General features: G+C 68.2%; 45 protein-coding genes (2 of these 45 running past the window's edge). 22 read left to right on the forward strand and 23 right to left on the reverse strand.

Annotated elements, in window-relative coordinates:
* Together FHR94_RS01010 and FHR94_RS01015 are read right to left on the reverse strand one after the other, a co-directional pair.
* Nucleotides 1-1,635: the 5' portion of an AMP-binding protein gene (locus FHR94_RS01010; protein WP_183323631.1), read on the reverse strand. Its footprint begins 57 nt before the window's first position; only the first 1,635 of its 1,692 coding nucleotides appear in the window; the start codon lies at nucleotides 1,633-1,635; its stop codon lies off the left edge, out of view.
* Between the two features lie 78 nt (nucleotides 1,636-1,713).
* Complete coding sequence (locus FHR94_RS01015) at nucleotides 1,714-2,157, reverse strand: MerR family transcriptional regulator (RefSeq protein ID WP_183323633.1); 444 nt, start codon at nucleotides 2,155-2,157, stop codon at nucleotides 1,714-1,716.
* A 235-nt stretch (nucleotides 2,158-2,392) separates the two neighbouring features.
* Here FHR94_RS01015 and FHR94_RS01020 point away from each other — a divergent pair, with 235 nt between their 5' ends.
* The 6 genes from FHR94_RS01020 (at nucleotide 2,393) to FHR94_RS01045 (ending at nucleotide 9,826) form a co-directional block, all read left to right on the forward strand.
* Complete coding sequence (locus FHR94_RS01020) at nucleotides 2,393-3,559, forward strand: acyl-CoA dehydrogenase family protein (RefSeq protein WP_183323635.1); 1,167 nt, start codon at nucleotides 2,393-2,395, stop codon at nucleotides 3,557-3,559.
* 26 nt (nucleotides 3,560-3,585) lie between these two features.
* Entirely contained in the window at nucleotides 3,586-4,740 is a 1,155-nt protein-coding gene (locus FHR94_RS01025; RefSeq protein ID WP_183323637.1) for an enoyl-CoA hydratase/isomerase family protein, read from the forward strand.
* 37 nt (nucleotides 4,741-4,777) lie between these two features.
* Complete coding sequence (gene mmsB, locus FHR94_RS01030; protein WP_183323639.1) at nucleotides 4,778-5,680, forward strand: 3-hydroxyisobutyrate dehydrogenase; 903 nt, start codon at nucleotides 4,778-4,780, stop codon at nucleotides 5,678-5,680.
* Between the two features lie 247 nt (nucleotides 5,681-5,927).
* Entirely contained in the window at nucleotides 5,928-7,313 is a 1,386-nt protein-coding gene (locus FHR94_RS01035) for an MATE family efflux transporter (RefSeq protein ID WP_183323641.1), read from the forward strand.
* 112 nt (nucleotides 7,314-7,425) lie between these two features.
* Entirely contained in the window at nucleotides 7,426-8,607 is a 1,182-nt protein-coding gene (locus FHR94_RS01040; RefSeq protein ID WP_183323643.1) for an acyl-CoA dehydrogenase, read from the forward strand.
* Between the two features lie 13 nt (nucleotides 8,608-8,620).
* Nucleotides 8,621-9,826 (forward strand): CaiB/BaiF CoA transferase family protein, encoded by a 1,206-nt coding sequence (locus FHR94_RS01045; RefSeq protein WP_183323645.1) that lies wholly within the window; start codon nucleotides 8,621-8,623, stop codon nucleotides 9,824-9,826.
* Between the two features lie 135 nt (nucleotides 9,827-9,961).
* Here the strand turns inward: FHR94_RS01045 and ppsR are convergent, their stop codons facing one another.
* Nucleotides 9,962-10,795: a posphoenolpyruvate synthetase regulatory kinase/phosphorylase PpsR gene (ppsR, locus tag FHR94_RS01050; protein WP_183323647.1), complete on the reverse strand. Its 834-nt coding sequence runs from the start codon at nucleotides 10,793-10,795 to the stop codon at nucleotides 9,962-9,964.
* A 266-nt stretch (nucleotides 10,796-11,061) separates the two neighbouring features.
* Here ppsR and ppsA point away from each other — a divergent pair, with 266 nt between their 5' ends.
* The 5 genes from ppsA (at nucleotide 11,062) to ggt (ending at nucleotide 19,188) form a co-directional block, all read left to right on the forward strand.
* Nucleotides 11,062-13,434: a phosphoenolpyruvate synthase gene (ppsA, locus tag FHR94_RS01055; RefSeq protein ID WP_183323649.1), complete on the forward strand. Its 2,373-nt coding sequence runs from the start codon at nucleotides 11,062-11,064 to the stop codon at nucleotides 13,432-13,434.
* Between the two features lie 143 nt (nucleotides 13,435-13,577).
* Nucleotides 13,578-15,989 (forward strand): Lon protease family protein, encoded by a 2,412-nt coding sequence (locus tag FHR94_RS01060; RefSeq protein WP_183323651.1) that lies wholly within the window; start codon nucleotides 13,578-13,580, stop codon nucleotides 15,987-15,989.
* Nucleotides 15,973-16,770, forward strand: coding sequence for a universal stress protein (locus FHR94_RS01065; protein ID WP_183323653.1), 798 nt, complete (start codon nucleotides 15,973-15,975; stop codon nucleotides 16,768-16,770). Before FHR94_RS01060 ends, FHR94_RS01065 begins: the two co-directional genes overlap by 17 nt.
* 86 nt (nucleotides 16,771-16,856) lie before the next feature.
* Nucleotides 16,857-17,297, forward strand: coding sequence for a hypothetical protein (locus FHR94_RS01070; RefSeq protein WP_183323655.1), 441 nt, complete (start codon nucleotides 16,857-16,859; stop codon nucleotides 17,295-17,297).
* A 118-nt stretch (nucleotides 17,298-17,415) separates the two neighbouring features.
* Nucleotides 17,416-19,188 (forward strand): gamma-glutamyltransferase, encoded by a 1,773-nt coding sequence (ggt, locus tag FHR94_RS01075; RefSeq protein WP_183323958.1) that lies wholly within the window; start codon nucleotides 17,416-17,418, stop codon nucleotides 19,186-19,188.
* Nucleotides 19,189-19,213: 25 nt separating this feature from the next.
* Here the strand turns inward: ggt and FHR94_RS01080 are convergent, their stop codons facing one another.
* The 3 genes from FHR94_RS01080 to acnB all read right to left on the reverse strand — a co-directional run bounded on the left by FHR94_RS01080 (nucleotide 19,214) and on the right by acnB (nucleotide 24,465).
* Nucleotides 19,214-21,097, reverse strand: coding sequence for a glycerophosphodiester phosphodiesterase family protein (locus FHR94_RS01080; RefSeq protein ID WP_183323657.1), 1,884 nt, complete (start codon nucleotides 21,095-21,097; stop codon nucleotides 19,214-19,216).
* Nucleotides 21,098-21,170: 73 nt separating this feature from the next.
* A complete protein-coding gene (gene rraA, locus FHR94_RS01085) occupies nucleotides 21,171-21,656 on the reverse strand; it encodes a ribonuclease E activity regulator RraA (protein ID WP_183323659.1) in 486 nt (161 codons plus the stop codon).
* A 205-nt stretch (nucleotides 21,657-21,861) separates the two neighbouring features.
* A complete protein-coding gene (gene acnB, locus FHR94_RS01090; protein WP_183323661.1) occupies nucleotides 21,862-24,465 on the reverse strand; it encodes a bifunctional aconitate hydratase 2/2-methylisocitrate dehydratase in 2,604 nt (867 codons plus the stop codon).
* Between the two features lie 244 nt (nucleotides 24,466-24,709).
* Between acnB and FHR94_RS01095 the strand changes: the two genes are divergently transcribed.
* From FHR94_RS01095 to FHR94_RS01105, 3 genes are read left to right on the forward strand one after another with little or no spacing between them, the layout of a single operon-like run.
* The gene (locus FHR94_RS01095) at nucleotides 24,710-25,150 is read left to right on the forward strand and encodes a DUF1289 domain-containing protein (protein WP_183323663.1); all 441 of its coding nucleotides are present in this window, start codon (nucleotides 24,710-24,712) and stop codon (nucleotides 25,148-25,150) included.
* Between the two features lie 33 nt (nucleotides 25,151-25,183).
* The gene (locus tag FHR94_RS01100; RefSeq protein WP_425485343.1) at nucleotides 25,184-25,810 is read left to right on the forward strand and encodes a MiaE family protein; all 627 of its coding nucleotides are present in this window, start codon (nucleotides 25,184-25,186) and stop codon (nucleotides 25,808-25,810) included.
* A gap of 33 nt (nucleotides 25,811-25,843) precedes the next feature.
* Nucleotides 25,844-29,752 (forward strand): ATP-binding protein, encoded by a 3,909-nt coding sequence (locus tag FHR94_RS01105; RefSeq protein ID WP_183323667.1) that lies wholly within the window; start codon nucleotides 25,844-25,846, stop codon nucleotides 29,750-29,752.
* Here the strand turns inward: FHR94_RS01105 and FHR94_RS01110 are convergent, their stop codons facing one another.
* Genes FHR94_RS01110 through queC form a run of 4 tightly spaced genes read right to left on the reverse strand, consistent with a single transcriptional unit; the run spans nucleotide 29,753 to nucleotide 32,199 of the window.
* Nucleotides 29,753-30,034, reverse strand: a complete 282-nt coding sequence (locus FHR94_RS01110; protein ID WP_183323669.1) for a YkgJ family cysteine cluster protein — start codon at nucleotides 30,032-30,034, stop codon at nucleotides 29,753-29,755. It lies immediately after the preceding gene.
* Entirely contained in the window at nucleotides 30,031-30,876 is an 846-nt protein-coding gene (locus FHR94_RS01115; RefSeq protein WP_183323671.1) for a 6-carboxytetrahydropterin synthase, read from the reverse strand. The genes FHR94_RS01110 and FHR94_RS01115 overlap by 4 nt, the downstream gene beginning before the upstream one ends.
* The gene (queE, locus tag FHR94_RS01120) at nucleotides 30,876-31,520 is read right to left on the reverse strand and encodes a 7-carboxy-7-deazaguanine synthase (protein WP_183323673.1); all 645 of its coding nucleotides are present in this window, start codon (nucleotides 31,518-31,520) and stop codon (nucleotides 30,876-30,878) included. The genes FHR94_RS01115 and queE overlap by 1 nt, the downstream gene beginning before the upstream one ends.
* A complete protein-coding gene (queC, locus tag FHR94_RS01125; protein ID WP_183323675.1) occupies nucleotides 31,513-32,199 on the reverse strand; it encodes a 7-cyano-7-deazaguanine synthase QueC in 687 nt (228 codons plus the stop codon). The genes queE and queC overlap by 8 nt, the downstream gene beginning before the upstream one ends.
* 251 nt (nucleotides 32,200-32,450) lie before the next feature.
* Between queC and trhP the strand changes: the two genes are divergently transcribed.
* Entirely contained in the window at nucleotides 32,451-33,875 is a 1,425-nt protein-coding gene (gene trhP, locus FHR94_RS01130) for a prephenate-dependent tRNA uridine(34) hydroxylase TrhP (protein ID WP_183323677.1), read from the forward strand.
* A 72-nt stretch (nucleotides 33,876-33,947) separates the two neighbouring features.
* Nucleotides 33,948-34,358: an SRPBCC family protein gene (locus FHR94_RS01135; RefSeq protein ID WP_183323679.1), complete on the forward strand. Its 411-nt coding sequence runs from the start codon at nucleotides 33,948-33,950 to the stop codon at nucleotides 34,356-34,358.
* A 17-nt stretch (nucleotides 34,359-34,375) separates the two neighbouring features.
* Here FHR94_RS01135 and FHR94_RS01140 read toward each other — a convergent pair whose 3' ends face one another.
* The 9 genes from FHR94_RS01140 to FHR94_RS01180 form a co-directional block, all read right to left on the reverse strand.
* Complete coding sequence (locus FHR94_RS01140; protein WP_183323681.1) at nucleotides 34,376-34,612, reverse strand: DUF2789 domain-containing protein; 237 nt, start codon at nucleotides 34,610-34,612, stop codon at nucleotides 34,376-34,378.
* A gap of 71 nt (nucleotides 34,613-34,683) precedes the next feature.
* Complete coding sequence (locus FHR94_RS01145) at nucleotides 34,684-35,736, reverse strand: asparaginase (protein ID WP_183323683.1); 1,053 nt, start codon at nucleotides 35,734-35,736, stop codon at nucleotides 34,684-34,686.
* Nucleotides 35,737-35,824: 88 nt separating this feature from the next.
* Entirely contained in the window at nucleotides 35,825-37,060 is a 1,236-nt protein-coding gene (locus FHR94_RS01150) for an MFS transporter (RefSeq protein ID WP_425485341.1), read from the reverse strand.
* Entirely contained in the window at nucleotides 37,041-37,580 is a 540-nt protein-coding gene (locus FHR94_RS01155) for a hypothetical protein (RefSeq protein ID WP_183323685.1), read from the reverse strand. Before FHR94_RS01155 ends, FHR94_RS01150 begins: the two co-directional genes overlap by 20 nt.
* 6 nt (nucleotides 37,581-37,586) lie before the next feature.
* Nucleotides 37,587-38,087, reverse strand: coding sequence for a hypothetical protein (locus FHR94_RS01160; protein WP_183323687.1), 501 nt, complete (start codon nucleotides 38,085-38,087; stop codon nucleotides 37,587-37,589).
* 86 nt (nucleotides 38,088-38,173) lie between these two features.
* Entirely contained in the window at nucleotides 38,174-39,472 is a 1,299-nt protein-coding gene (locus FHR94_RS01165) for a DEAD/DEAH box helicase (RefSeq protein ID WP_183323688.1), read from the reverse strand.
* Between the two features lie 141 nt (nucleotides 39,473-39,613).
* Nucleotides 39,614-40,210 carry a PqiC family protein gene (locus tag FHR94_RS01170; protein ID WP_183323690.1) on the reverse strand — a complete coding sequence of 199 codons (597 nt, stop codon included), beginning with the start codon at nucleotides 40,208-40,210 and terminating at the stop codon, nucleotides 39,614-39,616.
* Nucleotides 40,207-41,889: an intermembrane transport protein PqiB gene (gene pqiB, locus FHR94_RS01175; protein WP_183323692.1), complete on the reverse strand. Its 1,683-nt coding sequence runs from the start codon at nucleotides 41,887-41,889 to the stop codon at nucleotides 40,207-40,209. Before pqiB ends, FHR94_RS01170 begins: the two co-directional genes overlap by 4 nt.
* Nucleotides 41,886-43,178, reverse strand: coding sequence for a PqiA/YebS family transporter subunit (locus FHR94_RS01180; protein WP_343064619.1), 1,293 nt, complete (start codon nucleotides 43,176-43,178; stop codon nucleotides 41,886-41,888). The genes pqiB and FHR94_RS01180 overlap by 4 nt, the downstream gene beginning before the upstream one ends.
* Before the next feature lie 165 nt (nucleotides 43,179-43,343).
* Here FHR94_RS01180 and FHR94_RS01185 point away from each other — a divergent pair, with 165 nt between their 5' ends.
* From FHR94_RS01185 to FHR94_RS01210, 6 genes are all read left to right on the forward strand, one after another.
* Nucleotides 43,344-44,327, forward strand: coding sequence for a calcium/sodium antiporter (locus tag FHR94_RS01185; RefSeq protein ID WP_183323696.1), 984 nt, complete (start codon nucleotides 43,344-43,346; stop codon nucleotides 44,325-44,327).
* A gap of 269 nt (nucleotides 44,328-44,596) precedes the next feature.
* Complete coding sequence (locus FHR94_RS01190; protein WP_183323698.1) at nucleotides 44,597-46,006, forward strand: cytochrome ubiquinol oxidase subunit I; 1,410 nt, start codon at nucleotides 44,597-44,599, stop codon at nucleotides 46,004-46,006.
* A 3-nt stretch (nucleotides 46,007-46,009) separates the two neighbouring features.
* Nucleotides 46,010-47,011, forward strand: coding sequence for a cytochrome d ubiquinol oxidase subunit II (cydB, locus tag FHR94_RS01195; RefSeq protein WP_183323700.1), 1,002 nt, complete (start codon nucleotides 46,010-46,012; stop codon nucleotides 47,009-47,011).
* A 4-nt stretch (nucleotides 47,012-47,015) separates the two neighbouring features.
* The gene (gene cydD / locus FHR94_RS01200; RefSeq protein ID WP_183323702.1) at nucleotides 47,016-48,680 is read left to right on the forward strand and encodes a thiol reductant ABC exporter subunit CydD; all 1,665 of its coding nucleotides are present in this window, start codon (nucleotides 47,016-47,018) and stop codon (nucleotides 48,678-48,680) included.
* Entirely contained in the window at nucleotides 48,673-50,409 is a 1,737-nt protein-coding gene (gene cydC, locus FHR94_RS01205; RefSeq protein WP_246389773.1) for a thiol reductant ABC exporter subunit CydC, read from the forward strand. The genes cydD and cydC overlap by 8 nt, the downstream gene beginning before the upstream one ends.
* A gap of 26 nt (nucleotides 50,410-50,435) precedes the next feature.
* A complete protein-coding gene (locus tag FHR94_RS01210) occupies nucleotides 50,436-51,431 on the forward strand; it encodes an adenosine deaminase (RefSeq protein WP_183323706.1) in 996 nt (331 codons plus the stop codon).
* Between the two features lie 305 nt (nucleotides 51,432-51,736).
* Here FHR94_RS01210 and guaD read toward each other — a convergent pair whose 3' ends face one another.
* From guaD to xdhA, 4 genes are all read right to left on the reverse strand, one after another.
* A complete protein-coding gene (gene guaD / locus FHR94_RS01215; protein ID WP_183323708.1) occupies nucleotides 51,737-53,077 on the reverse strand; it encodes a guanine deaminase in 1,341 nt (446 codons plus the stop codon).
* A 206-nt stretch (nucleotides 53,078-53,283) separates the two neighbouring features.
* Nucleotides 53,284-54,150: a xanthine dehydrogenase accessory protein XdhC gene (gene xdhC / locus FHR94_RS01220; protein ID WP_183323710.1), complete on the reverse strand. Its 867-nt coding sequence runs from the start codon at nucleotides 54,148-54,150 to the stop codon at nucleotides 53,284-53,286.
* Nucleotides 54,137-56,581, reverse strand: coding sequence for a xanthine dehydrogenase molybdopterin binding subunit (gene xdhB / locus FHR94_RS01225; protein ID WP_183323712.1), 2,445 nt, complete (start codon nucleotides 56,579-56,581; stop codon nucleotides 54,137-54,139). The genes xdhC and xdhB overlap by 14 nt, the downstream gene beginning before the upstream one ends.
* Nucleotides 56,565-57,671 carry the 3' portion of a xanthine dehydrogenase small subunit gene (gene xdhA / locus FHR94_RS01230; RefSeq protein ID WP_183323714.1) on the reverse strand. The gene runs 387 nt beyond the window's last position, so only the last 1,107 of its 1,494 coding nucleotides appear in the window; the start codon falls outside the window, past its right edge; it ends in the stop codon at nucleotides 56,565-56,567. The genes xdhB and xdhA overlap by 17 nt, the downstream gene beginning before the upstream one ends.

The following is a 57,671-nucleotide window of genomic DNA, read 5'->3' on the forward strand; positions in this document are numbered from 1 at the left end:
GCCGGTGACGGTCATCGGGAATTCATCGACGAACTTCACGTAGCGCGGCACCTTGTAATGGGCGATCTGGCCCTTGCAGAAGGCCTTGAGGCTTTCCTCGTCGAGGCTCTCGCCTTCGCTGAGCTTGACCCAGGCCATCACCTCTTCGCCGTACTTCTCGTCGGGCACGCCGATGACCTGGACGTCGGAGATGGCCGGGTGGGTATAGAGGAAGTCCTCGATCTCGCGGGGGTAGATGTTCTCGCCGCCGCGGATGATCATGTCCTTGATGCGCCCGACGATCGCCACGTAGCCCTCGTCATCCATGGTGGCCAGGTCGCCGGTATGCATCCAGCCGGCCTTGTCGATCGCCTTGTCGGTGGCCTCCTGATTGTTCCAGTAGCCCAGCATCACGCTGTAGCCGCGGGTACACAACTCGCCGGTCTCGCCGCGGGGCACCACGGCGCCGGTCTCCGGGCTGACCAGCTTGACCTCCAGATGGGGGTGGATAGTGCCCACCGTGGTCACTCGCTTCTCCAGCGGGGCATCGGTCTGGGTCTGGAAGCTCACCGGGCTGGTCTCGGTCATGCCGTAGCAGATGGTCACGTCCTGCATGTGCATCTTGTCGATCACCTTGCGCATCACCTCGATGGGGCAGATAGAGCCGGCCATGATACCGGTGCGCAGGGTGGAAAGATCGAAGTTGTCGAACTCGGGGTGCTCGAGTTCGGCGATGAACATGGTGGGTACGCCGTAGAGGGTGGTGGCTCTTTCCTCGGCGACGGCATGCAGGGTGGCCTCGGGTTCGAAGCCATCACCCGGATAGATCATGGTGGCACCATGGGTCACGCAGCCCAGGTTGCCCATCACCATACCAAAGCAGTGATAGAGCGGCACCGGGATCACCATACGGTCGGCCTCGGAAAGGTTCATGGTGCGCGCCACAAAGAAGCCGTTGTTAAGGATGTTGTGGTGCGAGAGCGTCGCGCCCTTGGGCGCGCCGGTGGTGCCCGAGGTGTACTGGATATTGATCGGGTCATCGAACTGCAACGTGGCCTGCACCTCGGCCAGATGCTCGGCGGAGATCTCGTCGGCATGGGTCAGCAACTGGGGCCAGCTCAGCATACCGGTCAGGGCGCGGTCGGCATCGAGGCAGACCACCCGTTTCAGGTCGGGCAGGCGCTGGCAGGAAAAGGTACTCGGGGCGCCGTCACGCAGTTCCGGGGCCAACTCGGCTAGAGTCGCCACATAGTCGGAGGCCTTGAAGGCGCCCTGCAGGATCAGCGTCGAGGTACCGGACTGCTTGAGGGCGTATTCCAGCTCGTGGGTGCGGTAGCTCGGGTTGATGTTGACCAGGATGGCGCCGATCTTGGCGGTGGCGAACTGGGTGATGGTCCACTCGGCGCAGTTGGGGGACCAGATGCCCACCCGGTCGCCCTTCTTCACGTCCAGGGCGAGCAGGGCACGGGCGGCCTGGTCCACGGTCTGCTGCAACTCCTGCCAGGTGTAGCGGAGCCCTTGATGGCGGCTGATCAGGGCGTCCCGCTCGGGGAAGCGCGAGACGGTAGCGTCGAAACAGTCGCCGATGGTCTGCCCCTTGAGAGGCGTGTTGCTGATGCCGCTGACATAGCTGATCGAGTGCGCTTGGCGTGTCATGATAGGTCTCGTCTTGTTGTTGCTAAGGCGGATGGTCGAGCGGTCCGACAGGCGTGTCGGTGGTGGGGCATTGGATGCCTAGGCCTTCTGTCCCAGGCTGCGCAGTACCTCCCGGGCACGGTGGTCCACGTCATCGATCTCGAGGCGCATCAGGCGAATGTCCTCCAACTGGCGCTCCAGACTGTCGCGCTTGTTGGCCAGTATCTCCAGCAGCCGTCTAAGCTGACGGGCGTTACCGTCGGGCATGGCGTCATACATCATCACCACCTCGCGGATCTCGGCCAGCGAGAAGCCCAGCCGCTTGCCGCGCAGGGTAAGTTTCAGGCGGACGCGGTCCTTCTCCCGATAGATGCGCTGCTGCCCCTTGCGACCGGGGGCCAGCAATCCCTCTTGTTCGTAGAAGCGAACAGTGCGCGGAGTGACCTCGAACATTCGGGACAGCTCACCGATAGTGTAGGTACGCTGCTGCTTCGGCAGGGTCTCGCTGTCGGCCTCGGGGGCTTGGATATCGCTTCGGCTCATGACGATGGCTTCCTGTTGCCGGGTGGTCCTCCGGCGGTTCCCACCTCGTCTGGCAACACTAGACGAGGTTTACGTTAACGTAAAGTGCTTGTTCGACCATGGGGTGATATGGGATAAACCAAGCAAGTGCTAGGTTGGTGTCCTGCAGGTCGCGCCCAGCCGCCGGCCGATGCGGCAGGTGACACACAACGACGACAATATGCCATTGCCCATTGCCGATATTAGAGAGGTAGCCATGGACTTTTCCCTCACTGACGACCAGAAGGCGCTGGCCGGTGCCGCCGCCGATTTTGCCCGGGCCGAACTCGCCGACCATGCCGCCGACTGGGACGCACGCTCGCACTTCCCGTTGGATGTCATCCGTCGCGCCGGCGAAGCGGGCTTTCTCGGTATCTACACGCCGGAGGAACACGGCGGCCTGGGGCTGTCACGCCTCGAGGCCTCGCTGATCTTCGAGCAGCTTGCCCAGGGCTGCATTTCCACCACGGCCTACCTGACCATCCACAACATGGTCACCTGGATGATTGCCAGCTGGGGCGATGATGCCCTGCGCGAGGCCTGGGTCCCCGCCATGGTAGCGGGTGAGGCGCTGGGCTCCTATTGCCTCACCGAACCGGGTGCCGGCTCGGACGCCGCCAACCTGCGGACCAAGGCGGTGAAGGAGGGGGATCACTACGTGATCTCGGGCAGCAAGATGTTCATTTCCGGGGCGGGCGCCACCGAGGTGCTGGTGGTGATGGCACGGACCGGCGAGCCCGACAGCGGTGCCGGCGGTGTCTCGGCCATCGTCGTGCCGGCCGACGCGGCCGGTATCGAGTACGGCAAGAACGAAGAGAAGATGGGCTGGAAGAGCCAGCCAACCCGCCTGGTCAGTTTCGACGGCGTGCGAGTGCCGGTGGCCAACCGGCTCGGCGAGGAGGGCGAGGGCTTCAGGTTCGCCATGAAAGGGCTCGATGGTGGGCGCCTCAACATCGCCAGCTGTTCGCTGGGGGCGGCCCAGCAGGCGCTGACCCTGTCCCGGGACTATCTGGCCGAGCGCAAGCAGTTCGGACGCGAGCTCTCGAGCTTCCAGGGCCTGCAATTCAAACTCGCGGACATGGCCAGTGAGCTGACCGCCGCCCGGCTGATGGTACGCCACGCCGCCTGGCGTCTCGATCAGAACGACCCGGAGGCCCGAGCCTACTGTGCGATGGCCAAGCGTTTCGCCACCGACATGGGATTCAACGTCTGCAACGAGGCTCTGCAGTTGCATGGCGGCTATGGTTATATCCGCGAATATCCCCTGGAGCGCCTGGTGCGCGACACCCGTGTTCACCAGATCCTCGAGGGCACCAACGAGATCATGCGTCTGATCGTCGCCCGCCGCCTGCTGGCCGACGGCGTCATCGAATCTCTGCAATGACCACCGGACCTCAGGAGACCCTTACGATGTCGGATCTCGCAGTCTGTTTCGAAGAACTGCCGACCCGTGACGGTGGACGCATCGGCGTGGCCACCCTCAATGCACCGAAATCCCTCAATGCCCTGTCGCTGGAGATGATCCACCGGCTGGCGGCCAAGCTCGAGGCCTGGGCGGTGGACCGCAGCGTGGTCGCCGTGTGGCTGGACGGCGCGGGGGACAAGGCCTTCTGTGCCGGGGGTGACGTGGTGGCCCTCTACCGTTCCCTGACCGAGGAGGGCGAGAACCGCGGTGCCGGACGAGAGGGGGTCTTCGCGGAGACCTATTTCTCGGCCGAGTACCGGCTGGACTACCGTATCCACACCTATCCCAAGCCGATCCTGGTCTGGGGCGATGGCATCGTCATGGGGGGGGGCTTGGGCCTTATGGCCGGCGGCTCCCAGCGGCTGGTCACCGAGACGACCCGCATTGCCATGCCGGAGATCACCATCGGCCTCTATCCGGACATCGGCGCGAGCTGGTTTCTGGGACGTATGCCGGTCGGCGTGGGGGCCTACCTGGGACTCACCGGTGCCCAGCTCAATGCCCGGGATGCCCTGGATCTGGGAATGGCGGATCGCTTCGTGCCCCGCGAGCGGCGTGATGACCTACTGGGCGCCCTGACCGAGGCGGACTATGGCGATCACGCCCCGGCCTCCCGGCGCGCCGCCGTGCAACGAGTGCTGGATGCGTTCGAGGCTCGGGACCAGGCGCCCGCCGGCCAGGTATGGCCGCATCTCGACCATCTCCAGCGGCTGGTGGGCCGGGTCGATGCCGCCGATGCGGTGCGTCGAATCCTGGCCGACGATCACCAGGATGGCTGGCTGGCCGCCAACCGGGCACGCCTCGAGGCCGGCAGCCCCCTGAGTGCGCAGCTGGTATGGCAGATGCTGGAAAGTCATCGCCATACCAGCCTGGCCGATGCCTTTCGCGATGAGCTGGGCCTGTCGGTCCAGTGCTGCCGGTGCGGCGACTTCGTGGAAGGGGTGCGTGCCCTGTTGATCGACAAGGACAAGGCCCCCCGCTGGCGCCACGCGGCCGTGAGCGCGGTACCCGAGGCCGATATCCGAACACTGACGACGTCCCTCTGGTCCGCCGAAGAGCATCCGCTTCGCGACCTCGAGGCGGGGCCTCGTGCCGGCTGAGATCACCACCTTTCCCTTCACCGCGAGGAGCACTACCATGCAGATCGCTTTCATCGGACTCGGTAACATGGGCGCCCCCATGGCCGTCAACCTGGTCAAGGCCGGCCATGAGGTGACGGTCTTCGATCTGGTCGAGTCCGCCATCCAGGCCCTGGAGGCCGAGGGCGCCCAGCGCGCCGAGAGCGCCGAGGCGGCCGCCCGGGGGGCCGAGGTCATCATCTCCATGCTGCCGGCCGGCGCCCATGTGCGTGGCCTCTATCTGGGGCCCGATGGAGCCTCTGGCCTGCTGGACGCCCTGGAGGGCAAGCCGTTGATCATCGACGCCTCGACCATCGCCCCGGACGATGCCCGGGGGGTGGGCGAGGCTGCCGCCGAGCGCGGACTGACCTACCTGGACGCCCCGGTCTCTGGCGGGGTCGGTGGCGCCAAGGCCGGCACCCTGACCTTTATCGTCGGTGGCGAGGCCAGTGGCTTCGAGCAGGCCAGGCCGGTGCTGGAGGGCATGGGCAAGAACATCTTCCACGCCGGGGAGGTCGGTGCCGGTCAGGTCGCCAAGATCTGCAACAACATGCTGCTGGGCATCCTGATGTCGGGCACCGCCGAGGCGCTCGCCCTGGGCGTCAAGAACGGCCTGGACCCGGCGGTGCTCTCCGAGATCATGAAGCAGAGCAGCGGCGGCAACTGGGCGCTCAACGTCTATAATCCCTGGCCGGGGGTCATGGAGGGGTCGGCCGCCTCCCGGGACTATCAGGGCGGCTTCCTCACCGATCTGATGGCCAAGGACCTGGGGCTGGCCTGGGAACTGGCGTTGGGCTCGAAGTCGACCGTGCCCATGGGCTCCCAGGCACGCAACCTCTTCGCCCTGCACAGCGCCCAAGGCAGCGGCCGGCTCGACTTCTCCAGCATCCAGACCCTCTACCGCCAGGGCGAGGAGAAGTAAGCGCCAAGCAGCCAAGAAAAACCTCCAGCAGGCGACTCTGCTGGAGGTTTTTCCTTGTCGCCACAGTCGGCGCGAGCACCATCACTGCTCGGCGCTCGGCGCTCGGCGCTCGGCGCTCGGCGCTCGGCGCTCGGCGCTCGGCGCTCGGCGCTCGGCGCTCGGCGCTCGGCGCTCGGCGCTCGGCGCGCTTTGCCCTGCATGCGGGGAAGCGGCACAATCCAGTGCCCGTTTCCCGTCGAGAGCCCGCATGAGCGCACCCGCCTCCCCGTCCTCTCCCCCCGCGTCCCGCTCCCGCCCCGCCCGTCGCGACCTGCTCGAGGGGCCCATCGGCCTGACCCTGCTGCGCAAGAGCCTGCCGGTGGTCGGCGGCATGATCGCGATGATGAGCTTCAACCTGGTGGATACCTGGTTCGTCTCGCGACTCGGCACCGAGGAGCTGGCGGCGGTGGCCTTCACCTTCCCGGTGGTGTTCACGGTGATCAGCCTGGCCATTGGCCTGGGGATCGGCACCTCGGCGGTGGTGGCCCGGCGGCTCGGGCAGGGCGATCTCGGCACGGTGCGCCGCCGGGTCACGGATGCCGCCCTGCTCGCGCTGGTGGTGGGGCTGTGCATGACGCTGTTGGGCCTGGCCACCTTGGAGCCCCTGTTCCGACTGATGGGGGCCGATGACCTGCTGATGCCGCATATCCGCGACTATATGGGGGTCTGGTACCTGGGGGCGGCCGCGGTGATCGTTCCCCGGGTGCTTAACAGCATCCTGCGAGCCCATGGCAATACCGCCACCCAGGGACTGATGATGGCACTGGCCGCCGGGGTCAACGTGCTGTTGGACTGGTGGCTGATCTTCGGTATCGGGCCTATCCCAGCCCTGGGCGTGGCCGGGGCGGCGCTGGCCACCGTGCTCAGCTGGGGCCTGATGGCCACAGCGCTGGCCTTCCACCGCGAGCTACGCGAGCTCTTCGATCCGGCGGGTCTCAGCCTACGCGGGCTGGCCGCGTCTTGGCGTGAGCTCGGTCGCATTGCGGGCCCGGCGGCCATCACCAGTGTCTTCACGCCCATCGCTCTGGGACTGGTGACCCGTATCGTCGCCGGCCATGGCCACGATGCTGTGGCCGGCTTCGGTGTCGGCACCCGCATCGAGGCCATCTCCCAGATCGCCGTGCTGGCGCTTTCCATGACCTTGTCACCGCTGGTCAGCCAGAATGCCGGCGCCGGCCAGCACGACCGGGTGCGCCGGGCGATCCTGGGCTGCTTCGTCTTCGTGCTGGCCTGGCAGCTGCTGGTCTGGGGAGTGCTCCAGGGGCTGGCGCCCTGGCTGGTGGCCGGCTATGCGAAGCGCGAAGCGGTGGGGGAGGTGCTGCGCAGCTTCCTGTGGTGGGTACCCCTGGGGCTCGGGGCGCAGGGGGTGGTGATCCTGGCGGTCTCCTCCTTCAACGCCTTGCACCGTCCCGCCCGAGCCATGCAGCTCTCGGTGGTGCGACTGTTCGTGCTCACCGTGCCGCTGGCCTGGTTGGGCGGATGGCTGGCGGGACCCACCGGCATCTTCGCTGGCATGCTGATCGCCAACGTCCTGATGGCGCTTGTGGCCGGGTGGCGGATTCGCGGCGAGCTGGCACAGCAGGCGCGGCACTGAACGACGACGGCACAACGGGGCGGCACCGGACTTGGCAGACGAGCTCTCTTGGTCTATATTTTATTAAAATGTAGAAATTATTATCTTCAGCCTACTCCCGAGGAGCCTTGCCATGAGCCAGATCACCCCCGTCACCTGGGACGACCCCTTCCGCCTCGTCGACCAGCTCAGCGAAGAGGAGCGCATGGTCCACCATACCGCCCATGACTATTGTCAGGAGCAGCTGTTGCCACGGATCCTGGAGGCCAACCGCCACGAGATCTTCCATCGCGAGATCATGAACGAGATGGGCGAGCTGGGCCTGCTGGGCGCGACCATCGACGGCTATGGCGGCGCCGGCATGAACTATGTCAGCTATGGCCTGATCGCCCGCGAGGTGGAGCGGGTCGACTCCGGCTACCGCAGCGCCATGAGCGTGCAGTCCAGCCTGGTGATGTACCCGATTCATGCCTTCGGTAGCGACGCGCAGCGCGAGCAGTACTTGCCCAGGCTCGCCACCGGGGAGTGGGTCGGCTGTTTCGGCCTCACCGAGCCCGACCACGGCTCCGACCCGGGCGGCATGTCCACTCGCGCTACCCGCACCGAGGGCGGCTGGCGGCTGAATGGCACCAAGACCTGGATCACCAACTCGCCCATCGCCGATGTCTTCGTGGTCTGGGCCCGGGACGACGAAGGCATCGTCCGCGGCTTCATCCTCGAGCAGGGTATGAAGGGACTCTCGGCCCCCAAGATCGAGGGCAAGTTCAGCCTGCGCGCCTCCATCACCGGCCAGATTGCCATGCAAGACGTGGAGGTCTCCGATGACCAGCGCCTGCCGAACGTCACCGGCCTGAAGGGGCCGTTCTCCTGCCTCAACCGGGCCCGCTTCGGCATCGCCTGGGGGAGCATGGGCGCCGCCGAGGCCTGCTGGCACGCGGCCCGTGACTATACCTTGGAGCGCAAGCAGTTCGGCCGTCCGCTGGCCGCCAACCAGCTGATCCAGAAGAAGCTTGCCGACATGCAGACCGAGATCACCCTGGGTCTGCAGGCGGCGCTGCGGGTGGGGCGCATGATCGATGACGGCCAGCTGGTGCCCGAGGCGATCTCGCTGATCAAGCGCAACAACTGCGGCAAGGCGCTGGATATCGCACGCACGGCCCGCGACATGCACGGCGGCAACGGCATCAGTGACGAGTACCATGTGATCCGCCACGTGATGAACCTCGAGGCGGTGAACACCTACGAGGGTACCCACGACGTGCACGCCCTGATCCTGGGCCGCGCCCAGACCGGCCTGCAGGCCTTCAGCTGCTGATAGGGAGCCTTTGATGAGCCAACCGCTGGAAGGCGTCGTCGTGCTGGACCTGTCCCGCGTCCTGGCCGGCCCCTGGGCGGGCCAGTTGCTCGCCGACCTGGGGGCCCGGGTGATCAAGCTCGAGCACCCTGTCCGGGGGGATGACACACGTGGCTGGGGCCCGCCCTGGCTGGAGGGCGAACCGGACGTCGAGCGGCTGGCGGCCTACTACCTCTGCGCCAATCGTGGCAAGCAGTCGCTGACCGTGGATATTGCCACCGAGGACGGCCAGGCGCTGGTGCACAGGCTCGCGGCCGGCGCCGATATCCTGCTGGAGAACTTCAAGGTCGGTGGCCTGGCCCGGTACGGCCTCGACGCGGCAAGCCTTCGCGAGCGCAACCCCAGGCTGATCGTCTGCTCGGTCACCGGCTTCGGTCAGGATGGGCCCTACGCCCATCGAGCGGGCTATGACTTCATGATCCAGGCCATGGGCGGCCTGATGAGCCTCTCCGGCGAGCCCGGCGGCATGCCCATGAAGACCGGCGTGGCCATCACCGACGTGATGACCGGCCTCTACGCCACCATCGGGGTGCTAGCTGCGCTGCAGGAGCGCTCGCGCACCGGCACAGGCCGCCACATCGACGTGGCACTGCTTGATGTCCAGGTCGCGACGCTCGCCAACCAGGCCCTCAACGCCCTGGTCACCGGCACGTCCCCGGAGCGCCACGGTAATGCGCATCCCAACATCGTGCCCTATCAGGCCTTCGCCTGTGCCGACGGGCACTTGGTGCTCACCGTGGGCAACGATGCGCAGTTTGCCCGTCTGGCCGACCTGCTGGGTCACCCGGAGTGGGCCGAGGATCCCGCCTATGCCACCAACGCCGCCCGTGTCGGCAACCGGGAGGGACTGGTGCCGATGATCCAGGCGCTGCTGATGGACCGCGGGCGAGACGACTGGCTCACCCAGCTGGAGGCGCACGGCATACCCGCGGGGCCCATCAATACCCTGACCGAGGTGTTCGATGACCCCCAGGTGCAACACCGTGGCTTGCGCCGGACGTTGCGGCGTGACGGCCAGGTGGTGCCCCAGGTGGCCAATCCGCTGCGCTTCGACGGCGAACCCGTCACCAGCGATATTGCACCGCCCCACCTTGGCCAGGACAGCGATGCCATCCTGGCCGAGATGGGGCTGACGCCCGAGGATATTGCCAGGCTCAGAAGGGCAGGGGTGGTGCGTTAGCAGCGCCCAGCTACAAGCGCCCAGCGCCCAGCGCCCAGCGCCCAGCTGCTCAGTGGCGGGCGGCCAGTGACGAGACAAATTCCGTCAGCGTTTGCTTGACAGTGCAAGCGCTGAGGGCAGCATTCTGCTCAGCGCTTATCGCGGCGAAAACCGCCTTGTCAGGCCGGTCTCGGCGATCATCCGGGTGGAGATTTCCTCCACCGAGAAGCGGGTGGTATCGATGTAGGGGACCTGCATCCGGCGGTAGAGAGCCTCGGCCTGCTGGACCTCCTGCATACACTGGTCCAGCGAGCTGTAGCGGCTGTTGGGGCGCCGCTCGTGACGGATCGCCGCCAGTCGTCGGGGGTCGATGGTCAGCCCGAACAGCTTGTGACGGTGGGCGGCGAGGACCCGTGGCAGCTTGAGGATGCCGTTCTCGTCCAGGTCATCCTCGGTGAGGGGGTAGTTGGCCGCGCGAATGCCGAACTGCAGCGCCAGGTAGAGCGAGGTGGGCGTCTTGCCGCAGCGCGACACCCCCACCAGGATGATGTCGGCCTGGTTGTACTGGTGGGTCCGGGCGCCGTCGTCGTTGTCCAGGGCGAAGTGTACCGAGTGGATGCGGTCCATGTAGACGTCATCGCTGCCGATGGCGTGAGTGCGTCCCACGCTGTAGGAGGAGTGGGTGTCCAGCTCCTGCTCCAGCGGCTTGAGGAAGGTGGAGAAGATGTCGACCTGGAAGCCGGGCGCCTGGCGGATCACGTCGCGGATCGCCTGATCGACGATGGTGTCGATGATGATCGGCTGTTCGCCGTCCTTGACCGCCGTGGCCTCGATGATGGCGACCAGGGTGCGGGCCTTGTCGACGGTGTCGACATAGGGCTTGGTGAGCATGCGGATCTCGACGTTCGCGAACTGCGCCAGCAGGCTGCGGCCCAGGCTCTCGGCGGTGATGCCGGTGCCGTCGGAGATGAAGAAGGCGGTGCGGGTCATGAGCGTCCTGGTCGGCGGCGATCGAAAGGGCCATTGTCGGCGCCGACGCGACGCCAGACAAGCCGCACCTTGCCGGCCGGGACGCGGCCCGCTTCACTACAGGAAACCCGCTTTCCGGCCTGGTGTTGTAAAAATCCTTCACTGACTTCGATGTTAGACCAATGGCGAATATGCTGCCCCGCTGGTAGAGTCGCTCCATCCATTCGAACCCGGCTGCGCGGCTCGCCGCTGGGCATGAAGCATCCGTCGTCGATTATGGGGGGCACGTGGACGATTACATTCTGTGGTTCGATCAACTGGGCATGGACGATGTCGAGCGGGTAGGAGGCAAGAACGCCTCCCTCGGCGAGATGATCTCCAACCTCTCTGGCGCCGGCGTCACCGTGCCCGGTGGTTTCGCCACCACGGCCCACGCCTACCGCGAGTTCCTGTCCCACGAGGGGCTCAACGAGCGCATCAATCAGGCACTCGCCACCCTGGACGTGGATGATGTCACCGAGCTGGCCCGGGTCGGCGCCCAGGTCCGTCAGTGGGTCATCGACACCCCGCTGCCGCCGACCTTCGAGGCCGCCCTGCGCGAGAGCTACGAGCAGCTCGTGGCTCGGCACCCGAACCTCAAGGTGGCGGTGCGCAGCTCGGCCACCGCCGAGGACCTCCCGGACGCTTCCTTCGCCGGCCAGCAGGAGACCTTCCTCAATATCGAGGGCTTCGACAACATCAAGCGGGCCGTGCACGAGGTCTTCGCCTCGCTGTTCAACGACCGCGCGATCTCCTATCGCGTCCACCGCGGCTACGCCCACGAGAACGTGGCGCTGTCCGCCGGCATCCAGAAGATGGTGCGCTCCGAGACCGGCGCCTCGGGCGTGATGTTCACTCTGGATACCGAGTCCGGCTACCGTGATGCGGTCTTCGTGACCGCCTCCTGGGGCTTGGGCGAGACCGTGGTGCAGGGCGCGGTCAACCCCGACGAGTTCTACGTTCACAAGCCGACCCTGGCCGCGGACCGCCCGGCGGTGCTGCGCCGCAACCTGGGCTCCAAGCTGATCAAGATGGTCTATACCGACGATGCCAGTGCCGGCAAGTCGGTGGAAACCGTCGACGTGCCCCTGGCCGATCGTGCCCGCTTCTGCATCGACGACGAGCAGGTCATGGCCCTGGCCCGCCAGGCGGTGACCATCGAGCAGCACTACGGCCGCCCCATGGACATCGAATGGGCCCTGGACGGTGACGACGGAGCCCTCTATGTCGTTCAGGCACGTCCCGAGACCGTGGTCTCTCAGCAGGAGGGGGGCAAACTCGAGCGCTTCCAGCTCAAGGAGAAGGGGCGCACCCTAGTGGCCGGCCGCGCCATCGGCCAGCGGATCGGCCGGGGGGCGGTGAAGATCGTCTTCTCGCCGGACGACATGGACAAGGTCAATGCAGGCGACGTGCTGGTCACCGACATGACCGACCCGGACTGGGAACCGATCATGAAGCGCGCCTCGGCCATCGTCACCAACCGCGGCGGGCGCACCTGTCACGCGGCGATCATCGCCCGAGAGCTGGGCATTCCGGCGGTGGTCGGCTGTGGCGATGCCACCGAGACGCTTAACGATGGTCGTGATGTCACCGTCTCCTGCGCCGAGGGCGATACCGGCCATGTCTACGAGGGGCTGCTGGAGTTCGACCGTCGCGTGACCAGCGTCGACGCCATGCCCGAGATCCCGTTCAAGATCATGATGAACGTGGGCAACCCCGACCGCGCCTTCGGCTTCGCCGGCCTGCCCAATGCCGGTGTCGGCCTGGCACGCCTGGAGTTCATCATCAATCGCATGATCGGCGTGCATCCCAAGGCGCTGATGGAGTACGACACCCTGCCCGCCGACCTGCAGCAGACCATCGACCTGCGCACCGCCGGCTATAGCGACCCGGTGGGCTTCTACGTCGATAAGCTGGTCGAGGGGATCTCCACCCTGGCGGCGGCCTTCTACCCGCAGCGGGTCATCGTGCGCCTCTCCGACTTCAAGTCCAACGAGTACGAGAACCTGATCGGCGGCAAGCTCTACGAGCCGGGCGAGGAGAACCCCATGCTCGGCTTCCGTGGGGCTTCCCGTTACATCTCGGACGCCTTCCGTCCCTGCTTCGAATTGGAGTGCCAGGCACTCAAGCGAGTGCGCGAGGAGATGGGGCTCGATAACATTGAGATCATGGTGCCTTTCGTGCGCACCACCGACGAGGCCCGCGAGGTGGTCGACCTGCTGGCCGCCAACGGCCTCGAGCGGGGTGTGAACGGCCTGAAGGTGATCATGATGTGCGAGCTGCCGGCCAATGCCCTGCTGGCCGACGAGTTCCTCGAGTACTTCGACGGCTTCTCCATCGGCTCCAACGATCTGACCCAGCTGACCCTGGGGCTGGATCGCGACTCCGGCATCGTCGCTCACCTGTTCGACGAGCGGAACCCGGCGGTCAAGAAGCTGCTGTCCATGGCCATCCAGGCCTGCCGTTCCCAGGGCAAGTACATCGGGATCTGTGGTCAGGGACCGTCGGATCACCCGGACCTGGCCAAGTGGCTGATGGAACAGGGCATCGACTCGGTCTCGCTCAACCCCGACGCGGTGCTCGAGACCTGGTTCATGCTGGCCGGCGAAACCCTGGGCTGAACCGGCCGGGGGCGTTGCCCTAGCGATCGCGCTGCGGCGGACACTCCGGTGTCCGCCTTTTTTTCTTGCCTGCTCTCCGATCCGTACCGGGCACCATTCCACTGTGTGTCGCATACTGTTCCTGTCTGCAAAGGAGGCATGCCATGATGGAACCTCTCGGGGTAGCACAGGTATATCGGACCTGCCCGACCGATATCTTCGACTTCGAGGTCACCAGCGAACTGGAGCCTCTGGATCTGCTTGATGGCCATCAGCGCGCCCGGGATGCGCTGAGTTTCGGCACCACCATCTGCAGTGACGGCTTCAATCTCTTCGTGCTAGGCCAGCCGGGGCATGACAGGCGCCGCCTGATCTCGCGCTTCCTGGCCGAGAAGGCCAAGGCCGCTTCGCCCCCCGATGACTGGTGTTATCTCTACAACTTCGACGATCCCTCGAGGCCCTATCACCTGTCCCTGCCACCCGGCAACGGGCGACAGCTACGCGATGACATCGACCAACTGATCGACGACCTGCGCAATGCCATCCCCGCGGTGTTCGAGAGTGATGAGTATCAGAACCGCGTGCAGGAGATGAAGCAGTCCATGAGCGAGCGCCAGCGCAACGCCATCGAGGAGGTGCGCCGTGAGGCCCGCGACCAGGGTATCCTGCTGATGTCGACCTCCAACGGCTTCACCTTTGCCCCGGCCGATGGCGACCAGATGATGTCACCGGACGACTACGAGAAGTTGCCGGAGGACCAGCGCAAGCGCATCGAGCGCACCGTCGAGGAACTCCAGCATAAGCTGACCCAGAAAATCCGCCAGATGCCGCGGCTCGCCAAGGAGCTGCGCAAGGAACTCAAGGCATTCAGCGAAGAGATGCTGCAATCGGTGATCGACGGGCCGATCGGTGATCTGGAGAAGCGCTACCGCGAACAGGCGGGGGTGCTGTCGCACCTCAAGGCGATTCGCGAGTCGATTCTGGAACATGTCGAGTCCTTCCAGGCCGAGCAGCCGGAAGTGCCGCCCGAGGCGCTGTTCAGCCGCTTCCAGGTCAACCTGCTGGTGGACAATGCCAATGCCGAGGGCGCACCGGTGATCTACCAGGGCCTGCCCAGCCACCAGCATCTGGTGGGTCGCATCGAGCACCATGTGCACAACGGCACCCTGCTCACCGACTTCTCGCTGATCCGTGCCGGTGACCTGCACCGGGCCAATGGTGGCTATCTGGTGATCGACGTGCGCAGCGTGCTGACCCAGCCGGGGGCCTGGGAAACCCTCAAGCGGGTGCTGCAAGCCGGCGAGATCCGCACCGAGTCCTTGGAACAGGCCTATGGCCTGATCAGTACGGTGACCCTGGAACCCGAGCCGATCCCGCTGGATATCAAGATCGTATTGCTCGGCGAGCGCCGGCTCTACTATCTGCTCTGCGAGCACGACCCCGAGTTCCTGGAGTTGTTCAAGGTGCAGGCCGATCTCGAGGACGAGCTCGATCGTGACGACACCCATCAGGCATTCTATGCCCGGATGGTGGCGACCCTGGCGCAGCGGGCGGCGCTGCGGCCCCTGGACCGCAGCGGCGTGGCCACGGTGATCGAGCGGGCCAGCCGTCTGTCCGAGGACCAGCGCAAGCTGACCGCGCGGCATCGCGATCTGCTGGATCTGGTGCGGGAGGCCGATCACTGGGCCGAGCAGGCCGGAACCAGCGTGATCGGCCGTGAACATGTCGAGCAGGCCATCGAGCAGCAGCTGTGGCGGGCAGGACGTCTCCGGGACCGCAGCCACGAGATGATCGACCGCGGCATCGTCATGATCGATATCCGCGGCGAGGTTGTCGGCCAGGTCAACGGGCTGTCGGTGGTGCAACTGGGGGGGGCCAGCTTCGGCCAGCCCAGTCGCATCACCGCCACCGCCCGGCCCGGCTCCGGCCAGGTTGTCGACATCGAACGGGAGGCGAAGACCGGGGGACGTATCCACTCCAAGGCCGTGATGATTCTCTCCCGCTACCTGGCCGGTCGCTATGCCGGGCAAGACCCACTGTCGCTTTCCGCCAGCCTGGCCTTCGAGCAATCCTATGGTGGTGTCGAGGGCGATAGTGCCTCGGTGGCGGAGATCTGTGCACTGGTGTCGGCCATCGCGCGCCAAGGACTCGCTCAATCCTTCGCCGTGACCGGATCGATCAACCAGCATGGTGAAGTGCAGGCGGTGGGGGGCGTGAATGAGAAGGTCGAGGGGTTCTTCGATATCTGTCGGGCGCGGGGTCCCCTCGAGGGGCAGGCGGTGATCCTGCCGGCGGCCAATATCGAGCATCTGATGCTCAAGGCGGAGGTTCGCGAGGCGGTCGAAGCCGGGCATTTTCGCATCTTTGCCGTGTCCCGGGTGGATGAGGCGCTGGCACTGCTCACCGGGCTGCCCATCGGTGAGCCCGACGCTCAGGGGCATTTCCCAGAGGGCAGCCTCGATGCGAAGGTGGCAAAGCGCCTGGCGCATTTCCGCAAAGTGGTGAAGCAAACGCGGCAGGCGGAGCGGGAGGAGTACGGTGTTGCCGGGGAGGGTGATCATGACGATGAACGGTGATGCGCGCCGTCACCCGGTCGAGCGTGATGCGGCCGGAACGGCCGAGGAGGCGCCGGTGGTGCGGGTGTTGGCATTGCTCGATGCCTCCCGCCACAGCCTGGCTGCGCTCACGGCCGCGGTGGATCTCGCCGTGAGCCGGCATGCCGATCTGGTGGCGCTTTTCGTCGAGGACCAGGACCTGCTGGGCAGCACCGGCTTTCCCTTCGCTCGCGAGATCGGTGCCTGTTCCGGCCAGGCGCGACGGCTGTCGCGGTCCGACCTGGAAGCCAGCCTCGCCCATCAGGCGCGGCGTGTCACCGAGGCGCTGGAGGCTGCGGTGATCGGTCGGGAAGTGCATCACGAGCTGCGGGTCAGTCGCGGCCGAGTGGTTAGCGAGGCCTTGTCGCTGGCCGGGCCGGGCGATCTGCTGGTGCTCGGCAAAGCCGGACTCTCGGGACACTGGGGCGCGCGCCTGGGCTCCACCAGTCGCGCGCTGATCGTCGAGGCGCCCTGCACGGTGATCATCTGGGACGAGCGTCTGCCCTTGGCCCGGGGGCCACTGCGTGTTCTGGACGCGCCGGAGCAGGCCGGCGATGACCGGCTGTCCATTCCCGAGGCGCTGTCGACCCTGTTCGACACCGTGGAGGTACTGAACACGCAGGATGCCCGGGAACTCGAGCGTCGGCTGGCACGGGCCGACAAGGGGGGGCTGCTGCTGCACCGTCCGCAGCTCGCCCGGCTACTCGGCCAGGATGCCGAGCTGCTGACACGGCTGCCACTCCCGGTGATCGTGGTGCCCTGAGCGGTGCGGTCATCGCCCGCCGCCCCACAAGGCGGCGGCATTCTGGCAAGATGGGGCCTTTCGAGCCGACCACGAGGGCCCGCCACATGGCATACTTTCTGGTGATGGGCGGTCTGGCACTGTCCGTCCTCTTTACCCTGGCCTGGGGGCTCTATCAGGCCGGCCACTGGCTGCGTCGACGTCTGCGACCGGCTCCGGCGTCGGCCCGGCGCCGGGGGAGGCGCAAGTCGTCGACGACACCTGGCGCCCGCGGGCGCCAGGTGTCGAAGCGCCAAGGCGGTGCGTCTTCGCCCGCTCCGTGGCGACTGACCCGCGGGCTGGCCCGTTGCCGATCCACTCTGCCACTGGGCCTGCTGGCGCTGCTGCTCTACGGCGGCAGCCGACTGGCCGAGCATGGCCTCGCTTATCGGGCCCACGAGCCCCCTGCTGGCTACCATCACCTGGTCGACGGCCTGGGGTGGACGGCGGCCGTGCTGCTGGGGTTGGCCAGCCTGGCGCTGCTGGCCGGCTGGCGCTGTCGGGGCTGAGACAGCCCCGCTATGCTGTCTCGGGATGGCCTTTCCTTCACGACAAGGAGTCCCGAGCATGTCATGTCCGTTCGCCACGCTTCCCCGTCACCTGCGGGTGGCGTCCTTCTGTGCCCTGATGGCCTGGCTGCCGGCAGCGGCGCTGGCCGACACGTCCTTCGAGTACGATCGCCCGTCGATCTCGCCCGAGTCCGGCTCCGGGTTCGAGGACAAGCCCGGCTGGTCTACCGAGTCCTTCGCCGTGGCGGCGGCCAACCCGCTGGCCACCGATGCCGGCTATCAGGTGCTCAAGGCGGGCGGCTCCGCCCTCGATGCCGCCATCGCGGTGCAGATGGTGCTGACCCTGGTGGAGCCCCAGTCCAGCGGCATCGGTGGGGGGAGCTTTCTGATGCACTTCGATGGCGAGACGGTACAGGCCTATGATGGCCGGGAGACGGCGCCGGCCGCGGTGGACGAGAACCTCTTCCTGGATGGTGAGGGAAAGCCGCTCGATTTCATGGAGGCCGTGACTAGCGGTCGCTCCGTCGGGGTCCCCGGGACGTTGCGGATGCTCGAGATGGCCCACGAGGCCCATGGTCGCCTGCCCTGGGCTGCGCTGTTCGAGCCGGCCATCGCGCTGGCCGACGGGGGCTTCCCGGTGAGTGCCCGGCTGCATCAGAGCCTGGCCGATACCCCCGACCTGCTCGAGGATGCCCGGGCGGCGAGCTTCTTCTTTACCGATGAGGGCGAACCGCTGCCGGTCGGGCATACCCTGAAGAACCCGGCCCTGGCGGTGATCCTCCAGCGGATCGCCGAGCAGGGTAGCACGGCCCTGCATACCGGCCCGGTGGCGGAGAACATCGTGGCCCGGGTACAGGGCCATCCCGCCATGCCCGGCCGTCTCAGTCGCGAGGACCTGGCCACCTACACGGCCATGGAACGCGACCCGCTGTGTACCGACTGGCTGGCCTACCGGGTCTGTGGTTTCCCGCCGCCCTCGTCGGGGCACCTTACGGTCATGCAGATCCTCGGCATGCTGGAGCAGCTGCCGCCCCTCGAGGCGCCGCCGGCCGACAAGCGGCCGAGCGTGGACTGGCTGCACCGCTTCCTCGAGGCCTCGCGCCTGGCCTTCGCCGACCGCAACCGCTATATCGCCGACCCGGCCTTCGTCGAGGCCCCCGGGGGGGACTGGACCACGCTGCTCGATCCCGACTACCTCGAGGCCCGGGCTAAGCTGATCGAGGCGGACACCAGCCTGGGCAGCGACGGCGCCAAGCCGGGCAACCCCGGCTCGCTGTCCACCACCTGGGCGGTGCAGCCCACCCAGCCGGAGCATGGGACCAGCCATGTCAGCATCGTCGATGCCCATGGCAATGCTCTGGCCCTGACCAGTTCCATCGAGCAGGCCTTCGGGGCCCGGATGCTGGCCGATGGTGGCACCGGCATGCCGGGGGGCTTTCTGCTCAACAACGAGCTGACCGACTTCTCCTTCCTGCCCCGCGATGAGGGCGGCACACCCATCGCCAACCGTGTCGAGCCCGAGAAGCGTCCGCGCTCCAGCATGAGCCCCACCCTGGTGTTCGATCGGGGAGGAGAGCGGCTGGTGGCCAGCCTGGGCTCGGCGGGCGGGGCGGCGATCATCCACTATACGGCCAGGACCCTGGCGGCGATGCTGGACTGGGGGCTCGATGCCCAGCAGGCGATCGACCTGCCCCATGCGATCACCCTGGGGGGGACCGTCTACCTGGAGGAGGGGCACTTCTCCGAGGCGACGCGACAGGCGCTGGCCGAGCGCGGCCACGAGATCGACCCACGTGAGCTGACCAGCGGCCTGCAGGCGATCCGGCGCACGGAGGCGGGCTTCTTCGGGGGCGCCGACCCCCGCCGGGAGGGCGTAGTAATGGGCGACTGAGTGATAGGGGCGTGAGCCGAGCGTCTCAGTCCCGTAGCCAGTTGCGCAGCTTCACCAGCATCAGGGCGCCGTCGCCCAGCCGGCGGCGCTCTGCCAGCAGGGCGGCCAGCCGGGCCGGCCGGTCGGTGATGATGCCGTCGATGCCGAGATCGATCAGCTGTGACATCCGCGTCGGATCATTGATGGTCCAGGCGTACAGCGCATAGCCGTAGTGGCGGGCGCGGCGGATCTCGTCCTCGTCGATGCGGTTGTGGCGCAGCGCCAGGGCATCGAAGCCTCGCCGGGGCAGGGTGCCGCGCATGACCAGCTGGGCGAGCAGGATGGTGCGGGCCTCGGGCGCTTGGCGCTTGATCTCGCGCAGCAGCCGATAGGACAGGGTCGCCAGGCCCATCCGGCGCAGGACCTGCGGGTCGCCACAGGCCGCCGCCTGGATCCGGTCAGGCGCGCGATGGCGACAGGCGCGCCGCCACCTGACCTCCTCGGCCAGCACCTCGAGCACCCGGCGTACCAGGACCGTGCCGTCGCCCGGGGTTGGCTTGAGCTCGATCATCAGGGCGGCGCGCCCACGGATGCGCGCCAGCGTCTCGTCCAGGCCGGGAATGCGTTCCCCCACGTAGGCATCACCGAACCAGCTGCCCACGTCCACCGTGGCGAGGGTCTCGCGGTCGAGCGCATCGAGGCGCCGAGGATCGCCGGCGAGGCGCGCCAGGGTGGCGTCGTGGTAGAGCACCACCGCCTCGTCGGCGGTCAGCCGGACATCCACCTCGATGAGGTCGGCTCCCTCGGCGATCGCTTGCTCCACTGCGGCCAGGGTGTTCTCCGGGGCCGCCAGCGAGCTGCCCCGATGGGCGATGATGGCGACATCCTCGTGGAGCTCGAAGCGGTTGATGATCAGCCAGGCCTGGCCGATGGCGAAGAGCAGCACGGCCAGCTCGACGATCCAGGCCAGGCGCCCCGGGTGGGCGCCGGGAGGGGGAGCCGGGGGGCGTGGCTGGCGATGGGCCAGGCGCAGGTACAGGCAGGTGGCCATCAGGGCATTGGCAGCGATGCCGATGAAGGTGATGGCCAGGGTCAGCAGGAGATAGGCGCTGACGTAGCCCAGCATCGCCGGTACCAGGATGGCATCACGCTCGGGAAGGCGGTGCAGCAGCGGCGTGAACAGGCTGTCGAAGACAAGCGTCGCGAGCAGCGGCAGGAGGAGGATCCCGGCCAGTAGCACGAGGATCGACAGGGCGATGTGTCGCCCGCGCCCGCGGGTCAGGTGCTGACTGCGCCGCAGGGCACGGCGCGCCGACACGCCTTCGAGAATCAGGATCGGCAGGGCGAGATGCCAGCGGGTATAGAGCAGGGCGGCAACCAGGGCCCAGCCGAGCACCACGGGCAGGGCGACGGCAAAAAATCCCCACAGGACCGGCGGGCGGACCTGCTGGACATAGTAGGGGTCCAGATGGCCGAGCAGCCCATCATGCAGGGCGAGCACCGCGAGCAGGGTCGGCAGGGCCAGCAGCAGCTGGCTGCCCACCTGCAGTACCACCAGGCTCGCCAGGGACGGCAGGCGGCGCAGGCAGGCCCACAGGGCCTCGAAGGCCAGGCGCACGTGGTGATCGCGAGGCCGTACCGCCACCAGGGTCATGCCGGCCTGCTGCAGGTAGAGCACCAGGAAGGCCAGGCCGAGGGCCGCCAGCAGCCAGAGCATGCCACCCGGGCTGACCAGGGTGTCGATCAGCTCGGCGTTGGTGATCACCGGCCCGCCGACCCGGCCCAGCAGGTAGGCCAGGGTCCAGCCGGCGGTCGGCAGCAGCAGGCTGGAGGCCAGCAGGGTGAAGAACAGGTGGTAGGCGATGAGCGGGCGCAGGTGATCACGCAGACTGCGCAGTACATCGCCCCCCAGTTGCGACAGGGCGAGCATGGGCGTCACCGTGTCTCGGCCAGGAGGTCAGAAGGGCGGCCACGCCCGTAACAAGACGGGCGGGCGTCCTGGCTCAATCCAGCGCCAGGCGGGTCTTTGCTACCAGGATGCCGTTGTTGTCCGCATAGAGCCACTGGCCGGGGGCGATGGTCACCCCGGCGAAGGTCACCGGGATGTCACGCTGCCCCTCGCCGCGCTTCTCGCTCTTGCGCGGATGGGCGCCGAGGGCCTGGATGCCGAGTTCTGTCTCGGCCAGGATGTCCACATCGCGCACGCAGCCGTACAGGATGATACCGGCCCAGCCGTTGCCGGCGGCCTGCTCGGCCAGCATGTCGCCGAGCATCGCGCAGCGGGTGGAGCCGCCGGCGTCGACCACCAGTACCGCACCCTCGCTGGACTCGGTGACCGCCTCCTTGACCCGGGAGTTGTCCTCGAAGCACTTCACGGTACGCACTGGGCCGAAGAAGGCCTCGATACCGCCGATGTTGACGAAGATCGGGTCCAGGACCTGGACCTCGGGATAGGCATCGCAGATGTCCGGAGTGATGATCTGGCTCATGGGGTGGCTCCTGTCGGCAATATCGATAACCCGATGATGCCATGCGACGGCGCAAAGGGAACACCGTCTGGTCGGGCGTGCGGCCACCAGGCATAAAAAAAGCGCCCCGACGGGGCGCTTCGGTCATCGGCTCCGGCCACCGCGGACGGCGGCCTTCGATGGTGCGAGCATCGGAGTCGAACTAACGTGGTCACAACACCGGGGTTCAGGCTTCCTGGGCGACCGGAATCACGCTGGAGGCCGCGTTCTGATACTCCTCGATCTCGTGGAAGTTCATGTAGCGGTAGATCTCGCCGGCCATGGCATCGAACTCGCCCATGTAGCGACGGTACTCGTCGACGCTGGGCAGGCGGCCTTCTACCGCGGCCACGGCCGCCAGCTCCGCCGAGGCCAGGTAGACGTTGGCCCCGTCGCCCAGGCGGTTGGGGAAGTTGCGGGTCGAGGTGGAGACCACGGTGCTCTTGGCGGCGACCCGGGCCTGGTTGCCCATGCACAGCGAGCAGCCCGGCATCTCCATGCGCGCCCCGGCGCGACCGTAGATGCCGTAGTAGCCCTCCTCGGTCAATTGGTGCTGGTCCATCTTGGTCGGCGGCGCCAGCCACAGGCGAGTCTTCAGGCTGCCGGCCGGCTGCTTCTCGAGCAGCTTGCCCGCGGCACGGAAGTGGCCGATGTTGGTCATGCACGAGCCGATGAACACCTCGTCGATCTTCTCGCCGGCCACATCCGACAGCAGGCGGGCGTCGTCCGGGTCGTTGGGGGCGCAGAGTACCGGCTCCTTAAGCGCCTCGAGATCGATCTCGATGACCTCGGCGTACTCGGCGTCCTGGTCGGCGCGCATCAGGCTCGGGTTGGCCAGCCATTCCTCCATGCCCTGGATGCGGCGCTCGATGGTACGACGGTCGCCGTAGCCGTTGGCGATCATCCACTTGAGCAGGGTGATGTTGGACTTGAGGTACTCGGCGACCGAGTCCTCGCCCAGGGTGATGGTGCAGCCGGCGGCGCTGCGCTCGGCGGACGCATCGGAGAGTTCGAAGGCCTGCTCGACGGTGAGGTCCTCGAGGCCCTCGATCTCCAGCACACGGCCCGAGAAGGCGTTCTTCTTGCCCGACTTCTCGACGGTCAGCAGGCCTTGCTGGATGGCGTAGTAGGGGATGGCGTGGACCAGGTCGCGCAGGGTGACGCCCGGCTGGCGCTGGCCCTTGAAGCGCACCAGCACCGATTCCGGCATGTCCAGCGGCATCACGCCGGTGGCCGCGGCGAAGGCCACCAGGCCGGAGCCGGCCGGGAAGGAGATGCCCAGCGGGAAGCGAGTATGGGAGTCGCCACCGGTGCCCACGGTGTCGGGCAGCAGCATGCGGTTGAGCCAGCTGTGGATGATGCCGTCGCCAGGACGCAGGGAGACGCCGCCACGGTTCATGATGAAGTCGGGCAGGGTGTGGTGGGTGTCCACGTCCACCGGCTTCGGGTAGGCCGCGGTGTGGCAGAAGGACTGCATCACCAGATCGGCCTGGAAGCCCAGGCAGGCCAGGTCCTTGAGCTCGTCCCGGGTCATCGGCCCGGTGGTGTCCTGGGAGCCCACGGTGGTCATCTTCGGCTCGCAGTACATGCCCGGGCGCACGCCGTCCATGCCGCAGGCCTTGCCGACCATCTTCTGGGCCAGGGTGTAGCCGCGGCCGGTGTCGGCCGGCTGCTCGGGCAGGCGGAAGACGTCGGAGGGGGCGAGGCCCAGGGACTCGCGGGCCTTGGCGGTCAGGCCGCGGCCGATGATCAGCGGGATGCGGCCGCCGGCACGCACCTCGTCGAGCAGCAGCTGGGTCTTGAGCTCGAAGGTGGTGACGACCTCGTCGGTACCGTGCTTGCAGACCTTGCCCGCGTAGGGATAGACGTCGATGACATCGCCCATCGCAAGCGCAGAGACGTCCATCTCCACCGGCAGGGCGCCGGAATCTTCCATGGTGTTGAAGAAGATCGGCGCGATCTTGCCGCCGAAGCAGAACCCCCCGGCGCGCTTGTTGGGCACATAGGGAATATCGTCGCCGAAGAACCACAGCACCGAGTTGGTGGCCGACTTGCGTGAGGAGCCGGTGCCCACCACGTCGCCCACGTAGGCGACCGGGAAGCCCTTGGCCTTCACTTCCTCGATCTGCGCGAGGGGGCCGGTGGTGCCGGGCACCTCGGGGGCGATACCGTCACGCTCGTTCTTGAGCATAGCGTTGGCATGCAGCGGGATGTCCGGGCGCGACCAGGCATCCGGGGCCGGGGAGAGGTCGTCGGTATTGGTCTCGCCGGGCACCTTGAAGACGGTGAGGGTGATCTTCTCCTCGAGGGCGGGCCTAGAGAGGAACCACTCGGCGTCGGCCCAGGACTGGATGACGTCCTTGGCCACGACGTTGCCGGCGCGAGCGCGCTCCTCCACGTCGTGGAAGGCGTCGAACATCAGCAGGGTGTGCTTGAGCTGCTCGCCCACTTCCTTGGCCAACGCCTCGTCGTCGAGCAGCTCGACCAGGCTGGCGATGTTGTAGCCGCCCTGCATGGTGCCCAGCAACTTCACCGCGTGGACGCGGTCGATCAGCGGGGACTCGGCCTCGCCCTTGGCGATGGCCGTCAGGAAGCCGGCCTTGACGTAGGCGGCCTCGTCGACGCCCGGCGGCACGCGGTTGGTGAGCAGGTCGAGAATGACTTCTTCTTCCCCGGCGGGGGGATTCTTCAGCAGCTCGACCAGGGCAGCCGTCTGCTCGGCGTTCAGGGGCTTCGGCGGAACGCCGGCCTGGGCACGCTCCTCGACATGTTGGCGATAGGCTTCAAGCACGTGGTGGCCCTCATTGGTTGTGATAGCCGAGTCGGGCGCGCGACGGGGCCGTCGCACGAGATGGCTCGGCGCGTGAATCAACACGGTCAACGATGGCGCCATTCTAGAAGAAACTGTCGACAATGTTAAGAACGCCCATGGTGACGGGCCTTGAACTTTGGTCGTCGGCGTCTATGGGGTGTCAGCGCCGGGGCGACGCGTTACCATGCGAGCTTTCGATCAACGCAGGCACAAGGAGCGGTCGATGGCGGGGCGTATCGCCTCCCCCTGTGTGGGGCTGTGCTCGACCACGGTGGGCGATCGCGTCTGCCGAGGCTGTCAACGGATCGATGACGAGATCCGTGACTGGCCCGCCCTGGCGGGGGAGGAGCGCGAGCGGCGCATGGCAGAGCTCGACGCCTTGCGCGAGCGAGTGGCCGGTCGTCACCTGAGGGTGGTGGACCCCGCCGCCCTCGAGGCCCAGCTTCGGCGGCATCGCATCCGCTTCCGCGCCGATCAGCCCGCCCTGTCCCGGGCCGTGGAGCTGTTGCGGGTGGGGCGCGGGCGGATCCACGACCTGTCCCGCTATGGTCTGATGCCTCGTGAGCCGTTGGACGCGTCGGCTCTGTATGCGTGCCTCGCCGCCGAGCTGATGGCCGCCGCCGAGGCACGCCATGTCACCCTCCTGAATCACCACCACTCCTGAACCTTCAATACGCCGGACCCCCAGATGACTGCCATGCTTGCCGACCCCGCCCACGACGACCTGTTGCCCGCCGGCCTCCTCGACTTCCTGTGCAGTGCCACCCCCGACGCCTGGGTCGACTGGGCGCTGGCGAACCCGGAAGTGCTGCTCATCGACCATGCCCAGTGTGAGAAGAAGGCCGCCTCGACGGCGATGAGTCTGCTCTATCGGTATGTGGACCAGCCGCTGCTGCTGACCAAGCTGTCCCAGCTGGCCCGCGAGGAGCTGCTCCACTTCGAGCAGGTGGTCAGGCTGATGGCGTCGCGAGGCATTACGTACCGCCATCTCAGCGCCTCTCGTTACGCCGAGGGCCTGCGTCGGCACTTGCGGGGGGAAGAGCCGGGTCGGCTGGTGGACCTTTTGATCATCGGTGCCCTGATCGAGGCGCGTAGCTGCGAGCGCTTCGCACGACTTCTACCGCACCTTGACGATGAACTTGCCAAGTTCTACCGCGGTCTGGTTAAGTCGGAAGGAAGACATTACGAGGACTACCTGATGTTGGCGCGCCGGCTGGCGCCGTCGCCAATCGACGAGCGGATCGCCTTCCTGGCCGAGCGCGAGGCCGAACTGATCACCATGCCGGATACGGCATTTCGCTTTCACAGCGGCGTCCCGGCCTGAAGCCGGGGCATCCGCCACGCAGGAACGAGCACCATGCGGGACGCCTCCGACGCCGAACTTCACCAAGACCGGGACCACCTGGCGCTCTTCGGCCATTTTTCGCTCACTCTGGGCGATGTGGCCTTGACCCAGTTCAGCTACGACAAGGTCAAGGCGCTGCTGGTCTATCTGTTGCTGCACGACCAGCCGGTGAACCGGGCCACCCTGGCCGAGCTGCTGTGGCCCGACCAAGGGTTGTCGTCCGGACGCACCAACCTGCGTCATGCCCTGCACTGCCTGCGCCAGTCACTGGGGGGAGAGGCCGACCGGGTGCTGTCGGTGTCGCGTCAGACCATCGCCTTCCGGCTTCCCGAGTGCTGGCGCTTCGATCTCCACGAGCTGCAGGCCCTGCTCGAAGGGGAGGCGACCGTCGATACCCTCAGGGCGGTGCTCGACTGCTACGGGGGGGACATGGTCGAGGAGCTTCAGCTGAATGCCTGCTCGGAATTCCAGCGCTGGCTCGTCCAGGTCCGCAACGAGTGGCGTCAGCGGGTCATCCGCTTCGCCGAGAACGTGCTGGAGGATCAGCCGTCGTTGCCGGATGCGCTGCTCGAGGCGCTGGTCAGCCGCTTCTCCGGCTATGGCCCCTTCCACGAGCGGCTGGTGCGCCAGTTGGCCGAGCAGGGGCAGCTGGCCGCGGCCCACGAGCAGTACAATGCCTATCTCCAGTTGCTGGCCCTGACCGGTCAGCAGCCTGACCCGGGCTTTCTGCAACTGGCCCGCTACTGGTCGGACGGGCAGCCCGACAGCCATGGGGTCGGCCCCAGTGGTGCCTTCTCGCGGGCCCTGACGGCCGACAGCCCACCGCTGCGCGAGGACGAAATCGAGCAACGCCAGCTGTCGGTGATGGCGATCCGCCTGACCCTGGAGGGAGACCTCTCCTCGCGTGGCGAGACCCGGGCTTGTCTAAGCCTGCAGATCGAGCTGATGCGCTGGCTGGAGCAGCAGTGCCATCACCTGGGGGGCTTCTGGTTACCGGGGGCCACCGGTGGTCTTGGGCTGGCCTGTTTCGGCACCCATGGTCCGGCCCATCAGCTGGCCGAGCTGGTGGCGCTCTATGAACACTGCCGCCGCGTGCTGCCCGAGGCGTCCCGCCGTCACTGGAGCGGGGAAGGGGAGCTGCCGTGCATCGCCCTGGCTGCCGGCCTCAACAGTGGCCGGGTGATCTACCTGCCCGAGCGTCATCTCGTCGACCCGCTGGGTCAGGTCACCCAAGGGGCGCTGGAGCTGATGGGCGCGGCCGAGGGAAGCGAGCTGGTGATCTCCCAGGAGGCCAGTCAGCACATGCCCCCGGCCCTGGACCTGCAGCCACGCCTCTCCTCACGGCTGGTGGCCAGCGATGGCCGGATACGCCTCCGGGCCCTGGTGTTGGGCAGCCATCAAGGCGCCCGCGAGGCATTGCCGCCCAGTCTCGTCGGGCGTGAGGCCGCGCTGCGCACCCTGCGCGATGCACTGGCGAGAGCCGGGATCGGACTGCGCCAGAGCGTGCTGGTACGAGGCCCCTCTGGCCTCGGCAAGTCGGCGCTGCTGGTCGGCTTCCGCCAGCTCGAGCAGAGCCGTGAGGCGGCGATCTGCTGGCAGCCGACGACCCGCCTGTCGGTCCAGGAACCCTATGGCGTGGCCCGCCAGCTGCTGCGCTGGCACCTGGGCGGAGAGCTCGAGGCGACGCGACTCACGCGGCTGCTCGATGCCCTCGAGTTCCCTGGTGACGACGAGGCGTCTCGCCAGCTGCTGGAGGAAGCGCTCGGCGTCCAGGAGACCCGCGAGGTGGCAGTGCTGACCCAGAGCGGCGAAGCCGTGAAGCTGGTGGTGGGGCTGATGCACCGGCTGATCGATGGACTGACGCATGAGCGCCCCCTGGTGGTGATGATCGATGACCTGCAGTGGCTCGACGAGCCCTCCTTCAAGGTGCTCGCCGGTCTCCAGGCGCGTCTGCCAATCAACTGCCCCTTCCTGCTGGTGGCCAGCCATCACGGGCGAGAAGCCTTGCCCGTGCGGCTGCACTGGGATGAGCAGATCACCCTGGGGCGCCTCGATGCCATCCAGTCCTCGCGGCTGCTCTCCCAGTTGGCACGTCGCTATCGCATCCACCTGAGTCCGCGCCTGCGCGGCCAGATCATCGAGCGTTGCGATGGCGTGCCGCTGTATCTCCAGGAGATCTGCCGCCGGGTCGACATGGGCCGGCGAGAGGGGCGCGGGGTTCAGCTCGATGAGCTGCCCCGGGGGCTGCTCGGCCTGCTGGCGAGCCGCATCGATCAGCTCGACGGCGATCGCGAGGTCGCCCATGTGGCGGCGGTGCTGGGCCGGAGTTTCCGCCTCGACTTCCTCATCGAGTGCAGTGGTTGGGAGATGCCGCGCCTGATGTCGGCCCTCGAGCAGATGCAACGCCTGGAGATCATCGAACCGGCCGACGACGAGGCAGGGGGACGTGCCTATCAGTTCACTCACCAGCTGCTGCAGGAGGCCGCCTACCTCTCCTGCCCGCGTGACGTGCGGGTCGATATCCATCGCCAGGTGGTGAGCCTGATCGAGGAGCACTTCCCGGTGTGGATCAGTCGCCATCCCGGGGACTTTGCCACCCACCTGCGGCGCAGTGGCCAGCATGCCCGCGGCGCACGCTATTTCGAGCTGGCGGCTCGCGAAGCGCTCAAGGTCAGCGCCAACCGTACGGCGCTGAAGATGGCCGACTTCGGCCTGGCCAGCCTGCGGCATGTGGACGCGCCGGACGAGCGCGAGATCAGTCTGCACACGGTGCGCGGACAGGCCGCCTTCGCCCTCGAGGGGCACGGGTCGCCGACGGCCCACGAGAGCTTCGTCAAGGCGCGTGAGCTGTTGGCTCGTCTCGGGCCCGAGTCGGCCGAGGGTGCCGACCTCGAGCAGGCCTTCCTCGTGAAGTGGGGGCTCTGGGTGGGGTGCAGCCAGCGCCATGCGCATGCGGATGCCTTCCACCTGGCGTCCCGCCTGGCGAACCTGGCCGCACGCCTCGAGGATCCACGCTATCGGCGCCTGGCCGACTATGCCCGAGCCAGCTGCGAATACTGGGCCGGCCGTGTGCCCCAGGCCTACGATCATCTGGAGGAGATCGACCCGCTCAATGCGTCCATGATGATCGAATGGCTGCCGTTCTCCGATCATCCCCAAGTCGCCGCGGCCTGCTTCCAGGCCTGGGCAATGTGTCTGCGCGGCGACTATCAGCGCGCGGAGCAGCAGGTCGAGTCGGCGATTCGGCTCGCCGAGCGCATCAATCACCCGGGCAGCCTGGCCATGGCGCTGATGTATGCCGCGGCGCTCTATCGGCAGCTGGGCCACGTGCATCTGGCCCACATGCGGGCGGAACGCGCCTTCGAGCTGACCGGCACGGCAGACCTGCACCTGTGGCAGATGGCGAGCCGCAGCGTGCTGGGCTGGCAGCGGGCCCTGTCCGGTGATGGCGAGGGCCTGGCCCTCATCGAGACCGCCCGCGAAGAGCTTTCCGAGATGACCGGGCGCGACCCCTATCAGCGTCCGGACCTGTGGTACGTGGATGCGTGTATCGCCCTGGACCGGCTCGACCGGGCCGAGGACTACCTGGACCAATGCCTGCTGATCGCTCGGGAGCGCACCACCCTGTTCGTCCCGGAACTGTCGATCCAGCTGGCGCGTGTCCGTCACCGACTGGGCCATTCCCGTGAGAAGGTGCGTGCCCTCGCCGAGCAGGCCCTGAATCACGCCCGGGATGATGGCAACCTGCACCAGCAGCTGGGGGCGCTGGAACTCTGGCTGATGCTTATCGACCCGCGGGACGAAGCTGCCAGAGCGGACTTCCGTGCCCTGCTGAGTGAAGTCAGCCTCAGCGATGCCCCCGTGCTGGTGCGCTGGCGCACCCTGCTCGACAAGCGTCTGCCGAGTACCGCCGACGCCTAATCAGGTGTCCAGCTCGAGGGCCGTGATGCGCTCAAGCGCCTGGTCACGGTGTATGCCGCACAGGGCCGGGTCATAGGTGAAGCGTTCGCATACCGCCGGGCGGTGCGGCTCCCCGAACAGCCGGCAGAGGTTGGCGTCGTTGAGCTGGACGCAGCGGATCCCGGCCGGCTTGCCTCCGGGCATGCCGGGAATCGGCGAGCTGATCGAGGGGGCGATGCAGCAGGCGCCACAGCCCGGGCGACAGCCGGCCGCTTCGTGGGATGGGGCTGGTGGCTGGGTCATGGCCGGGCCTCGGCGATGGCGCCCTTGTCGATGCCCTCGAAGGCCTGGACTCGGGTGACCTTCCCCGTCCTCTCGGCGATCTCGCCGGCCAGCCAGGCGGCGATATGCTCCACGGTGGTGGGCGTTGGTAGCACCGCGCAGCGGCTGCGCGGGAGTCGGATGAAGAAGTGCCCCTGCTCGGCGTGGTAACGGCTGGTGAGCCGGTCGCGAAAGCCGGGCTCGTCATCCTCGACGATATCCGCCGCGTCCACCAGGTAGCGGTCGGCCAGCCAGTCGGCCCACTCGGCCTCTAGGGCCGGCTGGCGCTCCCCTGCCTGCCAGATGTGCAGACGCGAGCGGTGGCCGTGGGCAATGCGCTGGCAGTTGCCGGCATGGTGCTTGAGGCCGTGGCCGTAGGTGTAGGCGGCGTCCTCGATGGCCTCCTCGTACAGGGCCAGGCGGATATCGGTGACCCGCGGCGGGGGGCGGCGCGAGAGCTCATTGGCCAGATGCATGGCGAGCCGCTCGGGCGTGATCGCCGCCCAGGACAGCAGGGTGAACGCCTGGCGCGGGCCACGCACCTCCAACGGGTAGGGGGATGCGGTGCGGATGCACAGCCCCTCGGCACACTCTTGCACGCTGACGTCAGGGGCCATGGTAGGCACCAGCAGGGTGTGGTCGAGGCCACTATCGAGCCGCGACTTGATCCAGGGCTTCACCTCGCCGAAGTCGAACAGCATGCCGTCCTTGCCGAGTTCGCCGTCGAGCTCCGCGTCGACCTGCCAGCTGGCGCCGACCAGGCCCCGCTGCGGACACCAGAGCGACACGTCGAGGTGAGTGAGTCGGTTGACGAAAAGGGTCATCAGTCGATCCCCGCGATCTTGTGGGTCTGCAGTGACAGGCGCCACCGGGGGTGAGCCAGGCAGTAGGCCACGGTTTCCGTCAGGGTCGTGCCGGCCCGGCCCAGCGGGGCGGTGTCCATGGGCTGCAGAAAGAAGTGCCGGAAATCGAGCCTGGCGAAGCGCTCCGGCGGGGCATCGGGCTGCGGATGGACCAGCTTGAGCTCGTCACCGGCGGTGATGGCCAGGGCATTGTCCCCCTTGGGGCTGACGCACAGCCAGTCGATACCGTCAGGGGCGGGCAGGGTGCCGTTGGTCTCCACCGCGACCTCGAACCCGCGGCGGTGCAGGGCGTCGATCAGTGCCGTGTCGAGCTGCAGCAGCGGCTCGCCGCCGGTGAAGACCACATACGGGGTCGCCACCCCCTCCTGATCGGGCCACAGCGCCGTGAGGTGAGCGGCGAGGGCCTCGGCATCGCCGAATCGACCGCCGTGCTGGCCGTCGGTGCCGATGAAGTCGGTATCGCAGAAGCGGCAGGCCGCTGTGGCGCGGTGCCCCTCGCGACCCGACCAGAGGTTGCAGCCGGCGAAACGGCAGAAGACGCTGGCCCGCCCGGCCTGACCGCCTTCGCCCTGCAGCGAGTAGAAGGCCTCCTTGACGCTATACATTGCCAGTGTCCTCGTAGGCGAGCGGGTCGGTGACGCCGTTGGCGGTGAAGGCCGCCAATCGTTCGCGGCAGCTGCCGCAACGCCCGCAGGCTAGCGCCTCGCCGAGATAGCAGGTCCAGGTATCGGCGTAGTCGAGCCCCATGGCCAGACCCTCGGCAAGGATCGCCGCCTTGCCGGCATGTAGGTAGGGCGCATGGATCTCGATCGGCGTGAAGTGAGCGAGTCCGGCCACGGCCTGCATGGCCTCGACGAAGGCGGGACGGCAGTCGGGGTAGAGCACGTGGTCGCCGCCGTGGGCACCGTAGTCGACGCGATCCGCGCCGATGTTCACCGCCTTGGCGATGGCCAGCGACAGCAGGATCATGTTGCGATTCGGGACCACGGTATCCTGGAGGTTGGCCTCGGCATAGTCGGCGTCGGGCATCTCGCGGCGGGTATCGGTGAGCGCCGAGGCGTCGATCAGGTCATGGATGGCGCCGAGGTTGATCACTTGGTGGGGCACGCCGAGATCGCGACAGACCCGGCGGGCCACGTCCAACTCGCGGACATGGCGCTGGCCGTAGTCGAAGGACAGGGCGTGGACCTCACGGTCCTCACGCAGGGCGCGGTGCAGCACGGTATAGGAGTCCATGCCACCGGAGTAGATCACCACGGTGGCCGGCGAAGAGGGATGCGACATGAGATACCTGTGGGGCGGAGAATTTGCTTAACCGGGGTCCGGTCCGGGAGACCACCTAGTGTACTTGAGCAGCGGGACAGGCGCCAAGCTGGCTTGCCCCTTGCCCCTTGCCCCTTGCCCCTTGCCCCTTGGCGCTCGGCGCTCGGCGCTCGGCGCTCGGCGCTCGGCGCTCGGCGCTCGGCGCTGTTATACTCCGTTCCCCTTCACTTCCTGCGCCTTCGCGCGCCATCGTCCTGACAACGGTGACCTCCATGCAAGCTCCCGAACTGCTCTCCCCGGCGGGGACGTTCAAGAACATGCGCTACGCCTTCGCCTACGGCGCGGATGCGGTCTATGCCGGCCAGCCGCGCTACTCGCTGCGCGTGCGCAACAATGACTTCAAGCTCGACAACCTCCACAAGGGCATTGCATATGCCCATGAGCGGGGCAAGCAGTTCTATGTGGCCTCAAACATCGCGCCCCATAACAGCAAGCTCAAGACCTACCTGCGCGACATGGAACCGGTCATCGAGGCTAGGCCCGATGCGCTGATCATGTCCGACCCGGGTCTGATCATGATGATTCGCGAGCGCTGGCCGGACCAGGTCATCCACCTCTCGGTGCAGTCCAACGTGGTCAACTACGCGGCGGCCCGGTTCTGGCAGCAGCAGGGCATCAGCCGCATCATCCTGTCCCGGGAGTTGTCGCTTGCCGAGATTGCCGAGATCCGCGCCGAGTGTCCGGAGCTGGAGATCGAGACCTTCGTCCATGGCGCCTTGTGCATCGCCTACTCAGGTCGCTGCCTGCTGTCCGGCTACTTCAACCATCGCGACCCCAATCAGGGCACCTGCACCAATGCCTGTCGCTGGAAGTACAACACCGTGGCCGCCGCCCACGACGAGACCGGCGACCTGGTGCCGGCCAACTCGGCCCGCGCCCATGCGGGAAGCGGCATCTGGACCCCTGAACAAGGCGGTATGATCGCCTCCGCCGGGGGCAGCGCCCAAGTGGTTAACACGATGGAGAGTACCGCGACCGCAGGCGGTACCGAGGGCCAGGACGAGCTCTCGGCGCTGATCGAGGATCGCACCCGCCCCGGCGAGCTGATGCCGGTCTTCGAGGACGAGCATGGCACCTACATCATGAACTCCAAAGACCTGCGTGCGGTGCAGCATGTGCCCCGGCTCACCGAGATGGGCGTGACCTCCCTGAAGATCGAGGGGCGCACCAAGTCCCATTACTATGTGGCCCGCACCGCCCAAGTCTATCGCCGTGCCATCGATGACGCCGTGGCCGGTCGGCCCTTCGACATGCACTTGATGGACGAGCTCGACAACCTGGCCAACCGTGGCTATACGGAAGGCTTCTATCGCCGCCATGTCCATGATGAGTACCAGAACTACGAGCAAGGCAACTCGGTGGGCGTGCACCAGCAGTTCGTCGGCGAGGTGACCGGCTACGACCCCGATCGCGGCGTGCTGGAGATCGACGTCAAGAACCGCTTCGAGGTGGGTGACGGCATGGAGCTGATGCTGCCCGGTGGCAACCGCCGCTTCACCCTGGAGCACATCGAGAACCGTCGCGGCGAGTCGGTCGGGGCGGCGCCTGGCTCCGGCCACGTGGTCCGTATTCCGGTGCCCGGTGAGGCAATCGAGGCCTCACGCATCGAATTCGCGCTGCTGATGCGTGACCTCTGAGTGAGCGCGGCGGCTGGACAGGAGCCGCCGTGGCCGACATCGTGGTATCGACAGCCGGACCAAGGGGAGCCCATGGGCACCATCGAACATAGCACCATCCTCAAGGCGCCCCCCGAGCGGGTCTTCGCCCTGCTCGAGCGAGTCGAGGACTTCACCGATTATTCCGACCTGGTCCATGCCGTCGAGCCGCTGGGCGATAATCGCTATCGTTGGCACGTCCACGTGGTCGGGCGCGACTGGACCTTCGATGTGGCCATCACCGAGCGTCGAGCACCGGAGCTGTTGGCCTGGGAGTCGCTGGCCGGCGTGGAGAATCACGGCTGCTATCGCCTGACGCCGGTGGAGGAGGGCACCAAGGTGGCCCTGACCCTGACCTACACCATCCATAATCGCCTGCTGGAGAAGGCGGTCAACAAGGCGGCCAGGCCGCTGGTGGGACGGGTCAGTCGACAGATCCTGGAGCGGGTCGAGGCGCGGCTCTGAAGGCACCGCCCGGTGGTTCAGGACTTGCGCAACGAGGTATTGAGGTGGTCGACCACCTCCGCCCAGTCGGCATCATCCTCGATGGCTTCCCGCAGGAACTCGGCCTGGCCCTCGTTCCAGCAGGGCGCGTCGGGGAGCGCCACGTCCTCGGGGATCGGCGAATTGCGTTCGATGAATCGCTGGATCGCGGCCGGATCCGAGGCGAGGCCGAGCTGCTCGAAGAGTTCGGTGAAGGGGTGATCAGGATGTTCCATGCGGGCACTCCTCGCGAGGGTCGAGACATTCTCACTGTAGCCATTCGGGTCGTTTGAGTGCTCAAGCCCGGTCAACGCTCGCCGACCAGCGGTGTCAGAAAGCGTCGACGTCGCTCGGCCTCCCCCAGGGGTTGCGCCAGCAGGTGCAGCAGCTTGGTCCAGGCCGCCTCGGGGGTCATGTCGTCACCGGCGAGCACTCCGGCATCCATCAGGCCGCGACCGGTGGCATACGTCTCCATGGCCACGTGGCCGTGTGGACACTGGCTGATGGCGGCCATCAGCTTGCCCTCGCCGCTGGCACGGGCCAGCACGCCGACCAGGGCCGGATCATCCGGCAGGTTGCCGGCGCCCCAGACCTCCATCAGGGCACCCTGGACACGATCATCCAGCAGCCAGGCCTCCAGCAGCCAGGGCTGAAGCCCCGGCCAGAGGACGATCCGCACCACGCCGCCCTCGCCCAGGGCGGTGTAGTCAGGCAACTCGAAACGCGGTGCCCCGCGCTGCTGGCGCTCCAGTCCGCGGCCGGGATAGAGCACGGCATCGTCGCCCACGCGCTCGCCGAGCAGGGGATGGTTGGGGCTGACGAAGGCGCCGGCGTCCCGGGTATGCCACTTGCGAGTGCGACAGCCACGCAATAGCCGACCGGCGAAGCAGATCGCCACCTCCTGCAGCCGGGGGTCGGCGGCGAAGCGTAGCGCCATCTCGACGTTGGCCAGGGCATCGCTGCAGGGCGCCTCCAGCGGTTGCATGGCACCGGTCAGCACCACAGGCCGGTCGATGCCCTGCAATTGGAAGGCCAGGCTGGAGGCGGTCCAGGCCAGGGTATCGGTACCATGGATCACCACGATGCCGGCATGATGCCGATAACGGGCACTGATCAGGGCGGCGATCCGCTGCCAGTCCCGTGGCGTGGCACTGCTGGAGTCGATGGGCTCGCCGACGTCGAGCACCCGGAAGCCGGGCAGACGGGCCTGGTGGGCCGGTGGCAGGATGGCCAGTGCCTGGCGCAGTCGCGCTTCGATATCGGTGCCCGGGGCCAGCCCTTCGGGGCCCGCTTCCATGCCCAGGGTGCCGCCGGCATAGACCACCAACACGGAGGCGTCGGGTGTGGTTCCTGAGGACATGCTGGCTCCTGAGGGTATCGGCGGCCGCCGTGAGGGATTCATGATAAAATCGGCAGGAGCCACGTCTTCCAGGCCCACCGACGTTGCATCAGGGCGCGATCCGGGTGACCAGCGCCCCCCCGGCGTTGGTCTCGAGCCGGCGATCGCGGCCAGCCAGTAAGGCCAGTCCCGCCGCCAGGGCGACGATGGCGAGCAGTACCAGGGTGATGGCGGCAAGGTCCAGCTTGAGTTCGAGCATCACTCCTACGCCCAATGGCCCCAGGGCCGCCAGGCTGTAGCCGCCGCCCTGGGCCAGGCCCGACAGCCGGCCGGCCAGCCGTGAGTCGGCACTTCGCAGCACGATCAAGGTCAGTGCCAGGCTGAAACTGCCGCCCTGGCCCAGGCCCAGCATCACCACGCCGGCCCAGCGCCAGGCAGACGGCCCCAGCAACAGCAGCCACAGGCCTCCGGCGGTACAGGCCAGCACGATCAGCAGCGCCGGGCGCTGGTCCCGACCCAGCCGGGCGAGCCATGGCGCGGCCAGTGCCGAGACGAGCTGGACCATCACCGACATGCCCATCAGCCAGCCGGCCTCGCTTTCCGCGTAGCCCCGGGCGACGAGCAGGGTGGGCAGCCAGCCGAACACGATGTAGGCCAGCGACGACTGGGTGCCCATGTAGAGCATCACCTGCCAGGCCAGGGGGTGGCGCAGCAGGGCGAGGGTCCCGCCGCGCTCGCTCGGCGAGGACGCGACGGCGGGGCCCCGAGGCATCAGCAGGGTCCAGGCGAGCAGGGCCAGCAGGGCCAGGGTGGACCAACTCGCCAGGCTGACCGGCCAACCGCCCAGTGTCCCGGCCAGCGGGATGCTGAGGCCGGCACCGAGGGCGCCCCCCAGGCACAGGGCCATGGTGTAGACGCCGGTGACCAGATCGGCGCCGGCCGGGAGCTCTCGCTTGACCAGGGCGGGGAGCAGGGTGCCGGCGATGCCGATGGCGGCCCCGACCAGCAGCGTGCCAGCGAGCAGCCAGGTCGGCGTGGCAAGCCCCCGCAGCAAGAGCCCCGTGGTGAGCACGGCCAGCGCCAGGGAAAGGGTCATTTCCGCGCCGAGGCGGCGTGACAGCCAGGGGGCCAGGGGGGCGAAGAGGCCCAGGCAGAGTACCGGCAGGGTGGTCAGCGTGCCGATGGCCATGGCCGATAGACCGGTCTCCTGCTGGATTCGCGCCAGCAGCGGAGCCAGTGACGACAGCGCCGGGCGCAGATTGAGCGCGACCAGAACCATCAGCAGGACGAAGGGCAAGGGGCTCAGCGCAAGGCGATGGCCCGCTTCAGGAGAGCTCGTCGTCACGCTGGCTTTCACGGGCACTGGATGGCGTGGGGCGGTCTTCTCGCGGCCGGGCGGGTCGAAGGGGATCCTCCAGCGCGTTGGCGGGGCGGAACTCGACCCGCCCGGGGGGGGAGAGAGACGACCGGTTGACCCGCCGGGCGATGGCGGAGACGTCCTCGACGCTCATTAGGCGGCCACCCAGTCCCGGCTGGGCGACCAGCCGTCCCTCGAAGGCCCAGCAGCGCTGGGGGACCTCGGCCACGCGCCAGGTCCGGCCCTGCCAGCGGGCACCCCCGTCAGGAAGCAGCTCCAGGTCGTCGAGGGGCACCAGGGCCGCGAACAGGCGGGCGTTCAATACGATCCCGCTGTGGCCCATCCGTACGCCACCCCGGTACTGGCGGTGGGCGAGTGCCTTCTTGAGCCCCCGGCGTCTCTGTCGAGAGGCGAGGGTCCCCTGACCGCAGAGGTGCAGCAGGTCGCTGTCGACCTGCTTGATGACCCAGACCCCGACCGGTGGCTTGGCGAACAGTCTGCCTAGCATGGCGGATCAGCCCAGGTGGGCGCGAAGGTCACCGCGCACCGTGTCGAGGAGGGTGATGAAGCGGGTATCATGCGCGTCATCGATACGGTCGACCCGCACGACGCTGGACATACCGCGCTCGAGCGTCAGCTGGTCGAAGATCTCCAGGGTGAGTTTCTCGGCCGGATGATGGCCGGGCTCAAGGTAGCCCGACGCGAGGTTGAAGGTCTCGAGCAGGGTGGCGCGCACACGGGTCGAGCCCCCCTCGGCCAGGACCCGGCGCACGAACAGCCAGCCTTCGCAGGCCAGCGCCGTGCCGTCATGATCGCGCAAAAACAGGGTACGATAGCAGGCGCCCTCGGCGGCCGCCTTGCCGGCCATGCTGCGATAGGCCTCGGTCATGCGGGTCGCGGAGACCTTCGAGGTCTCGAGACGCTGGCTGGCGGCACGGTGCTCACGGTCCAGCTGGGCCTGGTGCTGGAAGCGACGCCAGCGACGGTACTCGGCGATCAGTTCGGTGGACTCCATGGGCCTTCCTGAGGGGGTCGGGAGTGATATAAGCGTTCAGAGGGCGGTCATGTTCGCATCCCGCGACATGAACCGCCAGTCGGGCCTCAGGCCTGACGCTGCCCCCCGCGGCCACGACGCCGTCGGGGAGCGCGGTTCTCGTCGGCGCCGTGGCGCTGTCCGGTGGCCTGTGCCTGGCGTCGCTGGCCCTGACCGCTGCGGCCGCCGCCGCGCCGGTTGCGGCCGTTTTCGATCGGCTCCGGCTTGGCGTTGGGGTCGGGCTCGAAGCCCGGTTCGATGCGCTTCTCCAGATCGCGCTTGATCAGCCGCTCGATGCCTTTGAGCAGGCCATGCTCGTCGACGCAGACCAGCGAGACCGCCTTGCCCTCGCTGCCGGCGCGGCCGGTGCGGCCGATGCGGTGGACATAGTCCTCGGCCACGTTGGGCAACTCGAAGTTGACCACGTGGGGCAACTCGTTGATGTCCAGGCCCCGGGCGGCGATATCGGTCGCCACCAGCACCTGCAGGTCGCCGGTCTTGAAGGCGGCCAGGGCCTTGGTGCGCGCCGACTGGCTCTTGTTGCCGTGGATCGCCATGGCCGGGATGTCCTGCTTGGACAGCTGCTCGGCCAGGCGATTGGCGCCGTGCTTGGTACGGGTGAACACCAGCACCTGCTGCCAGTCGTGCGCGATGATCAGGTGGGCCAGCAGGTCGCGTTTTTTCTCGCGGTCGACGCGGTAGATCGCCTGGTCGACGAGCTCGGCGGTGGTGTTGCGACGCGCCACCTCGATCATCGCCGGGTCGTCGAGCAGCTTGCCGGCCAGCGCCTGAATCTCGTTGGAAAAGGTCGCCGAGAACAGCAGGTTCTGACGCTTCTCGGGCAGCAGGCGAAGGATCTTCTTGATGTCGTGGATGAAACCCATGTCGAGCATGCGGTCGGCCTCGTCGAGGACCAGAATCTCGACTTTCGACAGGTCGACATGCTGCTGCTGGTGCAGATCCAGCAGACGACCGGGCGTCGCCACCAGCACATCCAGTCCAGGACGAATAGCGTCCACTTGGGGCTGCTGGCCGACACCGCCGAAGATCACGTGAGAGCGCAGGGTCAGGTGGCGGCCATAGTCGGCCACACTCTCTCCCACTTGGGCAGCGAGTTCGCGGGTCGGGGTCAACACCAGAGCACGGACCTGGCGCTTGGCCGGGCGCCGGCCGTTGGCCAGGCGCTGGAGCATCGGCAGGGTGAAGCCGGCGGTCTTGCCGGTGCCGGTCTGGGCACTGGCCAGCAGGTCACCACCCTGAAGGACGGCCGGGATGGCCTGGCGCTGGATCGGGGTCGGGGTGGTGTAGCCCTGTGCCTCGACGGCACGCAGCAGTTCGGCACGCAGGCCGAGGTCGGAAAAGGTCATGCGGTCTCCGCAGGAACGCCCCGGTCGCGCCATGTCGTGTCGTGACGTGGTCAGTCCCGGGCCGGGACGTGAAAAAGGATTCTGGCGCGGCAGGCGGGACCCGCGATCGCCGCGTGTGGGCATTGTGCCATAGCGCGGGGCTTAGCGCAGCTTCTCGATGGCATCAGCAATCTCGTCCGCGACCTTGTCCCAGCTCTCTCCCAGGGCACGGACCAGGGCCGGATAGCCGTCGGCGTCGAGTTCGGTAGTGACCGTGAAGGGTGAGAGCGCCACCAGGCGACCGTCGGCATTGCGCAGCTGCCACTGGCCGCCGGCCACGGCCTGGCCGTCGAAGCGGCCATGGAAGCGGTCGACTTCCAGATGCAGGGTCAGCGATGGTGATGCTCCGGTGCCGGCGGGCTCTGCTCGGTCCATCACCCGCGTGTCGGGCAGTCTCACGGCGAGGCGGCGGCGCATTCCGCGGGCGAGCTGCTGCCCCAGGGGGGAGGCCCACTGATGGCGCTGGGCCTCGTTGAGGGTGATGTCGTCGAGTTGCAGGATGATGCCCTCGACGTCCAGAAAGCGCGCCAGCTCGGGGGCACTGACCACCAGTCGATACGTGGCCGCGGCACCGGCCACCGGCGCTGTGGCGTTGGTCGTGTCCGGCAGGGCGTAGCGGCTGGTGGGGGCCGTCTCGGTGACGCAGCCGGCAAGCCATGTCGAGAGCAGGAGTGCCAGCACGGGAGCGCGCAACGTCATGGACGGATTCCTCCTTGAGGGGCGTCAGGGGCCCGCGGCACCGGGTCGCCTCCGTCGAGGCTGTCGAACAGCAGGGCCCGGGGATTGTCGCCCAGCGTTCGGGCCAGCGGCTGCAGGTCGCGCAGCAGGCGCTCGAGCTGTGACAGGGTAGCGGAGAGGTCACGGTAGGCGCTTGACTGGGGGGAGAGGCCCTCCAGGGTGTCGCGTAGCGACGCCAGGGTGGCATTGAGATTCCGGGGCAGTTCGCGGGTGCTCGGGTCGTCGAGCAGGGCGCGGACGCTGTCGGTAAGCTCCCGCACCTCGACGAGCATGGCTTCCGAGGCCGCGAGGTTGCGATTCAGGCCGGCCAACAGGGGCTCCACCTGCAGTCCGTTGAGCTTGGCGAGCAGGTCGGTGACCTGGCTCTCGATCTGGGCGAAACCGCCCGAGGCATAGGGAAAGACCGAACGCTCGACGAAGGTCTCCGCCTCATGCTCTCCGGCCAGGTCGCGATGGAAGTTGAGATCGACGAACATCATGCCGGTGATCAGGTTGCCGGTCTTCAGGGAGGCGCGCAGGCCCCTGTCGAAGAGGCGAGCGAAACGCTCCCGCCATTCGTCGATATCCAGGTCCTGGTTGTCGATGCCCAGGCGTTGGGGTTCGATACGCAGCAGCACCGGAATGGCGAAGTTCGAACGCGAGTCCGACTGGGGAGCGGTGAAGTTCCAGGGTACCGCGGCCACGGTGCCGATGCGTACACCGCGGAATTCCACCGGGGCGCCGCGGTTGAGGTCGCGCACGGAGTCCTCCACCAGCAGCACGTATTCCAGATAACGGTTGAACGTCCCCTGGCGAGCACTATCCTCATCCGGATAGAGCTCGAAGGTGGCATCCGCCTCGACGGGTTGGCCGCGCATCAGATCCTCGGGCACACCGAAGGTGACCCCGCCACCGAGCAGCACCTCCACGGATTCCAGGTTGGCGCGGAAGCCTTGCGAATCCACCCGCAGATCGAAGCCACTGGCGGTCCAGAAGCGGGTGTTTTCGGTCACCAGGCTATGGTAGGGACTCTCGATGAAGATGCGGTGGTGCATGCGACGCGTCTCAACATCGAAGTTGGCTTCCTCGACGCGACCCACAATGAAGCCCTGGAAGGTCACCGGGTCGCCCACGTTCAGCGAGTTGCCGAGCTGGCTGATCAGGTTGATGCGCAGCCCCTCGCTGCCGGCGGGCGCCACTGGGGGGTGCTCGCTGACCGCGAATTCCCGGGCCTCGACCTCGCTCTCGCCGGGTGACAGCTGGATGAAGGCGCCCGAGAGGACGGTCCCCAGCCCGCTGATCCCCTCGCGCCCGATGCGTGGCTTGACTACCCAGAAGAGACTGTCCTCGACCAGCATGTCCTCGGTATCGGGACGCATGCGTGCGGTGATCACCGCCCGGGAGAGGTCATCGGAGAGGGTCACCTGCTCGACTCGACCGACCTCGACGCTGCGGGTCTTGATCAAGGTGCTGCCGGCCTCGATGCCTTCGGCATTGGTCATGGTCAGGGTGATCTGGGGGCCACGGCTGCGGTAGGTGTCATAAACCAGCCAGGCGCCGATCAGCAGCGCCACGAGCGGGACGATCCAGATCGGTGACAGGCGGGCCTGGGACGTGGCCCTGGCCCTCTGCGGGGAGGGCGTCGGCGGGGCGTCGGTCATGAGGCATTCCCTTGGGCAGAGCGAGGCGGAAGCGGTGCATCCCAGAGCAATCGCGGGTCGAAGGACATGGCGGCCAGCATGGTGAGCACCACCACGCTGCCGAAGGCCAGTGCTGCCGGCCCCGGGAGAATCGACAGTAGGGCGCCGGCGCGAATCAGGGCGACCAGGATGGCCACCACGAAGACATCTACCATCGACCAGCGTCCGATGAAATCGGTCAGGCGGTAGAGCCGGGTACGGGTCGCGGCGTTGAGCTCGCTGCTGCGTCGTGCCACCAGGCAGAGCCAGGCCAGGGCGATCAGCTTGCCCACCGGCACGATCACGCTGGCCACGAAGATCACCAGGGCCACCGGCCAGGAGCCCATCTGGATCAGCTCCACGATGCCGCCGAGGATGGTGGAGGGCTGGCGATCGCCCAGGCTGGTGGTGGTCATGATCGGGTACAGGTTGGCGGGCACGTACATTACCGCGCTAGCGGCGAGGAGTGCCCAGGTGCGTTGCTGGCTGTGCGGCAGCCGCGCATGAAGGCGCTCGTGGCAGCGTCGACAGCTACCGTGCCCGGTGTCGTCGAATCGGTTGACCAGGCCGCAGGTCGGGCAGCCTGTCAGCCCCTGGGGGGCCGCAGGCTCGCCGGTACGGACCCCCTCCGGGGCCAAGGGTTCGCCGGCCAAGGAGAACCACATCCAGTCGGCATCCAGGGACTGGGTCGTCAAGAGCAGCAGCAGGGCGAAGGCGCAGAAGGCCCAGAAGGCAATGCCCAGCTCGACCTGGGCCATGCCGGCGATCTTGATCAGGCTGACCAGGGCGCCCACGATGAACACGTCGGCCATCATCCAGGGGTGCAGGTGGGTCAGTGAGCGGGCGATCCCGCGACTTCCCGGCAGCGGTGCCTCCCGCAGCAGGCCCAGCTGCAACCAGATCACCCCGGCCAGGTAAACCGCCGGCAGGACCACGATGGTGAGGATGACCGCAGTGGCCACCACGGGCTGGTGGAAGCCGATCAGGGTGGTGGCGGTCTGGGTGAGCTCGATGCGGTTGCCGATACCGCTGACGCTGAAGCTGATAAAGGGGAAGGTCACGGCCAGCCCCAGGGCGATCAGTGCCGACAGGGCCAGCGCCATGCTGCGCTGAGCCGGGCTGTGATGGCGGGTAACCAGGGTATGGCCGCAGCGAGGGCAGTCTGCCTTCTCGCCGCCACTCAGGGGCGGCAGAGCCACCAGCCAGTCGCATTCGTGGCAGGCTCGCAGCCGCCGGCGCGAGGTGCGGGCCTCGGGGGGCGAGCGATCCACCCGGGGCGCCCCAGGGGGTAAGAGATGTGCGGGTAGGGCAGGCCTGGGCACCGCGATGCCATCCTCCTGTAACGTCGTTGAGCGCGCCGAGGCGAGTGTGACACGTTGACGTCGGGGTCACCATAGTCAACCATGCGCATCCTGCACAGACCTCGAGGAGATGACATGGTCCTTCCCGTACTGGCGGTGGTGGCAGGGTTAATCCTGCTGGTATGGAGCGCCGAGCGCTTCGTCGACGGAGCGGCGGCGACCTCCGCCCGCCTCGGACTCTCGCCGCTGTTGATCGGCATGCTGGTGATCGGTTTCGGCACCTCGGCGCCGGAGCTGGTGGTCTCGGCCATCGCCGCGAGTCAGGGCAACCCGGGCCTGGCGCTGGGCAACGCCTACGGCTCGAACATCGCCAATATCGGCCTGATCCTCGGGCTGGTGGCGCTGGTCTCGCCGCTGGCGGTGCACTCCGGCGTGATCCGTCGCGAGCTGCCGGTGCTCGGCGGGGTGACGCTGCTGTCGGCGCTGCTGCTGCTCGGCGACGGGATCGTCCGCCTCGAGGGCATCCTGCTGTTGGTCGTGCTGGCGGGCTTCATGGTGGTGAGTGTCATCCAGGGGCTGCGCACCGGGGAGGATCCGCTGTCGTCGGACACCGAGACCGACCTGGCGGCGCATCCCATGTCGTTGCGTGTCGCCCTGGGCTGGACGGCGCTCGGCCTGGTGCTGCTGGTGGCCAGTTCGCGGCTGCTGGTGTGGGGGGCGGTGGCCATCGCCCAGAGCTTCGGTGTCAGCGACCTGATCATCGGCCTGACGGTGGTGGCGGTGGGTACCTCGCTCCCCGAGCTGGCGTCGTCGATCAGCGCCCTGCGCCGGGGCGAGCATGACCTGGTGCTGGGTAACGTGGTGGGCTCCAACCTCTTCAACACCCTGGGCGTGGTGGGGCTCGCGGCGGTGATCGCGCCCATCGACGCCGGCCGCGAGGTGCTGCTGCGCGACTGGAGCCTGATGACCGCCATGACCGCGCTGATGGTGGTCTTCGCCATGGGCTGGCGAGGCCGGGAAGGGCGCATCAACCGCCTCGAGGGGGGTACCCTGCTGGCCATGTACATCGGCTACATCGGCTTCATGATCAGCCTGGTGGTGGGCTCGGCCACGGCCTGAGGAAGGCCGCTGCGACAACGCGACACAGGGACGTCGGCCGGCCGGACGTCCACGATGGCACGTCCAAGGGGTATGATGGGAGTTTAAAAGTTATTAGCTTATTCAGTCTGGTTATTTTTCGAAGACCATCCTTCGGAGTACCGCCAGCGTCTAGGCTGTTCCTTGACTAGGGAAGAATGCGGCAGGGCGCGGGAGCGCCCCACGCACAAGAGCACGGCCAGTGCCCGGCGCATCCTTGTCCCATTGCCCGCAGGACCGAGGAGTGTCTCATGGAGCTTGATCCCCTGCTGTTGTCGCGACTGCAATTCGCCTTCGTGGTGTCCTTCCATGCCATCTTCCCGGTGTTCACCATCGGGTTGGCGTCCTACATCGCCGTGCTCAACGGCCTCTTCTATCGCACCGAGAACCCTGCCTGGGAACGCCTGGCGATCTTCTGGACCCGCGTCTTCGCCGTGGTGTTCGGCATGGGCGTGGTTTCGGGCATCGTCATGTCCTTCCAGTTCGGCACCAACTGGAGCAACTTCTCGCTGGCGGCCGCGAACTACCTGGGGCCGATGCTCAGCTATGAGGTGGTCACGGCCTTCTTCCTGGAGGCGGCCTTCCTCGGCGTGCTGCTGTTCGGCCGCGGCAAGGTGCCCCAGGGCGTGCATCTCTTCGCCTCGATCATGGTGGCCATCGGCACCTTCATCTCGTCGTTCTGGATCCTGGCCGCCAACAGCTGGATGCATACGCCGGCAGGGATGGAGTTGATCGACGGGCGCTTCCACGTGACCTCCTGGTCGGCGGCGATCTTCAACCCTTCCTTCCCCTATCGTTTCACTCATATGGTGCTGGCCTCGTTTCTCACCGGGGGCTTCGTGGTGGCCGGCGTGAGCGCCTGGTACCTGCTGCTCGGTCGCGACGTCGAGGCCAATCGCAAGGCCTTCTCCATGTGTCTGTGGCTGCTGCTGGTGCTGGCGCCGACCCAGGCGGTGGTGGGGGATTTCCATGGCCTCAACACCCTGGAGCATCAGCCGACCAAGGTCGCGGCCATGGAGGGCAACTGGGAGACGCAGGCGGGCGCGCCCCTGCTGCTCTTCGCCTGGCCCGATCAGGCCGCCCAGGAGAACCATCTCGAGATCGGCATCCCCAAGTTGGCCAGCCTGATCCTGACCCACCATCTGGACGGCGAGGTGCCCGGCGTCAGCGCGGTGCCCCTGGAGGAACAGCCCCCGGTATGGATCGTGTTCTGGTCGTTCCGGCTCATGGTGGCCATAGGCTTCTTGATGATCGGCGTGGCCGTCGCCGGCCTCTGGTTGCGGGTCAAGGGCCGGCTCTATGACCATCGTGGCTACCTGCAGCTGATGCGGGTGATGACGGTGACCCCCTTCCTGGCGGTGCTCGCCGGCTGGTTCGTCACCGAGACCGGCCGGGCCCCCTGGCTGGTCTATGGGCTGATGACCCATGCCGAGGGCCTCACCCCATCGCTAACCGGCGGCATGGCGCTGTTCACCCTGGTCGGCTATGGCCTGGTGTACGCCGTGGTGTTCTGGGCCGGCATCCTCTACCTAACTCGGGTGGTGCGCCAGGGCATGCTGCCCGAGTCTCCCCACGAGGACGAGGTCGAGCGGCCCAAGCGGCCCTTCTCCGCCGCCCACGTGTCTTTCGATGATGCCACCAGCCAACCGGGGAGGAGCTGACCCATGGAAATGTTCGATCTGTCGTTGATCTGGGCCATCATCATCGGCTTCGGCGTGATCATGTACGTGCTGATGGATGGCTTCGACTTGGGGGTGGGGATCCTGTTCCCCTTCGCCCCGGACGAGGGCAGCCGGGACGTGATGATGAACTCGGTGGCGCCGGTCTGGGACGGTAACGAGACCTGGCTGGTGCTGGGCGGGGCCGGCCTGCTGGCGGCCTTCCCGCTGGTCTATTCGGTGTTTTTGCCGGCGCTCTACATCGGCGTCTTCCTGATGCTGGCCGGGCTGATCTTCCGCGGCATCGCCTTCGAATTCCGCTTCAAGTCCCACCGCAACCGCCGCTGGTGGAACCGCGCCTTCTGCTGGGGCTCGGCGGTGGCCGCCTTCGCCCAGGGCGCGGTCGTGGGCACCTATATCCAGGGCTTCGCCGTGGAGGACTTCGTCTATGTCGGCGGTCCCCTGGACTGGCTGTCACCCTTCACGGTGCTGACCGGCCTGGGCCTGATGGCCGGCTATGCGCTGCTGGGCGCCACCTGGCTGATCATGAAGAGCGAGGGGCATACCCAGGAATGGGCCTACCGCCTGGCGCCGCGGCTGCTGCTCGCGGTGCTGGCGGTGTTCGGCCTGATCAGCCTGTGGACGCCCTTCATCGATGCGACGGTACGCGACCGCTGGTTCGGTCACCTGCACCTGCTGTGGGTCTTCCCGGTGCTGGCACTGGCCAGCGCGGCTTGGCTGTGGCGGTCGGTCCAGGAACGCCGCGAGGGCCAGCCCTTCGTCGCCACCCTGGGGCTCTTCGTCTTCACCTACCTGGGCCTGGTGGCCAGCAAGTGGCCGGTGATCGTGCCGCCGGACTACACCCTCTGGGACGCCGCCTCGGCGCCGGAGTCCCAACTCTTCCTGCTGCTCGGCATGCTGTTCGTGATCCCCATCGTGCTGGCCTATACCGCCTGGACCTACTGGATCTTCCGCGGCAAGGTCCGCGAGGGCGAGGGGTATCACTGAGGCCGTGGCCGGGGCATTGACCGCGCGGGCCTGGCTGGCTCGCCTGACCCGGCGGGAACGTGGTCGGCTCGGCCTGGCCGTGGTGTGCGGCCTTGCGGCGGGGGCGCTGACCCTGGCCCAGCTGTCCCTGCTGGCCTGGCTGGTGGCGGCATTGCTGGTCGAGGGTCGTCCGCTCGCCGATTTGGCCCCCGCATTCGCGGGGCTCGCGGCCCTGATCATGGTCCGCGCCCTGGCGCAGTGGGGCCAGGAAACGGCGGGGCTTGCCGCCAGCCTGCGCCTGCGCCGCCGGGCCCGGGCCGAGCTGCTCGACCACCTGGCCCGGCTGGGGCCGGTGGGGCTCACCGGCCATCACAGTGCCAGCCTGGCCAACCGGCTGGTCGACCAGGTCGAGGCCTTGGACGGCTACGTGGCGCGCTTCCTGCCGCAGCGCAACCTGGCCCTGGCCCTGCCGCTGCTGGTGGTGGTCGTGGTGGCCTGGCTCGACTGGCTAGCCGCGCTCTTCCTGCTGCTGTCGGCGCCCTTGATCCCGCTGTTCATGGCCCTGGTGGGGATGGGCGCGCAGCGCCTCAACCAGCAGCAGTTCGATGCCGTGGCCCGGCTCTCGCGACACTTCATCGACCGCGTTCGGGGCATCGCCACCCTGCAGCTGTTCGGTCGCACCGCGGATGCCACCCGGGAGGTGCAGGCCGTCGCCGACGACTACCGACGGCGCAGCCTGCGTACCCTGCGTCTGGCCTTTTTGTCCTCGGCGGTACTCGAGTTCTTCGCCGCCGTGGCCATCGCCGTGGTGGCCATCTACGTGGGCTTCGGCCTGCTTGGCTATATCACCTTCGGGCCGGCCGACGAGCTGACGCTGTTCTCCGGGCTTTTGGTGCTGCTGTTCGCGCCGGAGTTCTTCCAGCCGTTGCGCAGCCTCGCCCAGCACTACCACGACCGGGCCGCGGCCCTGGGCGCGGCCGAGGGCATGGTGGCGCTGCTCGACGAGACCCCGCGACGGCCCGTCGGCGCCGTCGCGGCGCCTGATGCGGCCGGCGTGTTGGCCGAGCTCGAAGCGGTGACGGTCGTCCATCCGGAGCGCGGCCGGGTGCTGGGGCCGCTGGACCTGGTGCTCGCCCGGGGAGAGATTCTGGCGCTGAGCGGTCCCTCCGGGGCCGGTAAGTCGACCCTGCTGCAGCTGCTGGCGGGCTTCGTCGCCCCCGAATCCGGCAAGCGGCGCCTGGCCCGAGACGCTTCCTTCGCCTGGATGGATCAGCGTCCCCTGCTGATCCATGGCAGCCTGGCCGATAACCTGCGCCTGGCCGCCCCCGAGGCCGACGCGGCGGCCCTGCACCGAGCGCTTTCCGCCGTGGGCCTGGGCGAGCTGATCGCGACGCTGCCGGCGGGGCTCGAGACGCGGCTCGGCGAGCGCGGGGCGGGACTCTCCGGGGGCCAGGCCCAGCGCCTGGCCCTGGCCCGGATCTTCCTGTCGAGGGCAGAACTGGTGCTGCTCGACGAGCCCACCGCCAGCATGGATGCCGCCAGCGAGGCGGCGGTGCTCGAGGCCCTGGGGGCGCTGGCCGCCGAGGGCCGCACCCTGGTGATCGCCAGCCACCAGTCCGCCCCCCTGGCGATCGCCGACCGCCATCTCAGGCTCCGCGATGGTCTCCTGGCGGAGGTGGATCATGGCTGAACGCGTGGGGCCCCTCGCCACCCTGGCCCCCTGGCTGTCGCTGATGGGACGGCGCCGGGGACGGTTGCTGGGCGGCGCCGCCCTGATGGCCCTGGCGATCGCGGCGGCGCTCGGCCTGCTGGCGCTATCCGGCTGGTTTATCACCGCGACGGGGCTCGCCGGCATCGCCCTGGCCGCCGGTGGCGCGCTGACCCTGGACGTCTATGTGCCGGGCGGCGGCATCCGGGCCTTCGCGCTGACCCGCACGGTGGCGCGCTACCTGGAGCGTCTCTACAACCATGACACCGTGTTGCGCCTGCTCGCCGACCTGCGCGGCCGGATGTTCGCGATTCTGGCCGGCCTCGATGCGGCGACGCTCGCCCATCGTCGGGCCAGCGACTGGCTCAATCGCCTGACCACCGACATCGACACCCTAGACAGCCTCTTCCTGCGCCTGCTGGCCCCGGCCGGGGTGGCGCTGGTGGCGATCCTCGGTCTGGGGACCTTCCTTGCGCTGTGGTTCCCGGCCGTCGGGCTCGCCGTAGTCGGCCTGCTGGGTGGGGCTTGGCTATGGCTGACCCTGGGCCAGGCGCGTCTCGGCCTGGCGGCCAGTCGCCGGCGGGTGGCCGAGCTGGAGCGGTTGCGCGGGGTCGCCGTCGAAGGGCTCCAGGGGCTCGCCGAGCTCGAGGCCTACGGCACTCTGGCCACCCAGCGTCGCCGGCTTACGGCCATCGAGGCGCGGTTGCAGGCCGATCAGCGCCGGCTAGGGCTGGCCGCCGCCCTGGGGTCGGCTCTGGCCGGCTTGGCGGTAGGCCTGGCCTGGCTGGCTACCTTCTGGCTCGGCGCCTTGGCCTGGCAGGCCGGGGCGCTGTCCGGACCGGTCATGGTGATGATGCCCCTGGCGGTGCTGGCGCTGAACGAGGCCGTCGCGGCCCTGCCGTTGGCCTTCACCCAGGCCGGCGCCACCCTGGCCGCGGCGCAGCGGCTCAACGCCCTGCGCGACGCCCGCCGCGCGGCGTCGTCCGCGGCGCCGGCGCGGCTACCCGAGGGGCCGCTCGCTGTCGATCTGGCGGGGATCTCGCTGCGCTATCCAGGGGCGCTCGCGCCGGTGTTCGAGGACTTCAGCCTGCACCTGGCCGCGGGGGAGCGCCTGGGTCTGCACGGCGCCTCGGGGGCCGGCAAATCCAGCCTGGCGGCGCTGCTGACCGGCCAACTCGTGCCGGATGCCGGCGCGGTGCGTCTCGCTGACACGTCGCTGGCCCGCCTCACCCCGGACAGCCTGACGGCGCGGGTGGCCTGTCTGACCCAGCTGACCGAGCTGTTCGACGACAGCCTGGCGGCCAACCTGCGCCTCGCCGATCCGGACGCCGACGAGGCGCGACTCTGGTCGGTGCTGGCGACGGTGGAACTGGCCGACTGGGCCGAGGGCCTGTCCCGCGAACTCGAGACTCGGGTGGGCGAGGGCGGCCGGCGACTCTCCGGCGGTCAGGCCCGGCGCCTGGCCTTGGCGCGGCTGCTGCTGCGCGACCCCGGTCTGGTGATCCTCGACGAGCCCTTCGCCGGGCTTGACCCAGCGCTCGCCGAGCGCATCGCCGGGCGGCTCGACCGCTGGCTCGCGGGACGCAGTGTGCTCTACCTGGTTCACGGGCGCGAAGGCGAGACCTCGCCCCCCGGGGTGAGCCGTTGGCAAGCGTTGGCAACTCCGTCCCGAAGGGAGCTTGGCGTACCCGCTCGGAATCTTTCAGGATAGGGCAAAGCATCGACGCGAGGTGAGCCATGCGGGATTTCCTCAAGGCCCTGCCCAAGGCCGAACTGCACCTGCATATCGAGGGCACCCTGGAACCCGAGCTGATGATGACGCTCGCCGATCGCAACGGGGTGAACCTGCCCTATGGTTCGGTGGAGGCGATCCGCGCCGCCTATGACTTCCATGACCTGCAGTCCTTCCTCGATCTCTACTATCAGGGCATGAGCGTGCTGCGCAGCGCCCGGGACTTCGAGGACCTGGCCATGGACTACTTCCGGCGTGCCACGGCCGAGGGCGTGGTGCACGTGGAGATGCATGTCGATCCCCAGGCCCACTTGGCCCGCGGCGTGTCGCTGGCCACCGTGATGGAGGGGCTGGGCCGGGCGAGGCGGCGCGCCGAGCGCGAGCTTGACCTGACCTCGGCGATGATTCTGGCCTTCCTGCGCGACCGACCCGCCGAGGAGGCGCTGGACCTGCTCGAGCGGGCCGCCCCCTACTGGGAGAGCCTGGATGCCGTGGGGCTCGACAGCGCCGAGCTCGGCCATCCGCCGGCCAAGTTCGCCGAGGTCTTCCAGCGCGCCAAGGCGCTGGGGCTGGCCCGGGTCGCCCATGCCGGCGAGGAGGGGCCGCCGGACTACATCCTCGAGGCCCTGGATGTGCTGGACGTCTGTCGCATCGACCATGGCGTGCGCTGCCTGGAGGACCCGACCCTGGTCGAGCGGCTGTGCGAGGAGGCCATGGTGCTGACCGTCTGCCCGCTCTCTAACGTGCGCCTCAAGGTCGTCGAGCGTCTCGAGGACCACCCACTGCCGGCGATGCGTGACGCCGGTCTCACCATCACCCTGAACTCCGACGATCCTGCCTACTTCGGCGGCGGCCTGCTGGATAACTACCTGGCCTGTCGGTGGGCCTTCGGCTGGAGCCGGGAGGTCTTTCTCGACCTGGCCGGCAACGCCATCGACGCCGCCTTCATGAGCGAGGCGCGCCGGGCCGAGCTGCGCGAACGCCTGGACGCCAGTCGTTGATCTCGCCTTGGTGATCAGGAATACATCGTTCACCGCCCATCACCGGGAAGCGGCCCGCGTAGCGGGGTAACTGGTAGGGTGGATAAGCGTTAGCGCATCCACCAGTGCTGGCCCCGAGGCATCGCGGGTGCGCTCGCAGGCTCGCTTACCCGCCCTACGCAGTTTATCCGGCCTATATCGCCCCCGGCTTGTTTCACGCGGATGTTTTCGATGAACCATGAAAAAGGGGCGGCCCGTCCGAGACGGCGCCGCCCAAGGGGTACCACACCCAATGCCTTCGGTCGTCGGGGCGCTTGCCCCGTGATCTATACGGAATCCGCCGCGTCCTGTCGCCGATGGACCTGGCGCCCGTCCGCCCAGGTGGCGTACACGGCCCGGTCGTCGCCCAGCATCATCAGCGCGAAGAGTCGCTCGGCCAGCGTCCGGCAGCGTGCGGTGCGCCTGGCCAGCAGCGGCGTGGCCTCGGGGTCGAGGACCACGATGTCGGCCTCAACGCCCTCGCGCAGTCGGCCGATCCGATCATCCAGGTGCAGGGCCCGGGCGTTGCCCAGGGTCAGGCGGTAGAAGCCCTGCCAGGCGGTGAGCGGCTGGCCGAGCAGCTGGCCGACCTGGTAGGCGGCCTTGAGGGTAGCCAGGCCCGAGAGGTCGGTGCCCCCACCCACGTCGCTGGCCAGGCTGGTGGCGAGTCCCGCCTCGCGGCAGGCCTGGCGGTCGAACAGGCCGCTGCCCAGGAAGAGGTTGGAGGTGGGGCAGAAGGCGATGTTCGCCCCGGCCTCGGCCAGGCGGCGGCGCATGCCCTGGTCCAGATGAATGCCGTGGGCGAAGGTGCTGCGCGGGCCCACCAGGCCGTAGCGCTCGTAGACGCCCAGGTAGTCCTCGCATTCCGGGAAGAGCTCGGCCACCCAGGCGATCTCGCCCGCGTTCTCGGAGAGGTGCGTCTGCAGATGCAGGTCCGGGGCATTGCGCAGCACCGCGCCGGTGGCCTCGAGCTGCTCGCGGGTCGAGGTCGGGGCGAAGCGCGGCGTCAGGCTGTAGCCCAGCCGGCCCTTGCCGTGCCAGTCGCCGATCAGCCGCTCGCTGTCACGCAGCCCGCCCAGGGTATCGTCGACCAGGGCCTCCGGGGCGTGGCGGTCCATCAGCACCTTGCCGGCCAGCATGCGCAGGCCCCGGCGCTTGGCGGCGGTGAAGAAGGCGTCCACCGAGCCCGGGTGGGAGGTGCAGAACACCTGGGCGGTGGTGGTGCCCACCCGCAGCGACTCGTCGAGGAAGGCCTCGGCCACCGCTTCGGCATGCGCCCGCTCGGCGAAGCGGCACTCTTCCGGGAAGGTGTAGTCGCCCAGCCAGTCGAGCAGCTGGCGGCCGTAGGAGGCCATGATGTCGAGCTGGACGTAGTGCACGTGGCTGTCGATGAAGCCCGGCATCATCAACTTGCCCGAGTAGTCCACCACCTCGATGCCCGACGGCAGGTGGGGGGCCAGCTCGGCGTAGTCGGCGACGGCGCGGAGTTGGCCGTCGACCAGCCAGAGGGCGCCGTCCTCCAGGTAGCGGACGCTGTCCGGCGCCGGGGCGTCGTCGTCGCCGGGGTCGGCGTCGAAGCTCAGCAGGGGACCGCGCAGGACGCGCATCTGGGTGCGGGGGTCGGTCATGGGGCTCTCCTAGGGGCGCCGGCATGGCCGACGCTCAGTCATCCGCGATATCAAAAGCCGCACGAGATGAGCGCCGGGGATAAGGCGTAGCGAGGGTCTTTTGCCATGGATGGCAAAAGTAGCGCCCAGGGAAGGGTCTACAGCGCCCTCGCGGAGGCTTGTCGCCGGGATAGCTCATCTCCTTTGTACCGGTTTGAAAAATGCGACTAGTTGCGTGAAGGGGAAAAGGTCTCGCGCAGGGCCTCCGGGGTCACGCCCCGTCGGTCGGCCCGTTCGGCCTCCGGCTTCAGTGTCAGCAGCTCGGCGGCCACCGCCAGGGCGATCTCGTAGGGCCGCTTGCCGTGGGCGCCGGGCACGCCGATGGGACAGCGCACCGTCGACAGCGCGGCCTCGCCATGGCCCGCGTCCGCCAGCCGGCGGCGGAAGCTCGCCCACTTGCTGTCGGAGCCGATCAGGCCGAGGGAGGCGCAGTCGCCGCGCCGCAGCAGGGCGTCGACCAGGGCGCGATCCTCGGCGTGATCATGGGTCATCACCAGGGCGTGACAGCCCGGCGGCAGCGAGGCCACGGCGGCGGCCACGTCCGGCCCTTCGGGGCCCATCACGAAGCGCCGGTGGTGCAGGCGCTCGCGGTCGCCCCCGCCGTCCGGGAAGGCGTCCTCGCGGCTGTCGAACCACAGGATGCGCCAGGGCAGAGGGGCGAGCACCTCGACCAGGACCTGGCCCACATGGCCGGCGCCGAATAGCGCCACCGTCATCTCGGCGCCGGCGAACAGCTCGATCAGCACGTGGACGTAGCCGCCGCAGCACTGGCCGGAGCGCCCGCCCAGAGGAAAGGCCTCCAGCTGGGTGCCGCTCTGGCCCGCGGCCAGCGCCTCCCGGGCCGCCTCGATGACCTGCCACTCGAAGGTGCCGCCGCCCAGGGTGTCGTGGACGCCGTCCTCGGTGATTACCATCTTGGCGCCGGGCTCCCGGGGGGTGGAGCCCGCCACCCCCACCACGCTGGCCAGTGCGTGGGGCCGGGTCTGGCGCTGCAGGCGGTCCAGCGCCGCGTGCCAGGCTTCAGGCCGGCGCATGGTCGGGCCTCGTCGTCGGGGTGGCGTGGGCCTGGCGCAGCGCCTCGGCGGCCATCAGCACCCGCTCGGGGGTGGCCGGGGTGTCCAGGGCCGGGCTGACCCGATAGTCGGCGAGGCCCGCCAGGGCGTCGCGCAGCGCCGACCACACCGAGATGGCCAGCATGAAGGGCGGCTCGCCCACCGCCTTGGAGCGGTAGATGCTGGCTTGGGAGTTGGGGTGGCCCTGGAGCAGCTCGACGTTGAAGGTCTCGGGCAGGTCGCCGAAGGCTGGGATCTTGTAGGTGGCGGGACCGTCGGAGACCAGTCGGCCGGCGTCGTTCCAGACCAGTTCCTCGCTGGTCAGCCAGCCCATGCCCTGGATGAAGCCGCCCTCGATCTGGCCGATGTCGATGGCCGGGTTCAGGGAGTCGCCGACGTCGTGGAGGATATCGGCCCGGCTGACCCAGTACTCGCCGGACAGGGTGTCGACCTCCACCTCGGCCACGGCGGCACCAAAGGCGTAGTAGTAGAAGGGCCGGCCGCGGCCGGTGGCGCGGTCATAGTGGATCAGCGGGGTGGCGTAGAAGCCTTTCTCGGACAGCGAGACCCGCCCCATGTAGGCCGCCTGGATCAGCTCTCCCCAGGGAATGCGCTGCTCGGCCTCGCCGATGCCGGCCACCAGGTGGCCGGCCTCCAGGCGCATGCTCTCGCGGTCGAGCCCGCCGGCCTCGCGGTCGAAGTGGGCGGCGGCGAAGTCGAAGAGCCGCTCGCGCAGCTTGCAGGCCGCGTCGCGGGCCGCCTGGCCGTTGAGGTCGGCGCCACTGGAGGCGGCGGTGGGCGAGGTATTGGGCACCTTGTCGGTGCGGGTCGCGCTGATACGCACCCGCGCAAGGTCGAGGCCCAGTTCCCGGGCCACTACCTGGCAGACCTTGGTGTGCAGGCCCTGGCCCATCTCGGTGCCGCCGTGGTTGATCATCACGCTGCCATCCGTATAGACGAGCAGCAGGGCGCCGGCCTGGTTGAGGTGCTGGACGGTGAAGGAGATGCCGAACTTCACCGGGGTCAGCGCCAGACCCTTCTTGACGATCGAGCTTTGGGCGTTGAAGGCGGCAATCTCGCGGCGACGAGCCCAGTAGTCGCTGCTGGTCTCGAGCTGGGCGACGATGTCATGCAGCAGGCCGAGCTGCTCCACGCGCTGGCCGTAGTGGGTGATGTCGCGCCCCTCCCGGTAGAGGTTGCGCTTGCGAATCGTCAGCGGATCCTCCCCCAGGTGACGGGCGATGTCGTCCATGGCGCGCTCGATGATCATCATCCCCTGGGGGCCGCCGAAGCCGCGGAAGGCGGTGTTGGAGGCCTTGTGGGTCTTGGCCCGCTGGCCGGTGACACGGGCGTCACCCAGGGAATAAGCGTTGTCCGAGTGGAACATGGCCCGGTCGACGATGGCGTCGGACAGATCCGGCGAGTAGCCGCAGTCGCCGATCACGGTGATCTCGCCGCCGGCCAGCACCCCCTGGGCGTCGAAGCCCAGCCGGTAGCGGTTGTGGAAGGGATGGCGCTTACCGGTGGCCCGGCTGTCCTCGGCCCGGGGCAGACGGATCTTAGTAGCGTGCCCGGTGCGCCGGGCGATAAGGGCCGCGATGCAGGCCCAGGGCGAGGCCTGGGTCTCCTTGCCGCCGAAGCCGCCGCCCATGCGACGCATCTCCATGGTCACCGCATGGAAGGGGATGCCCAGGACCTCGGCGACCAGCTTCTGGGTCTCGCTGGGGTGCTGGTTGGAGGTATAGACCATCACCCCCTCGTCCTCGGTGGGCTGGACCAGGCAGGCCTGGCCCTCCAGGTAGAAGTGCTCCTGGCCGCCGACGAACTGCTCGCCCTCCAGCACATGGGGGGCCTCCCGCAGGGCATGGCGCCAGTCGCCGCGCTCGTGGACGTGGGTGGGGCGCACGAAGTCCTCGCGCTCGGCGGCGGCGACCGGGTCCAGTGAAGCGGGCCACTCGTCGATCTCGACTACGGCTTCCTTGACCGCCAGGCGCGCGGCCTGGTGGCTCTCGGCGGCCACGGCGAACAGGCACTGGCCCACGTAGCTGATCTCCTCACTGGCGAAGAGCGGGTCGCCGGGGAACACCGGGCCGATGTCGGTGTGGCCGGGCACATCGGCCAGGGTGATCACGTCCACCACGCCCGGGGCGGCCTTGACCCTCTCCAGGTCCAGGCGGGTCAAGCGGCCATGGGCCACCGGTGACAGGCCCAGGGCCACGTGCAGGGTATCGGCGGGACTCGGGATGTCGTCGATATAGGCGGCGCGGCCGGTCACGTGCTTGATGGCGCTCTCGTGGGCCCGGGAGCTGCCCGCGCCGCCCTGGGGATCGACGGTCTCGCGGGCCAGGGGCGCGTCACCCTGGTTGCGATGTGTCTTGTCGCGGGGCAGGTCGAGTTCAGTGAGCGTACGCATCGAGGGTCACCTTGGTCGCAGGGTTGTTGTTGTCGACGTCGTCGTCGGCCGGGCCGTGCTCAGCCGCGATCATCAGGCGCAGCCGCTCAAGCAGGTTGCCGGCGGCGAGACGACGGTAGTCGGCGCTGCCGCGTACATCCGACATGGGCGTCAGTTCCCCGGCGAGGGCGGCGCGGGCCTCGGCGAAGGCGGCGGCGTCGGGGGCCCGGCCCTCCAGGGCGGCCTCGGCGACGGGGGCGCGGCGCGGAATCGCCGCCATGCCGCCGAAGGCCAGGTGGACGTCGCGCATCACGCCGTCGTCGAGCCGCCAGGCGAAGGCGGCGAGCACCGCCGAGATGTCGTCCTCACGGCGCTTGGACAGCTTCCAGACCTTGAGATTCGCCTCCGCCGCCAGCCGTGGCAGGAAGATGGCGGCGATGAACTCGTCCTCGGCCAGCGCCGTGCGCTTGTAGTCGAGGAAGAAATCCGCCAGGGGCAGCTCCCGGGCGCCCCGGGGGCCGTCCAGGCGCAGTCGGGCATCCAGGGCCAGCAGCACCGGCGGGGTGTCGCCGATGGGCGAGGCGTTGGCGACGTTGCCGCCCAGCGTCGCGCGATTGCGGATCTGGGAGGAGGCGAAGCGGTGCATCAGGTGCGCGAAGGCCGGGTATGGCGCGGCGAGCAGCGGGATCAGCCGCACGAGGGTGACGGCGGCACCGATCCACCAGCCCTCGGTGGTCTCCTCAATGACGTTCAGTTCGGCCACCTGGCGCACGTCGATGAGGTCATCCAGCGCCTTGAGCTGTTGGGTGGTCTCGAGCCACAGGTCGGTGCCACCGGCGACCAGGCGGGCGCCGGGACGCCTGGCCTTGAGCGCGCGCAGGGCGGCGAGGTCCTGGGGCGCCACGTAGTGTCCCCCGGCGGCCGGCTCGCCGTTGCGCGGGCGGCGCAGCCAGGCCACGTTGCCGGCGAGTTGGGCATCCTCGGCCCATTCGGGATCGGCCGCCGGGTAGTCGCCCATGGCGAGGGCGGCGTCGCGGATCGGCCGGTAGCCGGTGCAGCGGCACAGGTTGCCGCCCAGGGCCTCCTCGAGGCGATCCTGGGTGAGCGGCGC

The organism is Halomonas cerina (genome assembly GCF_014192215.1).
Lineage (GTDB): Bacteria > Pseudomonadota > Gammaproteobacteria > Pseudomonadales > Halomonadaceae > Halomonas > Halomonas cerina.

Bases quoted from the DNA above. Each gene is read 5' to 3' on its own strand.
- FHR94_RS01190 (WP_183323698.1), top strand. From the start codon at position 44,597: ATGGAGCTTGATCCCCTGCTGTTGTCGCGACTGCAATTCGCCTTCGTG.
- cydC (WP_246389773.1), top strand. From the start codon at position 48,673: ATGGCTGAACGCGTGGGGCCCCTCGCCACCCTGGCCCCCTGGCTGTCG.
- FHR94_RS01135 (WP_183323679.1), top strand. From the start codon at position 33,948: ATGGGCACCATCGAACATAGCACCATCCTCAAGGCGCCCCCCGAGCGG.
- ggt (WP_183323958.1), top strand. From the start codon at position 17,416: ATGGCCTGGCTGCCGGCAGCGGCGCTGGCCGACACGTCCTTCGAGTAC.
- FHR94_RS01040 (WP_183323643.1), top strand. From the start codon at position 7,426: ATGAGCCAGATCACCCCCGTCACCTGGGACGACCCCTTCCGCCTCGTC.
- FHR94_RS01160 (WP_183323687.1), bottom strand. From the start codon at position 38,087: ATGGAGTCCACCGAACTGATCGCCGAGTACCGTCGCTGGCGTCGCTTC.
- FHR94_RS01060 (WP_183323651.1), top strand. From the start codon at position 13,578: ATGATGGAACCTCTCGGGGTAGCACAGGTATATCGGACCTGCCCGACC.
- FHR94_RS01015 (WP_183323633.1), bottom strand. From the start codon at position 2,157: ATGAGCCGAAGCGATATCCAAGCCCCCGAGGCCGACAGCGAGACCCTG.
- FHR94_RS01140 (WP_183323681.1), bottom strand. From the start codon at position 34,612: ATGGAACATCCTGATCACCCCTTCACCGAACTCTTCGAGCAGCTCGGC.
- ppsR (WP_183323647.1), bottom strand. From the start codon at position 10,795: ATGACCCGCACCGCCTTCTTCATCTCCGACGGCACCGGCATCACCGCC.
- guaD (WP_183323708.1), bottom strand. From the start codon at position 53,077: ATGACCGACCCCCGCACCCAGATGCGCGTCCTGCGCGGTCCCCTGCTG.
- queE (WP_183323673.1), bottom strand. From the start codon at position 31,520: ATGTATAGCGTCAAGGAGGCCTTCTACTCGCTGCAGGGCGAAGGCGGT.
- mmsB (WP_183323639.1), top strand. From the start codon at position 4,778: ATGCAGATCGCTTTCATCGGACTCGGTAACATGGGCGCCCCCATGGCC.
- FHR94_RS01155 (WP_183323685.1), bottom strand. From the start codon at position 37,580: ATGCTAGGCAGACTGTTCGCCAAGCCACCGGTCGGGGTCTGGGTCATC.
- FHR94_RS01145 (WP_183323683.1), bottom strand. From the start codon at position 35,736: ATGTCCTCAGGAACCACACCCGACGCCTCCGTGTTGGTGGTCTATGCC.
- rraA (WP_183323659.1), bottom strand. From the start codon at position 21,656: ATGAGCCAGATCATCACTCCGGACATCTGCGATGCCTATCCCGAGGTC.
- FHR94_RS01210 (WP_183323706.1), top strand. From the start codon at position 50,436: ATGCGGGATTTCCTCAAGGCCCTGCCCAAGGCCGAACTGCACCTGCAT.
- FHR94_RS01025 (WP_183323637.1), top strand. From the start codon at position 3,586: ATGTCGGATCTCGCAGTCTGTTTCGAAGAACTGCCGACCCGTGACGGT.
- FHR94_RS01105 (WP_183323667.1), top strand. From the start codon at position 25,844: ATGCGGGACGCCTCCGACGCCGAACTTCACCAAGACCGGGACCACCTG.
- FHR94_RS01020 (WP_183323635.1), top strand. From the start codon at position 2,393: ATGGACTTTTCCCTCACTGACGACCAGAAGGCGCTGGCCGGTGCCGCC.
- FHR94_RS01110 (WP_183323669.1), bottom strand. From the start codon at position 30,034: ATGACCCAGCCACCAGCCCCATCCCACGAAGCGGCCGGCTGTCGCCCG.
- FHR94_RS01095 (WP_183323663.1), top strand. From the start codon at position 24,710: ATGGCGGGGCGTATCGCCTCCCCCTGTGTGGGGCTGTGCTCGACCACG.
- queC (WP_183323675.1), bottom strand. From the start codon at position 32,199: ATGTCGCATCCCTCTTCGCCGGCCACCGTGGTGATCTACTCCGGTGGC.
- FHR94_RS01045 (WP_183323645.1), top strand. From the start codon at position 8,621: ATGAGCCAACCGCTGGAAGGCGTCGTCGTGCTGGACCTGTCCCGCGTC.
- pqiB (WP_183323692.1), bottom strand. From the start codon at position 41,889: ATGACCGACGCCCCGCCGACGCCCTCCCCGCAGAGGGCCAGGGCCACG.
- cydB (WP_183323700.1), top strand. From the start codon at position 46,010: ATGGAAATGTTCGATCTGTCGTTGATCTGGGCCATCATCATCGGCTTC.
- FHR94_RS01070 (WP_183323655.1), top strand. From the start codon at position 16,857: ATGGCATACTTTCTGGTGATGGGCGGTCTGGCACTGTCCGTCCTCTTT.
- xdhB (WP_183323712.1), bottom strand. From the start codon at position 56,581: ATGCGTACGCTCACTGAACTCGACCTGCCCCGCGACAAGACACATCGC.
- FHR94_RS01080 (WP_183323657.1), bottom strand. From the start codon at position 21,097: ATGCTCGCCCTGTCGCAACTGGGGGGCGATGTACTGCGCAGTCTGCGT.
- trhP (WP_183323677.1), top strand. From the start codon at position 32,451: ATGCAAGCTCCCGAACTGCTCTCCCCGGCGGGGACGTTCAAGAACATG.
- FHR94_RS01065 (WP_183323653.1), top strand. From the start codon at position 15,973: ATGACGATGAACGGTGATGCGCGCCGTCACCCGGTCGAGCGTGATGCG.
- FHR94_RS01115 (WP_183323671.1), bottom strand. From the start codon at position 30,876: ATGACCCTTTTCGTCAACCGACTCACTCACCTCGACGTGTCGCTCTGG.
- FHR94_RS01165 (WP_183323688.1), bottom strand. From the start codon at position 39,472: ATGACCTTTTCCGACCTCGGCCTGCGTGCCGAACTGCTGCGTGCCGTC.
- FHR94_RS01185 (WP_183323696.1), top strand. From the start codon at position 43,344: ATGGTCCTTCCCGTACTGGCGGTGGTGGCAGGGTTAATCCTGCTGGTA.
- FHR94_RS01170 (WP_183323690.1), bottom strand. From the start codon at position 40,210: ATGACGTTGCGCGCTCCCGTGCTGGCACTCCTGCTCTCGACATGGCTT.
- xdhC (WP_183323710.1), bottom strand. From the start codon at position 54,150: ATGCGCCGGCCTGAAGCCTGGCACGCGGCGCTGGACCGCCTGCAGCGC.
- FHR94_RS01100 (WP_425485343.1), top strand. From the start codon at position 25,184: ATGCTTGCCGACCCCGCCCACGACGACCTGTTGCCCGCCGGCCTCCTC.
- FHR94_RS01035 (WP_183323641.1), top strand. From the start codon at position 5,928: ATGAGCGCACCCGCCTCCCCGTCCTCTCCCCCCGCGTCCCGCTCCCGC.